Annotated in this window: 50 protein-coding genes and 1 tRNA gene (2 of these 51 running past the window's edge); 20 read left to right on the top strand and 31 right to left on the bottom strand. The window is 62.3% G+C overall.

The window, feature by feature from the left end; translation table 11 throughout:
• The 3 genes from DEVEQU_RS07345 to DEVEQU_RS07335 form a co-directional block, all read left to right on the top strand.
• Positions 1-507: the 3' portion of a copper chaperone PCu(A)C gene (locus DEVEQU_RS07345; protein WP_126149932.1), read on the top strand. The gene continues 15 nt to the left of window position 1, outside the view; 507 of the gene's 522 nt are visible here — the last part of the coding sequence; the start codon falls outside the window, past its left edge; its stop codon occupies positions 505-507.
• An 11-nt stretch (positions 508-518) separates the two neighbouring features.
• A complete protein-coding gene (locus tag DEVEQU_RS07340; protein WP_126149931.1) occupies positions 519-1106 on the top strand; it encodes an SCO family protein in 588 nt (195 codons plus the stop codon).
• 197 nt (positions 1107-1303) lie between these two features.
• On the top strand, positions 1304-2653 hold the full coding sequence (locus DEVEQU_RS07335) for a putative bifunctional diguanylate cyclase/phosphodiesterase (protein ID WP_164550301.1): 1350 nt from the start codon (positions 1304-1306) through the stop codon (positions 2651-2653).
• 7 nt (positions 2654-2660) lie between these two features.
• On the opposite strand, the gene denD is transcribed toward DEVEQU_RS07335, so the two are convergent.
• The 7 genes from denD to DEVEQU_RS07300 all read right to left on the bottom strand — a co-directional run bounded on the left by denD (position 2661) and on the right by DEVEQU_RS07300 (position 9951).
• Complete coding sequence (gene denD, locus DEVEQU_RS07330; RefSeq protein ID WP_126149929.1) at positions 2661-3647, bottom strand: D-erythronate dehydrogenase; 987 nt, start codon at positions 3645-3647, stop codon at positions 2661-2663.
• Positions 3648-3813: 166 nt separating this feature from the next.
• Positions 3814-4575 carry a hypothetical protein gene (locus DEVEQU_RS07325; RefSeq protein WP_126149928.1) on the bottom strand — a complete coding sequence of 254 codons (762 nt, stop codon included), beginning with the start codon at positions 4573-4575 and terminating at the stop codon, positions 3814-3816.
• Positions 4576-4726: 151 nt separating this feature from the next.
• The gene (glmM, locus tag DEVEQU_RS07320; protein WP_126149927.1) at positions 4727-6070 is read right to left on the bottom strand and encodes a phosphoglucosamine mutase; all 1344 of its coding nucleotides are present in this window, start codon (positions 6068-6070) and stop codon (positions 4727-4729) included.
• Between the two features lie 111 nt (positions 6071-6181).
• Positions 6182-8113, bottom strand: a complete 1932-nt coding sequence (gene ftsH / locus DEVEQU_RS07315) for an ATP-dependent zinc metalloprotease FtsH (protein ID WP_126149926.1) — start codon at positions 8111-8113, stop codon at positions 6182-6184.
• Between the two features lie 159 nt (positions 8114-8272).
• Positions 8273-8638: a response regulator gene (locus DEVEQU_RS07310; RefSeq protein WP_126149925.1), complete on the bottom strand. Its 366-nt coding sequence runs from the start codon at positions 8636-8638 to the stop codon at positions 8273-8275.
• An 81-nt stretch (positions 8639-8719) separates the two neighbouring features.
• The gene (chpT, locus tag DEVEQU_RS07305) at positions 8720-9409 is read right to left on the bottom strand and encodes a histidine phosphotransferase ChpT (protein WP_126149924.1); all 690 of its coding nucleotides are present in this window, start codon (positions 9407-9409) and stop codon (positions 8720-8722) included.
• Positions 9410-9483: 74 nt separating this feature from the next.
• Positions 9484-9951: a YHS domain-containing (seleno)protein gene (locus DEVEQU_RS07300; protein WP_126149923.1), complete on the bottom strand. Its 468-nt coding sequence runs from the start codon at positions 9949-9951 to the stop codon at positions 9484-9486.
• Between the two features lie 126 nt (positions 9952-10077).
• On the opposite strand from DEVEQU_RS07300, the gene DEVEQU_RS07295 reads away from it, so the two are divergent.
• Together DEVEQU_RS07295 and DEVEQU_RS07290 are read left to right on the top strand one after the other, a co-directional pair.
• Positions 10078-10647, top strand: a complete 570-nt coding sequence (locus tag DEVEQU_RS07295) for a DUF1134 domain-containing protein (RefSeq protein WP_126149922.1) — start codon at positions 10078-10080, stop codon at positions 10645-10647.
• A 175-nt stretch (positions 10648-10822) separates the two neighbouring features.
• Positions 10823-11842, top strand: a complete 1020-nt coding sequence (locus DEVEQU_RS07290) for a hypothetical protein (RefSeq protein ID WP_126149921.1) — start codon at positions 10823-10825, stop codon at positions 11840-11842.
• Between the two features lie 15 nt (positions 11843-11857).
• On the opposite strand, the gene DEVEQU_RS07285 is transcribed toward DEVEQU_RS07290, so the two are convergent.
• Complete coding sequence (locus tag DEVEQU_RS07285) at positions 11858-12208, bottom strand: DUF6476 family protein (protein ID WP_126149920.1); 351 nt, start codon at positions 12206-12208, stop codon at positions 11858-11860.
• On the opposite strand from DEVEQU_RS07285, the gene DEVEQU_RS07280 reads away from it, so the two are divergent.
• Together DEVEQU_RS07280 and rpoH are read left to right on the top strand one after the other, a co-directional pair.
• Positions 12207-13232: an RluA family pseudouridine synthase gene (locus tag DEVEQU_RS07280; RefSeq protein WP_126149919.1), complete on the top strand. Its 1026-nt coding sequence runs from the start codon at positions 12207-12209 to the stop codon at positions 13230-13232. The genes DEVEQU_RS07285 and DEVEQU_RS07280 overlap by 2 nt on opposite strands.
• A 261-nt stretch (positions 13233-13493) precedes the next feature.
• Positions 13494-14366, top strand: coding sequence for an RNA polymerase sigma factor RpoH (gene rpoH, locus DEVEQU_RS07275; protein WP_126149918.1), 873 nt, complete (start codon positions 13494-13496; stop codon positions 14364-14366).
• Between the two features lie 56 nt (positions 14367-14422).
• Here rpoH and DEVEQU_RS07270 read toward each other — a convergent pair whose 3' ends face one another.
• Positions 14423-15697: an RNA polymerase sigma factor gene (locus tag DEVEQU_RS07270; protein ID WP_206437808.1), complete on the bottom strand. Its 1275-nt coding sequence runs from the start codon at positions 15695-15697 to the stop codon at positions 14423-14425.
• A gap of 130 nt (positions 15698-15827) precedes the next feature.
• On the bottom strand, positions 15828-16535 hold the full coding sequence (gene ctrA, locus DEVEQU_RS07265) for a response regulator transcription factor CtrA (RefSeq protein ID WP_086470550.1): 708 nt from the start codon (positions 16533-16535) through the stop codon (positions 15828-15830).
• 452 nt (positions 16536-16987) lie between these two features.
• Here ctrA and fliI point away from each other — a divergent pair, with 452 nt between their 5' ends.
• Together fliI and fliJ are read left to right on the top strand one after the other, a co-directional pair.
• A complete protein-coding gene (fliI, locus tag DEVEQU_RS07260) occupies positions 16988-18316 on the top strand; it encodes a flagellar protein export ATPase FliI (protein ID WP_126149916.1) in 1329 nt (442 codons plus the stop codon).
• A 64-nt stretch (positions 18317-18380) separates the two neighbouring features.
• The gene (gene fliJ / locus DEVEQU_RS07255; protein ID WP_126149915.1) at positions 18381-18794 is read left to right on the top strand and encodes a flagellar export protein FliJ; all 414 of its coding nucleotides are present in this window, start codon (positions 18381-18383) and stop codon (positions 18792-18794) included.
• Positions 18795-18865: 71 nt separating this feature from the next.
• Here the strand turns inward: fliJ and DEVEQU_RS07250 are convergent, their stop codons facing one another.
• The 3 genes from DEVEQU_RS07250 to DEVEQU_RS07240 form a co-directional block, all read right to left on the bottom strand.
• Positions 18866-19846: a PRC-barrel domain-containing protein gene (locus tag DEVEQU_RS07250; protein WP_126149914.1), complete on the bottom strand. Its 981-nt coding sequence runs from the start codon at positions 19844-19846 to the stop codon at positions 18866-18868.
• Positions 19847-20196: 350 nt separating this feature from the next.
• Positions 20197-20655, bottom strand: coding sequence for a GNAT family N-acetyltransferase (locus DEVEQU_RS07245; RefSeq protein ID WP_126149913.1), 459 nt, complete (start codon positions 20653-20655; stop codon positions 20197-20199).
• A 31-nt stretch (positions 20656-20686) separates the two neighbouring features.
• Positions 20687-21790 carry a zinc-binding metallopeptidase family protein gene (locus tag DEVEQU_RS07240; protein ID WP_126149912.1) on the bottom strand — a complete coding sequence of 368 codons (1104 nt, stop codon included), beginning with the start codon at positions 21788-21790 and terminating at the stop codon, positions 20687-20689.
• Positions 21791-21833: 43 nt separating this feature from the next.
• Between DEVEQU_RS07240 and DEVEQU_RS07235 the strand changes: the two genes are divergently transcribed.
• A complete protein-coding gene (locus DEVEQU_RS07235; RefSeq protein ID WP_206437807.1) occupies positions 21834-22664 on the top strand; it encodes an alpha/beta hydrolase in 831 nt (276 codons plus the stop codon).
• A gap of 10 nt (positions 22665-22674) precedes the next feature.
• Here DEVEQU_RS07235 and DEVEQU_RS07230 read toward each other — a convergent pair whose 3' ends face one another.
• From DEVEQU_RS07230 to DEVEQU_RS07165, 14 genes are all read right to left on the bottom strand, one after another.
• Positions 22675-23973, bottom strand: coding sequence for an NtaA/DmoA family FMN-dependent monooxygenase (locus tag DEVEQU_RS07230; protein WP_126149910.1), 1299 nt, complete (start codon positions 23971-23973; stop codon positions 22675-22677).
• 8 nt (positions 23974-23981) lie between these two features.
• On the bottom strand, positions 23982-25043 hold the full coding sequence (locus DEVEQU_RS07225; RefSeq protein ID WP_126149909.1) for a FecCD family ABC transporter permease: 1062 nt from the start codon (positions 25041-25043) through the stop codon (positions 23982-23984).
• Entirely contained in the window at positions 25040-26008 is a 969-nt protein-coding gene (locus DEVEQU_RS07220; protein WP_223214136.1) for a FecCD family ABC transporter permease, read from the bottom strand. Before DEVEQU_RS07220 ends, DEVEQU_RS07225 begins: the two co-directional genes overlap by 4 nt.
• A 120-nt stretch (positions 26009-26128) precedes the next feature.
• On the bottom strand, positions 26129-27073 hold the full coding sequence (fepB, locus tag DEVEQU_RS07215; RefSeq protein ID WP_206437806.1) for a Fe2+-enterobactin ABC transporter substrate-binding protein: 945 nt from the start codon (positions 27071-27073) through the stop codon (positions 26129-26131).
• Positions 27074-27210: 137 nt separating this feature from the next.
• Positions 27211-27957, bottom strand: a complete 747-nt coding sequence (locus DEVEQU_RS07210) for an SDR family oxidoreductase (RefSeq protein WP_126149906.1) — start codon at positions 27955-27957, stop codon at positions 27211-27213.
• Positions 27958-27994: 37 nt separating this feature from the next.
• Entirely contained in the window at positions 27995-30148 is a 2154-nt protein-coding gene (flhA, locus tag DEVEQU_RS07205) for a flagellar biosynthesis protein FlhA (RefSeq protein ID WP_126149905.1), read from the bottom strand.
• 58 nt (positions 30149-30206) lie between these two features.
• Positions 30207-31574, bottom strand: a complete 1368-nt coding sequence (flbD, locus tag DEVEQU_RS07200) for a sigma-54-dependent transcriptional regulator FlbD (protein WP_126149904.1) — start codon at positions 31572-31574, stop codon at positions 30207-30209.
• Positions 31575-31586: 12 nt separating this feature from the next.
• Entirely contained in the window at positions 31587-31931 is a 345-nt protein-coding gene (fliN, locus tag DEVEQU_RS07195) for a flagellar motor switch protein FliN (protein ID WP_126149903.1), read from the bottom strand.
• Positions 31928-32623: a FliH/SctL family protein gene (locus DEVEQU_RS07190; protein ID WP_126149902.1), complete on the bottom strand. Its 696-nt coding sequence runs from the start codon at positions 32621-32623 to the stop codon at positions 31928-31930. The genes fliN and DEVEQU_RS07190 overlap by 4 nt, the downstream gene beginning before the upstream one ends.
• 2 nt (positions 32624-32625) lie before the next feature.
• The gene (fliG, locus tag DEVEQU_RS07185; protein ID WP_386849559.1) at positions 32626-33681 is read right to left on the bottom strand and encodes a flagellar motor switch protein FliG; all 1056 of its coding nucleotides are present in this window, start codon (positions 33679-33681) and stop codon (positions 32626-32628) included.
• Positions 33682-33692: 11 nt separating this feature from the next.
• A complete protein-coding gene (gene fliF, locus DEVEQU_RS07180; protein ID WP_223214135.1) occupies positions 33693-35297 on the bottom strand; it encodes a flagellar basal-body MS-ring/collar protein FliF in 1605 nt (534 codons plus the stop codon).
• A 686-nt stretch (positions 35298-35983) separates the two neighbouring features.
• The gene (gene sciP / locus DEVEQU_RS07175; protein ID WP_035085775.1) at positions 35984-36262 is read right to left on the bottom strand and encodes a CtrA inhibitor SciP; all 279 of its coding nucleotides are present in this window, start codon (positions 36260-36262) and stop codon (positions 35984-35986) included.
• A gap of 202 nt (positions 36263-36464) precedes the next feature.
• Positions 36465-37160, bottom strand: coding sequence for a flagellar hook assembly protein FlgD (locus tag DEVEQU_RS07170; RefSeq protein WP_126149899.1), 696 nt, complete (start codon positions 37158-37160; stop codon positions 36465-36467).
• A gap of 10 nt (positions 37161-37170) precedes the next feature.
• The gene (locus tag DEVEQU_RS07165; RefSeq protein WP_126149898.1) at positions 37171-38664 is read right to left on the bottom strand and encodes a flagellar hook-length control protein FliK; all 1494 of its coding nucleotides are present in this window, start codon (positions 38662-38664) and stop codon (positions 37171-37173) included.
• 253 nt (positions 38665-38917) lie between these two features.
• Here DEVEQU_RS07165 and mnmA point away from each other — a divergent pair, with 253 nt between their 5' ends.
• Positions 38918-40069: a tRNA 2-thiouridine(34) synthase MnmA gene (mnmA, locus tag DEVEQU_RS07160; protein ID WP_126149897.1), complete on the top strand. Its 1152-nt coding sequence runs from the start codon at positions 38918-38920 to the stop codon at positions 40067-40069.
• A gap of 73 nt (positions 40070-40142) precedes the next feature.
• On the opposite strand, the gene DEVEQU_RS07155 is transcribed toward mnmA, so the two are convergent.
• Positions 40143-40328 (bottom strand): hypothetical protein, encoded by a 186-nt coding sequence (locus DEVEQU_RS07155; RefSeq protein WP_126149896.1) that lies wholly within the window; start codon positions 40326-40328, stop codon positions 40143-40145.
• Positions 40329-40426: 98 nt separating this feature from the next.
• Here DEVEQU_RS07155 and DEVEQU_RS07150 point away from each other — a divergent pair, with 98 nt between their 5' ends.
• Together DEVEQU_RS07150 and DEVEQU_RS07145 are read left to right on the top strand one after the other, a co-directional pair.
• Complete coding sequence (locus tag DEVEQU_RS07150; protein WP_223214134.1) at positions 40427-40993, top strand: RNA polymerase sigma factor; 567 nt, start codon at positions 40427-40429, stop codon at positions 40991-40993.
• 197 nt (positions 40994-41190) lie between these two features.
• Positions 41191-43032 (top strand): vWA domain-containing protein, encoded by a 1842-nt coding sequence (locus tag DEVEQU_RS07145; RefSeq protein WP_223214133.1) that lies wholly within the window; start codon positions 41191-41193, stop codon positions 43030-43032.
• A gap of 124 nt (positions 43033-43156) precedes the next feature.
• Here the strand turns inward: DEVEQU_RS07145 and DEVEQU_RS07140 are convergent, their stop codons facing one another.
• Together DEVEQU_RS07140 and DEVEQU_RS07135 are read right to left on the bottom strand one after the other, a co-directional pair.
• On the bottom strand, positions 43157-44107 hold the full coding sequence (locus DEVEQU_RS07140; protein WP_126149894.1) for a ring-cleaving dioxygenase: 951 nt from the start codon (positions 44105-44107) through the stop codon (positions 43157-43159).
• Positions 44108-44248: 141 nt separating this feature from the next.
• Complete coding sequence (locus tag DEVEQU_RS07135) at positions 44249-47416, bottom strand: AsmA family protein (RefSeq protein ID WP_126149893.1); 3168 nt, start codon at positions 47414-47416, stop codon at positions 44249-44251.
• A 243-nt stretch (positions 47417-47659) separates the two neighbouring features.
• Here DEVEQU_RS07135 and DEVEQU_RS07130 point away from each other — a divergent pair, with 243 nt between their 5' ends.
• The 5 genes from DEVEQU_RS07130 (at position 47660) to DEVEQU_RS07110 (ending at position 53734) form a co-directional block, all read left to right on the top strand.
• On the top strand, positions 47660-48907 hold the full coding sequence (locus tag DEVEQU_RS07130) for a putative DNA modification/repair radical SAM protein (protein WP_223214132.1): 1248 nt from the start codon (positions 47660-47662) through the stop codon (positions 48905-48907).
• Positions 48907-50370, top strand: a complete 1464-nt coding sequence (locus DEVEQU_RS07125) for a UdgX family uracil-DNA binding protein (protein WP_126149892.1) — start codon at positions 48907-48909, stop codon at positions 50368-50370. The genes DEVEQU_RS07130 and DEVEQU_RS07125 overlap by 1 nt, the downstream gene beginning before the upstream one ends.
• 61 nt (positions 50371-50431) lie before the next feature.
• Positions 50432-50508, top strand: a tRNA-Met gene (locus DEVEQU_RS07120).
• 95 nt (positions 50509-50603) lie between these two features.
• Positions 50604-51653, top strand: a complete 1050-nt coding sequence (locus tag DEVEQU_RS07115; protein ID WP_223214143.1) for a LacI family DNA-binding transcriptional regulator — start codon at positions 50604-50606, stop codon at positions 51651-51653.
• Between the two features lie 176 nt (positions 51654-51829).
• Entirely contained in the window at positions 51830-53734 is a 1905-nt protein-coding gene (locus tag DEVEQU_RS07110) for a glycoside hydrolase family 127 protein (RefSeq protein WP_126149890.1), read from the top strand.
• Between the two features lie 65 nt (positions 53735-53799).
• Here DEVEQU_RS07110 and DEVEQU_RS07105 read toward each other — a convergent pair whose 3' ends face one another.
• A complete protein-coding gene (locus DEVEQU_RS07105; protein ID WP_126149889.1) occupies positions 53800-54993 on the bottom strand; it encodes an ROK family transcriptional regulator in 1194 nt (397 codons plus the stop codon).
• Between the two features lie 185 nt (positions 54994-55178).
• On the opposite strand from DEVEQU_RS07105, the gene DEVEQU_RS07100 reads away from it, so the two are divergent.
• The gene (locus tag DEVEQU_RS07100; protein ID WP_386849556.1) at positions 55179-56192 is read left to right on the top strand and encodes a sugar ABC transporter substrate-binding protein; all 1014 of its coding nucleotides are present in this window, start codon (positions 55179-55181) and stop codon (positions 56190-56192) included.
• 81 nt (positions 56193-56273) lie between these two features.
• Positions 56274-56672: the 5' portion of an ABC transporter permease gene (locus DEVEQU_RS07095; protein ID WP_126149888.1), read on the top strand. It continues 660 nt past the right edge of the window; 399 of the gene's 1059 nt are visible here — the first part of the coding sequence; the start codon lies at positions 56274-56276; its stop codon lies beyond the right edge, outside the window.

Genomic DNA, 56672 nt, shown 5'->3' with positions numbered 1-56672 from the left:
CCCGCTTTTGCTGCCGCTCTGCTTCTGACGCTTGTTCCGATCGCCCCGAGCTTGGCCGAAGACGCCCGGCCGCCTGCAGCGCATCATCATGCGGCCGCCATCACTGTCGGCACGCTCGAGATCGAAAATCCCTTCACCCGCGCGACCCTGCCCAATGCTCCGGTCGGCGGCGGTTTTCTGACCATCACCAATAAGGGAAGCGAGGATGATCGGCTGGTCAGCGTCAGCACCGATATTGCCAAGGAAAGCCAGATCCACGAAATGGCCATGTCGGGCGATGTCATGAAGATGCGCCAGCTTGCCGATGGACTGGTGGTTCCGGCCGGCGAGACCGTCGTCCTCGAGCCGGGTGGTTTCCACCTGATGTTCATGGGCCTTTCTGCGGCCATCGCCGAGGGCGAAGCGGTGCCGGTCACGCTGGTGTTCGAGAAGGCCGGCAGCGTCACCGTCGACTTTGTGGCCGCCGGTAGCGCCGCCACTGCGCCGGCCATGTCGCACACCCACTGAAAGGCCTGATCATGACGCATCTGGCGCATTTGCGCACCGTCCTGTGGACATTGGTGGTGGTCGCGGCCCTCTCCGCCACGGGCCTCTATGTCTACGCCAATACCCGCCCGCAGCCGACCGGTGGGCTCGGCTCAGGCGACTACCAACTAGTCACCGCTTCCGGCACGCCGTTTACGCGCGAAAGCCTCAATGGCAGCCCGTCACTGGTCTTTTTCGGCTTCACCCATTGCCCGGATGTGTGTCCGACGACGCTGGCCGAAATCACAGCCTGGTATGAAGCGCTCGGTGACGAAGCCAAGGATCTGAAGGCCTATTTCGTCACCGTCGACCCGGAGCGCGACACCGCCGAAATCGTCGGCGACTATGTCGCCTGGACCGGCCATGTGACCGGTGTCACGGGCTCGCTTTCCGAGGTGGAGAAGGCGGCCCGCGCCTGGGCGGTCTATTATGAGAAGGTGCCGATCGAGGGGGGTGACTACACCATGGATCACACTGCCTCTGTGTTCCTGCTCGATGCCAAGGGCGACTTCCAGGGCACCATCGCCTATCGCGAAGACGCCAAAGTGGCGCTCGAAAAGCTGCGCAAGCTGCTCGGCTGAGGGAGACGGTCCCGCGCGCTCAGCTTGTCCGCGGGCGCTCATTGACGAAACAGACATGGCCTCCGGCGATCGGCGCCGGGGGCTATCGTCGCTGCTGCGTCGCGATACGTTGTTTTAAGCCTTGTTTGCTTACATAATCCTCCTGATGAGCAGAGCGGATCGTCTATCCGCCGATCGATGCCTGGGATGGATTGCGTGTGACTTTGGGCGGCAGCAGCAAGACGCGAAAAGACGATCCGCAATATTCGGCGCGGTTGAATTTTCTCTACAAGCTGCCGATCCTTGCCGTCGTCTGTCTGGCTTTCATCTGGTCACTGATATTTGCCTGGATGGGCACCTGGCCTCTGGCCCTGGGCCAGTTCTTCCTTGCTCTCGTATGCCTTTATGGCTGGCGCCTTGCCGACAGGGGGCATCTGTCCCCGGCGCTTCTGATGTCGCAGGCCGTGTTCTTTATCATGCTGGTGGTGCTTTGCCTCGTCTATGACGTGCCAAGCGCTGAGGTGCCGCGTGTGTCCCACATTTTCCTGCTCGGCGTCGCTCTGGTCGGCTATATCAACTACAAGCGCCAGCGCTCCAGGCTGCAGTTGGCAATGATCGCGACCAGTCTGGCGACCTTTGTCGTCTTCTCGTCCAGCGCGCATGCTTTGCCCTTCGCGGAGCCTATTCCCGATAGTATTCGGGTCTATGGTGCCTGGATCAACAGCATGATCGCCACCGGTATCCTGGCGACGGGCACCTATGTCTTTCAGGCAGAGGTGCGGCGTGACGATCAGGTGGTGCGGGACCTGGAGGCGGCACTGTGGAGTGGTGATCTCAGGCTCTATTTTCAGCCACAGGTGAGCATTGACGGCACGATCATCGGTGCAGAGGCGCTGTTGCGCTGGCAGCATGCCGAGCGTGGTCTTGTTCCGCCAAACGAGTTCATCCCCATTGCCGAACATGCCGGGCTGATGAGGAAAATCGGCTATTGGGTGCTGCAGCAGGCCTGCCGGACCCTGGCCGATTGGCAGCGACATCCGGAAACCGCCGAACTCACCTTGTCGGTCAATGTCAGCGCCAGCCAGTTCCTGGAGGACGAGTTCGAGCAGTCTGTGCTCAATCTAGTGTCGACCTTCGACATCGATGCGACCAAGCTCAAGATCGAACTGACCGAAAGCGTCATGGTGGCCAATACCGAGCAGGTGGTGGCCAAGATGCATGTGTTGCGCGCCGCCGGCATCGGCATGGCGCTGGACGATTTCGGCACCGGCTACTCATCCCTGGGCTATCTGCGACGCTTGCCGCTCACCCAGCTCAAGATCGACCGCAGCTTCGTTCAGGACGTCACCGAGGGCGAGCGCAACGCGGCGCTGGTGCGCAGCATCATCCAGATCGGTCGCGACCTCGACCTGACTGTCCTGGCCGAGGGGGTTGAAACGCGCGAGCAATTGCAATGGCTCGACGATGGCGGCTGCGACGAATATCAGGGCTACCTCTTCGGCAAACCGATGCCGATAGAAGGATTCGAGGCCGCCCTCAGTGAACAGGTACGCCAGGCGGCCGGCTGAATCCTCCTCAGAATGGTAAGACGCCGTTCAACTCATCCTCGACATGCGCCCTGACGATGTCGTCGAAGCCGATATCGGCGGTAAAGCCGAGTTCGCTGGCACGTCGTGCGTCAAAATTCTGCGGCCAGCCCGCTACCATGCGCGCGATAGTCTCGTCGGGCTGGCGACGAATTAAGGCAGTGGCACGTGGGCCGGCAATGCGCTCAAGCGCGGCGATTTCGTCTGCCACAGTGGCGCTGAGGCCCGGCATGGTCAAGTTGCGGCGCTGGCCCAGAGGGCCCGTGTCGATCTCGGCGGCGTGCAGGAGGAAGCCGATAGCGGCGCGCGGGCTGGCAAACCAGTGCCGCACATTGTCATCGACCGGGAGGATCGCCTCCTGGCCATTGAGCGGTTCGCGCAAAATGCCCGAGAAAAAGCCGGAGGCGGCCTTGTTGGGCTTGCCGGGTCGCACGGTGATGGTGGGCAAGCGAATGCCGACGCCGTCAAGAAAACCGCGGCGCGAATAGTCAGCCAGCAGCAATTCGCAGATCGCTTTTTGGGTGCCGTAGCTCGTCAGAGGGGTGTGGATCTGATCATCCGGAATGGCCGGCGGCAGCGGTTCGCCGAAGACAGCGATGGACGAGGTGAAGACGAGGCGAGGGCAATATGGCTGTTGGCGTCCAGCCCTTCGAATGGCTTCAAGCAAGTGGCGCGTGCCATCGAGATTGATGCGATAGCCCTTGTCGAAATCGGCCTCAGCTTCGCCCGAAACGACGGCGGCCAGGTGAAAGATCAGGTCGGGGTGGTCGGCGAGAAGCGTGTCTGCGGTTCCGGGCTGGGAAAGATCGACTGCCAGCGATTGTTGGGAGACCGGGCCGGCAATTGTGGGCGGTGGCACGATATCGGCAAGCGTCAGGCGGTCGATGGGATGGCCGCCGACATTTTCATTAGCCACCAATGCCGTGGCGAGCTTCTGCCCAATCATGCCCGCAGCGCCGATAATCAGAATATGCATTCGAACCCCCAAATTGCCGTCGGCCATGCGGGAATAAGATGATCATGCTGCGATGGGCAATGTCCAGTGATGGCCAAGGCTTGCAAGCATGCAGAAACAAGATCGGCGCCCCAAGGGAGCGCCGATCCAAAGACTGAGAGGGTGGTGGCGCCTTGCGCCGCCGTCCTTAGTTGAAGCGGTAGCGGAGCGTGCCGCGTACTTCGTGGACCCAGTTGTTGTCGGCCCAGACGTGGTTGGGCACGGCAGCGCTGTTGCTGAGCTGGGCGATGTAGACGCCGCGATAGCCGACATCGGCAACGACGGAGCCGAAATCATAGCCGACGCCGACCATGCCCGCCGCTGCGAAGCTGGTATTGCTGCCCGAGGGAACGACGACGCCAGCTGGAGCGGAAACGTCAACCTGGTTGTAGGCGAGGCCGGCGCCGGCGCCGACATAGCCGAAGGCACCGCCGGCGGCACCATAACCGTACTGACCGCCTTCCAGCGAGAAGTCGTAGTAGACGTTGGCCAGGGCCAGGGTGGAACGCAGGTTGACCGTGTAGTCACCGGCACGGGCACCATAGGCCGGGCCCTTGGTGACCTTGAGGCCATTATTGGCCAGGTAATCGACGGTGGCGTCGAAGCGCAGGCCCGTGCCGGTTTCATAACCGAAGCCGGCGCCGACGCTATAGCCGTAGCCCATGTTGACGAAGGGGAACTGCGTCACCACGAGGCCGCCACAGGGGGCAAGGCACTCATAGGCGTTGGCTTCCTTGCTCCACAGCATGGTGCCGGCGGCGCTGCCGCGCAGATAGAAGGCGCCGGACACGCCATAGTCCACATCGGGAACTTCGATCACCGGCGGATAGAAGGGAAGATCGGCGGCCACCACAGGGCCGGCGAAAGCGGCGGCGCCTGCCGCCATGATCGCAGCGAAAAGCTTGCGCATGATTGGGTCCTTTGATTGCCTCGACACCCTTGGTCTCCGGCAATATGGCCCAGATTTCTTAAATCTAGCTTAACCCTAAGACTTAACCCTAACGGACCAAGATAATCTGTGCGAGATGCACCGATCATTGCCCTGGGGCAAGCAAGTCGGGTCAGGCGACGTCGATGATTGCCGCTTCAACCTGGCGCACGACGGTCTCGACCATCGTGGCGTCGTCGGCTTCGCCCATGATGCGGATCACCGGCTCGGTGCCGGAGGGACGCACCACCATGCGACCGGTGGTCCCCAGCGTTGCCTCGGCGTCGGCGATGGCCTGCCGCACCAGCTTGTGCTCCAACGGCTTGCCGGACTTGAAGCGGACATTGCGCAGCAGTTGCGGCACCTTGTCGAAGCGGGCGCAGATTTCGGAGACCGGCCGGTCCTGCTGCTTGAGCACAGCCAGCAATTGCAGGGCCGCGACCAGGCCGTCGCCGGTGGTGGTGAAATCTGAGAGTATGATGTGGCCGGACTGCTCGCCGCCGACATTGAAGCCCTTGGCACGCATGGCCTCGAGCACATAGCGGTCGCCCACCTGGGTGCGCTCCAGCGTCAATCCCAGGCCTCCCAGATAGCGTTCGAGGCCGAGATTGCTCATGATGGTGGCGACAATACCGCCGCCCTGAAGCATTTCCCGTTCCAGCCAGCTCTGGGCGATTACGGCCATGAACTGGTCGCCGTCGACGACATTGCCCTTTTCGTCGATGATGATCACCCGATCGGCATCGCCATCGAGCGCAATGCCGATATCGGCGCGGACTTCCTTCACCTTGGCGGCAACGGCTTCTGGGGCGGTGGAGCCGACCTTGTGGTTGATGTTGTAGCCGTCGGGCGTGACGCCGATGGTCACGACATCGGCGCCCAGTTCCCACAGCGCCAGCGGGGCGACCTTATAGGCCGCGCCATTGGCACAATCGAGCACGATGCGCAGGCCCGAGAGGTCGACATTCCGCGGCAGTGTGCGCTTGGCATATTCGACATAGCGCGTGCGGGCTTCCTCATCGCGATGGGCGCGGCCGATGCTCATGCCATGGGCGAGAAGCTTGGCGCTGTCGGAATCGATCAGCTGTTCGATCTCGGCTTCAACCTCGTCTGAGAGCTTGTAGCCGTCCGGACGGAAGAACTTGATGCCGTTATCATCATAGGGATTGTGCGAGGCGGAGATCATCACGCCGAGATCGGCGCGCAGCGAGCGGGTGAGCATGGCGACAGCTGGCGTCGGCATCGGCCCGAGAAAGTAGACATCCATGCCCACGGCGGTGAAGCCCGCGCCAAGTGCACTTTCCAGCATATAGCCGGAACGGCGCGTGTCCTTGCCGATAACCACGCGGTTGCGATGTTCGCCGCGAACGAACTTGGTGCCGGCGGCCATGCCGACCTTCATCGCCAGTTCGGGGGTGAGCTTGTCGCCATTGGCGAGCCCGCGAATGCCGTCGGTGCCGAAATATTTCCTGGCCATGATTCGTCCCCGCAAAAGGTCTGCTTGCGCTAATACCACTTTGGGGCGGAATAGCGGAGATGGCGGCAAAGAGAAAGGGCCACCGTGAGGTGACCCTTAATGTGTGATGCGTCAGCTTTCCGGCTGGGGTTCCATGCCGGGCTCGGGCGGGGCATCGGGACGCTTCTTGCCCGCCTTGCCCGCAGAGGGGACGCCGGTCGCCTTGGGCGATGCCGGGCCGTTGTCGTCAGGACGCACGGGCTGCTTGCCATCCATCAGGGCGCGCAATTCGTCGCCGGTCAGCGTCTCGTATTCGAGCAGGGCCTGGGCGATCGCCTCCCACTGGTCGTGGTAGGTGGTCAGGATATCGCGGGCCGAGGCTTCGCCATCCTCGATCAGCTTGCGCACTTCCTGGTCGATGATGCGCGCGGTGTCGTCGCTCATATTGGTCGACTGCGTCACCGAGTGACCAAGGAACACTTCCTGGTCGTTGCTCTTGTAGCGGACGCGGCCGAGCTTTTCGCTCATACCCCATTCCATCACCATGGAGCGGGCGAGACTCGTGGCCATCTGGATATCGCCAGAGGCACCCGAAGTGACCTTTTCCGGACCGAACTTGATGATCTCGGCTTCGCGGCCACCGAACAGCATGGTGAGACGGGCCAGGGCCTTCTCGCGGCTGAACGAATAGCTGTCCGTCTCGGGCAGGGTCATCACCATGCCCAAGGCGCGGCCGCGCGGGATGATGGTGGCCTTGTGGATCGGATCGATGCCGGCAACCTTGAGCGCGATGATGGCGTGACCGGCTTCGTGATAGGCGGTCAGCTTCTTCTCGTCGTCGGTCATGGCCATGGTGCGGCGCTCTGCGCCCATCATGATCTTGTCCTTGGCGTCTTCGAACTCCTGGTGGGTGACGAAGCGCTTATTGCGCCGCGCCGCCATCAGGGCCGCTTCGTTGACGAGGTTCATCAGGTCGGCGCCGGAGAAACCGGGGGTACCACGGGCCAGAACCTTGAGATCGACGTCGGGCGCAAGCGGAACCTTGCGGACGTGAACCTTGAGCACCTTTTCGCGGCCGGCCACGTCCGGGTTCGGAACGACGACCTGGCGGTCGAAACGGCCGGGACGCAGCAGAGCGGGATCAAGCACGTCGGGACGGTTGGTCGCGGCGATCAGAATGATGCCTTCATTGGCTTCAAAGCCATCCATCTCAACCAGAAGCTGGTTGAGCGTCTGCTCGCGTTCGTCGTTACCGCCGCCGAGACCGGCACCACGCTGGCGACCGACGGCGTCGATTTCGTCGATGAAGATGATACAGGGCGCGTTCTTTTTGGCCTGCTCGAACATGTCGCGGACGCGGGACGCGCCGACACCGACGAACATTTCCACAAAGTCAGAACCGGAAATGGTGAAGAAGGGCACATTGGCTTCGCCGGCGACCGAACGGGCGAGCAGCGTCTTACCGGTACCCGGAGGGCCGACCAGCAGCACGCCACGCGGAATACGACCGCCTAAGCGCTGGAACTTGCCGGGATCGCGCAAGAACTCGACGATTTCCTCAAGGTCCTGCTTGGCCTCATCGACGCCGGCGACGTCCTCGAAGGTTACCTTGCCCTGAGTTTCCGTCAGCAGCTTGGCGCGCGACTTGCCGAAGCCCATGGCGCCGCCACGACCGCCGCCCTGCATCTGGCGGATGAAGAAGAACCACACGCCGATGATGACGAGGAAGGGTAGCCAGCTGGAGAGCAGGATGGACCAGAACGGGCTCGATTCGGGGGCGCGCGCCGTGATGTTCACATTGCGGTCTTCGAGCTTGGTTATGACGTCGGCGCCATCGGGAATAATGGTCTCGAAACGGCTGCCGTCATTGAGCACGCCGGAGACGACATTATTAGTAATAGTCACGTTGGAGACGCGGCCCGATTCAATATCGGTCACGAACTGGCTGTAACTCTTGTCTGCGACCGAAACGGAGCGCGTGGACGACTGGAAGACCTGGAACAGGCCCATCAGCATAAAGAGAATAACCAGCCAGATGGCAAAGTTGCGGAAATTTCCGTTCATCAATCCTGTCCCGGAGGGGCCGACACGCCATGCGGCGGCATTTGGGGCGAATGTAAGTCCCCTAATGGGGCGTTACAAGGGCAAGACCTCTAGCGTTCCGGCCTTGCCGTCCAGTCATATTGTCGCGACGGGTTAATGAGCGGTCATGCCGCTGCAGCGTCACGCAGCCTGGGCGACGTCGAACTTGGACTCAAGAATAGTGCGGTCGAAAGGCTTGAGCATATAGTCGTCGGCCCCGGCCCGGAGCGCCATGGCAATGGCGCCGACATCGTTCTCTGTGGTGCAGTAAATGACGCGCGGTTTCTCGCCGCCAATATAGGTGCGCAGCAGCTTGATAAATTCGAGGCCGCTCATGATCGGCATGTTCCAGTCGAGCAGAATGGCATCGGGCATGGCCTGACGACATTTGTCGATCGCTTCCTGACCGTCTTCGGCCTCGTCGACGACATAGTCCAGATCTTCCAGAAGGCGGCGCGCCACTTTGCGCACCACGCTGGAATCATCGACGATCAGGCAGCTCCGCATGAGCATTGGTCCGGGAACAGTGTGCACAATGCCCGCAATTATGGAGGCGAAGTGGTTGGTGAATAGTTAGCGTTGCCGCAACTACTCTGCCGCTTCCTCAGTCTTTTCTGCCGGTTTCGGGGTGGCGGTGAAGAAGAACTGGTCATTCTCGATGCCGATGGCGATCTCCATGTCGGTCATGCGGGCGAGAACGCCGGTATAGAAGGGCTGGATACCGCGCGCGTCGACGAAGCCTTCATCGGGGATGCCGGAGAGAAGCCCGGCCGAGCCGGACGGGATCAGCGTCTTCTGGCGTTTTTCGGGATCGCTCTTGGAGGTGAACTCGAACTTTTCCTCGCCGGCAGGTCCGGTGATCGAGGCCGTAACCTGGCCGCCGCGCGGCACCGAACCAGCCGCGATCAGCAGCATGTTCATGAACAGCTTGGCCTTGTGCTTGGGCAAAAGGATGAGCGGCACATTCCATTCGAGGTCGGCCTTTTCGATCTCGAACAGGATGCGCGCGACGCGCTCGCATTCGCGCGTGTCGATATCGGTGCCTGACGTCGAGGAGGCGCCATAAGCGAGGCGGGCGAATTCCAGCTTCGCGCGGCTCTGCTTGGCGGCGCTGGCGATCAGGTCGCGTGCGCCTTCGGCCATTTCAGTCTGGCCCGGGTCGGTCAGAACTTCAAGACCATTGCCGATGGCGCCGATGGGATTGATGAGGTCATGGCAAACCCGTGAGCAGAGCATCGCAGCCAGATCGGTTGCCTTGAGCTCGATGATTTCGGCCATGGTGGTTCTCTCCGTGCGGCCGCCGGTCGGCGGGGAATCAATTAGGGGACAATAGAGTGCGAACCCGGTGCCTACTACCGGGTCGTCAGCGTTTTGGACAGCGCCTGCCAGTTCTCTTCACCGCGCAGCGCCGCGGCGTCGGGCGAAAGCAGGAAGGCCTCGCGGTTGGAGGCGGAGTAGAACAGGAACAGCCGCTGTTTATAGACAGTGTAGATGGACGGGTTGGCTTCCGAGAGAAAGCCGCGCGCCATGCTCATGGCGCCATAGCCACCATATTGGGGCGAGTAAAGCTCAGGATTGCGCTTGAAAATTTCCATATTGGCGGCACTGGCGAAGAGCCAGGGCACGCCCTTCCATTTCAATTCGAGCTCAGGCCTGCCGGCCAGGGGGCCCGGCTCGGTAAAATAGGATACCGGGTCCATGCCGCCGATGGCGTAGCCGGTCAGCGGATCGGTGACGATGATTGAAACCACTGACTGGGCCTGTGCCGCAGTAATCATGGCCGGAACTGGCCCGAACAGCGGCAGAAGCAAGGCGATCATGGTTAAGATTTGTTTAGAGGTTTGCGTCATGATCCGCCCAATGATCGGCTCGCCGGCCCGTCGACTCTGACGCATAGTCGTTAAGAGCCTCGTAACCGCTGGCCGCTTCGCCACGGGAGACCTGCCATGCTCAAGCGCCTTGTCCAGACCGCGACCCTGCTGCTCGCCCTGTTGCTGCCTGCAGCGCCCGTTTTTGCCCAAGGGTCGCTCAGCGACAGCTATTCGGGTGACGAACTTGTCGAAAGTGGCCGTGAGTTCTTCGGCTCCGCGGCGCAAGGCCTGGCCTCGCTGGTCGAGCGGGCGGTGGGTCAGTTCGGCCAGCCCAATGGCTATATTCTGGGCGAAGAAGCCGGCGGGGCGCTGATCGTGGGCGCCAAGTATGGCGAGGGCACGCTCTATACCCGCAATGCCGGGCAGTACTCGATCTATTGGCAGGGACCGAGCATCGGTTTCGACATCGGTGGCGATGGCTCCAAGGTCATGATGCTGGTCTATAACCTTTCGGCCATCCAGGACGTGCTCGGGCGATTCCCCGGCGTCGATGGGTCTGCCTATATCGTGGGTGGGCTCGGCATGACCGTGACCAAGCGCGGTCCGGTGGTCGTGGTTCCCATCCGTTCCGGTGTGGGAGCGCGGTTGGGGATCAATGTGGGCTACCTCAATTTTACCAACCAGCCGACCTGGAATCCCTTCTGACGCAATTGTGTCCAGGTCGCAGAGGCGACAAACCGCAGTCCAAGGCGTGACGGCGCCGGCCAAAGCCATTAGGGTTAATCCTTGCCCCAGATGGCAGATGGCCGGCTTTGCTGTCACATAGGCCCATAATGGCCTTGCCCGTCCCGTAGTGCCGCCCGCGTCGGAGACTTGCTCGATGCTGATCGAGAACATGATGTATTTCGCGCTGGGCCTGCTGGTGGCGGGGCTGGTGGCGCTCGTCATCCTGCCGGCAGTGTGGAAGCGCGCAGTGCGTCTGACCAAGCGCCGCATCGAGGCCGCCACGCCCATTACCATGGCCGAATTCCGTGCGGACAAGGATCAGTTGCGTGCCGAATTTGCGCTCTCGACCCGTCGGCTGGAGATGAATGTCGAGACGCTGCGCAAGCGCCTGGCCGAGCAATTAGGCGATGTGAACCAGAAGCGCACCGATCTTGGTGCGCTCAAGGCCGAACGCGAACAGCATCTTTCGGTGGTAAACGAGCTCGAAGAGCGCGAGGCCGAATTGCGGGCCCGCGTGGCACAGCTCGAAAAGGAAAGCACCGATCTGGCGCAGCGCCTGCGGATGCGCGATCGCGATCTCGAAACCCGCGACGGCGAAATCGCAGCGCTTCGGCAGTCGCTTGGCGCCGAAGGTCGCCCAGTGGGCGGCGCGGCGCCAACTGGGCGCGATGATGCACAATCCGTCCCGGCCACAAAGAGTCAGCGCCCGGAGGATGACGCCGAGGATCTGGTCGATGCCGAGGCGCGCTTTGCCAGCGCCGAAAGCCGGCTCAATGCACTCTTGGCCGAAACCAGCCAGGCAATGGACCCCAGCGATGGGCGCCCCGAGCAATTGCTGGCCGACAAATTGTCTATGGAAGACGAGCTCGACAGTCTGCGTCGCCAGGTGGGGGATGTCGAACGCTCGATCATGGCCGACTGGCAAAGCGAGCGAGTGGACGAAGGGCATTTGCGGAACAGGCTCAATGACATCGCCGCCAGCGTCAGTCGCCTGGTCTATGCGGTGGACAATGAGCAGCGCTCCAACGCGCTGCCGGAAGAAAGCCTCTTTGATCGAGTGCAGCGCTTTGCCGAGGATGGGGAAAGCGAGGACATGTTGCCGACCCCGAGCGGGGCACAGCGGGGATCGGTTTCGGACCGGCTGGCCGCGCTCCGGGAAATCCAGGGACGCTGAAACGTCCCTGTCTCCTTATTCGCTGCCGATCTGTACGGTGCGCTGCAGCGCGCCGGTGGCCGCATCGAAAATGCTCAAAATGGTCGCGCCGCCCACCTGATAAGTTACCTGGATGGTGCCGTCGGTGTTGAGCGCGGAAACCACCTGGGCGCCGGCGGGAATGCTGATCGTGTCGGCAATGGCCGGCGGCGGGCTGTCGCGCATGACGCGATAGACAAGCGCAAAGCCAATCGCCATAAAGCCCAGCAACAGGATGCCGATCGAAATCCCGAAGGATCGGCGCGCTTTTCCCAACAGGGCCAGCGCTTCAGGCGAGAGCTTCTCGTCCGTTTCGGCGTTGGCTTGCGGTTGTTCAGGATTGCTCATGGCAGAAGATACCGATTTCGAGTTCGAGGGCGAGCCCATTGAGGTTGTCGTCGATGCCGACATGGCCGGCGGCAGGCTGGATGCCGTGCTGGCCAAAGCCCACGACGTTTTGAGCCGCAGCCGCATCAAGGACCTAATCCTTGGTGGCGCCGTCAGCGTCGACGGGGCCGGCGTCAGCGAACCCAAATATAGACTGAAGGCCGGGGAGACAATCACCCTTCTTGCCCCGCCCCCGGAAGATCCCGAGCCGCAGGCCGAGGATATTCCGCTCGATATCCTTTATGAGGACGACCATCTGATCGTCATCAACAAGCCGGTCGGCATGGTGGTGCATCCCGCACCGGGCTCGCCCAATGGCACGCTGGTCAATGCACTGATCTTTCATTGCGGCGACAGCCTCAAGGGCATTGGCGGGGTCAAGCGACCGGGGATCGTGCATCGCCTCGACAAGGACACATCCGGGGTGATGGTCGCCGCCAAGACCGAAAGGGCGCATAAGCATCTCTCGGCCCAATTTGCCGATCACGGACGCACCGGTCCATTGCATCGCGCATATATTGCCTTTGCCTGGGGCACGACGCAGTCGGGTGTCGGCACGGTCGACGCGCCTCTGGGGCGCGACCCCGGCAATCGGTTGAAGCAGGCGGTGCTGCGCCATGGTCGCGAAGCGATTACGCACTATGCTGTAGAAGGCCGCTATGGTGGCGATGGCTGGGACGTCACTCGCATTAAATGCCAACTCGAAACCGGCCGCACGCATCAAATCCGCGTCCATATGGCTCATATCGGCCACCCGCTTGTCGCCGATGCGCTTTATGCGTCGGGGTTTGTGACCAAGGTGAACAAGCTCCCTGAAGACCTGGCCGATATCGTGCGCAATCTGGGCCGACAGGCGCTGCATGCCGCAGAACTTGGTTTCGAGCATCCTGCCACTGGCGAGGAAATGTTGTTCGAGGCGGATTTGCCCGAGGATCTGCAGGCCCTGCAGGATGCGCTGGACGCCTATGATCACTCGGTTGCTTAGGCGCGCCTGACCGCGATTGCGTCGGCGTCACGTCAACGTGTTTGAACTTTGCGCCGCTTTATCGTATTATGCCGATGAATAGAGCGGCGGCCGCGCAGGTCGGAAACGAACCTCTCCAATTTGTAACGTTTCTTGCAATTGCCCGCCCTTAAAATCGCCAAAGTGCGACCTATATAGAAAACGTGCTGTCTCTTGTGCCTGCCGGACAGGAGATGGCGTTCCGCCCGCGCAATGCGGGGGATGTCGAAAGGGGGTGCGTCAATGGCCCAAACCAATCTTCCTGTCCTCTCCGCCGAGGGAGGGCTTAGCCGCTATCTTCAGGAAATCCGCAAGTTCCCCATGCTGGAACCGGATGAAGAATATATGCTGGCCAAGCGCTATAAGGAACATGGTGATCCCGGCGCGGCGCAAAAGCTCATTACCAGCCATCTGCGCCTCGTGGCGAAGATTGCCATGGGGTATCGCGGCTATGGCCTGCCGATCTCCGAAGTGATCTCGGAAGGCAATGTCGGCCTCATGCATGCGGTCAAGCGCTTCGAGCCTGAAAAGGGCTTCCGACTGGCGACTTACGCCATGTGGTGGATTCGTGCCGCCATTCAGGAATATGTGCTGCGCAGCTGGAGCCTCGTAAAGATCGGCACCACGGCGGCGCAGAAGCGTCTGTTCTTCAACCTGCGCAAGGTGAAGGGCCAGATCGCGGCACTCGAGGACGGTGCGCTGCATCCAGACCAGATCAAGCAGATCGCCACCACGCTCAAGGTCACCGAAAACGACGTGGTGGAGATGAATGCACGCCTGTCCGGCGATGCTTCGCTCAATTCGCCTATGCGGGCGGATGAAGGCTCGTCCGAATGGCAGGACTGGCTGGTTGACGATACACCTGATGCCGAAACCAGTCTGGGCGACAGCCAGCAGCATGATGAGCGCATGTCGTTGCTCACCAATGCCATGGACGTGCTCAACGAGCGTGAGCGGGCAATTTTCCAGGCGCGTCGGCTGAAGGAAAATCCGGCAACGCTGGAAGAACTGGCCCAGCAATATGACGTCAGCCGCGAGCGCATTCGCCAGATCGAGGTGCGTGCCTTCGAAAAGGTGCAGGAAGCCGTCCGCGGCGCTGCCCGCGCCGACGCCTGATCGTCTCGGTCGTCAGACGAATTTGATGCCCCGGCCTCGGCCGGGGCGTTTTTGTTTCAACTGTCGCTCGTCTCGTCCGCCCGAGCCAGAAGAAAAGCTCGCTCTCTGGAGTTGCGAGTCAAATCCGCGGCCATACGAAATTCGGCACTGGCTTCGGCGTGGCGGCCGAGCTTGCGCAGGAGATCGCCGCGCACGCCATAAAGCAGGTGATAGTTCTTGAGGGCGGGCTCCTCGCGGATGGCGTCGACGAGCGGCAGGGCGAAGGCGGGGCCCTGCGCCATCGAGACGGCGACGGCGCGATTGAGTTCGATCACCGGGGAGGGGGTGGCGCGACTGAGCAGTCCGTAAAGCGCGGCGATCTCGGCCCAGTCGGTATCCTCGGCTTGGCGCGCGCGGGCGTGGCAGGCGGCAATGGAAGCCTGGATGGTGTAGGGACCCAGGCCACGATCGAGCCGTTGGGCGCGCAGCAGGCCCTCGAGTCCGCGCCGGATCATCAGTTGGTCCCACATCGCCCGGTTCTGGTCGGGCAGCAGGATGGGCTCGCCCTTGGCATTGGTGCGGGCGCCGGCGCGGGAATGCTGCAATTCCATCAGTGCCAAGAGACCATGGACCTCTGGCTCTTCGGGCATCAAACCCGCCAGAATGCGGCCCATGCGCATCGCCTCTTCACAGAGCTGCGGGCGCATCCAGTCTTCCCCGGCAGTGGCCGAATACCCTTCGTTGAAGATGAGGTAGAGCACGCCCAGCACCGAGGCGAGCCGGTCCTGCCGTTCCTCGCCGCGCGGCACTTCGAAGGGCACGCCGGCCTCGGCAATGGTGCGCTTGGCGCGCACGATGCGCTGGCCGATGGTGGTGTCGTTGGCAAGAAAGGCGCGGGCGATTTCCTCGGTAGTCAGGCCGCCGATCAGGCGCAGGGTGAGCGCTACACGGCTTTCGGCGGGAAGCACGGGATGACAGGATGTGAAGATCAGCCGCAACAAGTCATCGCCGACATCGTCGTCCAGCTGCTCATGAAGGGCGGTTTCGGTGTCAGGCACCTCGTCCTCCAGGAGGCGACCGACTTGCTCCAGCTTGGTGCTGGCCATCTTGCGATGGCGAAATAGGTCGATGGCCTTGCGCTTGCCGGCTTGCATCAGCCAGGCGCCGGGATTGTTGGGAACCCCGGTTTCCGGCCAGGTGCGAAGAGCGGCCATCAGCGCGTCCTGCGCCAGTTCCTCGGCAAGAGAGATATCCCGCACCATGCGGGTGAGCCCGGCAATGACCCGCGCCTGCTCGAGGCGCCACACGGCATTGATGGCGCGGTCGGTTTCCCGCCGGTCGCTCATGTCCATAATTCGTTGCGCATCGTCTCATACCTCCCCGACGCGCGAGATTAGCAGATTTCGACGCCACCCCGAAAACAGAAAACCCCGCGCCTGGGGCACGGGGTTTGATCTTAAAGCGAACAGCAGCCGATGCGGATCAGGCCACGTTCTCGCTATAGACCTCGTTCTCGTCGGGCTCGCGCAATACATAGCCACGACCCCAGACGGTCTCGATGTAATTCTTGCCGCCGGTGGCAACGCTGAGCTTTTTGCGCAGCTTGCAGATGAAGACGTCGATGATCTTCAGTTCCGGCTCGTCCATGCCACCATAGAGGTGGTTGAGGAACATTTCCTTGGTGAGCGTTGTGCCCTTGCGCAGCGAGAGCAGCTCGAGCATCTGGTATTCCTTGCCGGTCAGGTGCACGCGTGCGCCCTGGACCTCGACGGTCTTGGTGTCGAGGTTGACCATGAGGTCGCCCGTCGAAATGACCGACTGGGCATGGCCCTTGGAACGGCGGACGATAGCGTGGATGCGGGCCACGAGTTCGTCCTTATGGAAGGGCTTGGTCATGTAGTCGTCGGCGCCGAAGCCGAGACCACGAACCTTGTCCTCGATGCCGGCGAGGCCCGACAGGATGAGGATAGGTGTCTGAACCTTGGCGACGCGAAGGGTGCGCAGCACCTCATAGCCGCTCATATCTGGCAGATTGAGGTCCAGAAGAATGATGTCGTAATCGTATAGCTTACCGAGGTCGACGCCTTCCTCACCGAGATCGGTGGTGTAGACGTTAAAACTTTCGGACTTCAGCATCAGTTCGATGCTCTGCGCGGTCGCGCTGTCGTCCTCAATAAGGAGTACCCGCATTATATTCCCCTTGTCATTCGTTCCTGCTGGAACATGCGGGATGAAGGCCTTGCGCCCTTCCCGCTCCAACCCTACTGGATATGACTGAAGCCTAAGCTCAATTAGTTAACAAAGTTTAATTCGCTTCGGCAATACGCAAAGCTTGGTAAGACAAAATTAGTTTAAGCCATTGAAATTACAACATAAATTTGGTGAATTTTTCTTAAGGTAAAACATTAAGTTTGCAAGCCAAGAGACTCTGCAGACTCAAGCAATCGTTGCCACTGACGGGGGTTTGCGCACGGTCCAGCCATGGGACGCAATTAGCGCTTGTACTCTCTGGTTAGCGCTTTTCGGTTAACGATCGGTTACGCTCCGATTCGCAATGTCGGCGCGATTCGACCCTTGGCGGAAACCATAGGCTCCGCCGCATTCGGGATAGCCGGCCTAGTCTAGACTGGATGTGCACCGCCATGAAGGCCCTGATCTCGGCGATTGACGCCATCGACGATGTTGAGGTGTTCGGCCGGGTCAAATCCGTGCAGGGTCTGCTTATCGAGATTGTCGGGCCGGTGCGCGAATTGCGCGTGGGCGGGCGGGTGATGATCGCAGGCAGTGACGGGCAGGACCTGGCGGCCGAGATCATCGGTTTTCGCAATGGCCGGGCGCTCTGCCTGCCTTTTGGCGAGTTGAGCGGGGTGCGGCTCGGCTGCAAGGCGGTGTTCCGCCGCCATGATGGGTCGGTTACGCCATCGACCGGCTGGCTGGGCCGGGTGATCAACGCCATGGGCGAGCCTATTGATGGGCTGGGGCCGCTGCCGCAAGGCGCGCGCGCCTATCCACTGCGCCAGTCTCCTCTGGCCGCACATGACCGCACGCGCGTGGGCGATCCGGTTGATCTGGGTGTGCGGTGCCTGAATACCTTCACCACCATGTGCGAAGGCCAGCGCATGGGCATCTTTGCCGGCTCGGGCGTGGGTAAGTCTGTGCTGATGTCGATGCTGGCGCGCAATACTGATGTGGATGTCTCGGTCATCGGGTTGATCGGCGAGCGCGGGCGCGAGGTGCACGAGTTCATCCAAGAATATCTGGGTGAAGAGGGTCTCAAGCGGGCCGTGGTGGTGGTGGCCACCTCCGACGAGGCGGCGCTGATGCGGCGACAGGCCTGCTATATCTCGATGGCGGTCAGCGAGTTTTTCCGCGATCAGGGACGGCGCGTGCTCTGCATGATGGACAGCCTGACGCGCTTTGCCATGGCCCAGCGCGAGATCGGCCTGGCCATCGGCGAGCCGCCCACGGCCAAGGGTTATCCACCGACGGTTTTCACAGAATTGCCACGATTGCTCGAACGTGCCGGCCCAGGGACGCCCAATTCGGGTTCCGTTACCGGTCTCTTTACCGTTTTGGTGGAAGGTGATGATCACAATGAGCCCATTGCGGATGCCGTGCGTGGCATTCTTGATGGGCACATCGTGATGGAGCGCGGCATTGCCGAGCGGGGTCGCTACCCGGCGGTGAACGTGCTCCGGTCCATCTCGCGGACCATGCCAGGCTGCGTTCCGGACGATGTCCGGCCGGTTCTGGCGCGGGCGCGGGAGCTCATGTCGCTGTATGCCGACATGGAGGAACTGATCCGGCTGGGGGCTTACCGGAAAGGGTCAGATCCAAAAGTGGACCTTGCGATCGCGATCAACCCGGCGCTGGAGGGGTTCCTCAGCCAGAAACGGGAAGATGTCACCTCGATCGCCGAAGGCTATCGCCTTCTGGCGCAGATCGTGGCGGAAGCGGACGCGCTGGGTTGATGGGACGGTGCCAGTGTTAGGAAGGGCCGCCCAGGACTGACTTGATGTGTAAGGAGTACAGGTCTTGAAATCGCGCAGCGAGAGCCTCATTCGGCTCAAGAAGTTCCAAGTGGACGAAAAGCGCCGTCAGGTCGCGCAGATCGAGATGATGATTGCCGATTTCGAGCGCATGGCGTCCGAACTCGACCAGCAGATCGAGATCGAGCATACCAAGACCGGCATTTCCGATGTCGCCCATTTCGCTTACTCCACCTTTGCCAAGGCTGCCTTGCAGCGCCGGGACAATCTCTTGGCTTCCGCCAATGACATGAAGAGCAAGCTGGAAGCCGCCCAGGATGCGCTGGCTGAAGCGCTCGAAGACCTCAAGAAGGTGGAATTGCTCGACCAGCGCGAACACCAGCGCGAACGCGACGAGCAGAACAAGCTCGAACAGCAGGATTATGACGAAGTGGCGCGCCTGCGCTTCCGCGGGCAGTAAGTCACCATTGCGCAAATGCAAGAAAGCCGACCCGAAGGTCGGCTTTCGTCGTTTCTAGCCAGCCGCCAGACTTACATGGCGGTGGTGTTAAGGCGCTGCGACGGGTCGGTCGCGTAGGTTTCCTCGTTATACTCAGGAATAGCCTCGAGCTGTTCGCGGGTGAAGTTGGTGTAGACCACGACATCACCATTTTCGTTGGAGCCGAACTCGATATTGTCCAGACCAACGGCGACGCGCTTCTGGCCGATGCCCAGGAAACCGCCAAAGTCGATCAACATGGCATCGATCCTGCCCGACTGGTCGAGCAGCAAGTCGCCAACCTGGGCGATATCCTCATTGTTCGGGCCGATAACGGTGGCACCTGTAAGGTTGTCAGCGGTCAGGGCGTCGCGCTGGATAGGCGCATAGCCTTCACGCGGTGCCATCGCGCCAGGATTGGCAGCCATATTGTCGGTGGCAATCGGAGCGGCCGGAGCCATACTATCGGTGGCAGCAGGTGCCATCGTGTCGACGGGGGCAGGGGCCATGGCGCCGCCCGGTGCTGCTGCATCAACCGGCTCATCTTCAGCCCATACGAATTCGGGCGCGTTGGTCAGAGCCTCCGCAGTGGTGGGGAGCACCCAGCGCTCGGTATTGTCGGCAGCAAGGGTGAATTCGAGCGAGCCGAAATCAACGGCAACCGATTTTTCGCCAATGCCCAGGAAGCCGCCGACGCCGATCACGACAGCGGTAATTTCACCGTCGGCAGAGAAAACGATATCGCTGATATTGCCGATCTCTTCGGCGTCATCGCCGGTGCCGGAATAGACCGGCTGGCCAATCAGGCGCGAGCCGAGATTGTCGGTGTCAGCGGCGACATAGCCGGCAGACATGTCCCATGGCTGATGCACATCGGTGGTCTGCACAGCGCCGCTATCCACATTGGTGCCGGTCACGGGAGCTTCCATGGCCGGGGCTTCGGTGGCCGGAGCGGGGGTCGTGGTGGTCTGGGCGAAGGCGCCGGTGCTCATCAGAACGGCAACAGCAGTAGTGGTCAGCAGAGTGCGGATCATAGTAAGGTCCTCGGGTTCATCGTTGCGGTGAACAGGGTCGCACGGTGCAAAACTTTCCGGTGACGTACCGTGCGACCCTTCATGCCTGCTCAACGCATCGACTCCGCGAGCCGTTCCGCAGTTAATTGCCGCAATCTTCCGGAACCAATTGAAAGGCCGGCGACTGCGGTGCAGCGCCGGCCTTTTCGCCTCCCCATAAGGGGTTATGTTCTTGGGCCCGCCCTGGCTCTCGCCCGCGTTACCGATTGGCGGCGCGCTGCGGCATGAGACGCAGCACGACCGATGGGCCACAGATTAGTGGATTGGGTGAGGCAGACCAGTGCAGCTCGGGTTAATGCGTCAACAAAACCTTAATCGATCAGAACCGCACTGTCCTTGTCATAGTCGCGCATGGCCCGGTGTGGCATGCCGCCGTCCATGAATTCGGGTCCGAACGCCACGAAACCAAGCTTTTCGTAAAAGCCAAGCTTGTCCGACTGGGCGGTGAGGTAGAAGCGCTGTTCACCAGCAGCGCGGGCCTGGAGCATCGCCGCCTCGATCATAGAGCGCGCAATGCCCTGTCCGCGAAAACTGCCGCGCACTGCGACGCGCCCGATCTTGGTATGCTCGGGGCGTTTGATCAGGCGCAGCGTGCCCACAACTTCGCCTTGGGCAATGGCGACGAAATGGGTGGCGGTGAGATCGTCCCCATCGTGTTCCTCTTCCTCGGGAACCTTCTGCTCCCAGACGAAGACCTCGCGCCGCAGCGTGAAGGCCGCGTTGCAGAGGGTAGAAAAAGCAGGGACTGGCAGGATGGTGAGCGCGTTCATGGCTTCGTTCTAGCGCCCCCGCGGCGTCGCCTCAAGCCGCCGGAATGGTGTCCTGGTCCAGGGCGGCCAATTGGCTGAGGACCGGTGCCTGATGCACGAGGTCATTGATGAAGCTGAGCTTGTCGATGACGACAGGCGTCAGGATGAAGGGATAGGCATCGGGCTGACCGACGGCACGGTTGAGATTGTTGAGCAGCAGGGCCAGCGGAATCCAGTTGTCGATAATAGCCGCCATGTCGGGAGCCATATAGGGGTCGAAGCTGACGGGCGGGACGACGAGATTGGGGTCCTGGGTGCGCGGCCTGGCGCGAACGCCGAAGGCCGTCGCCATCTCCACGGTATCCACGATATGCAGATAGTGCGCGAAGGTTTCGGCGAAATCTTCCCATGGATGGGCAGTGGCATAGGCGCTGATGTGAGTCTGGTACCAGCCTTGCGGCGCGCCATTGGCGTAGTAGGTGGTCAGAGCCTGGCCATAATCCTGGGTTTCGTCGCCGAAAAGCGCGCGGAAACCCGCTTCCGCCGGCTGCCCGGCGACCAGAAAATCCCAATAGTGATGCGCTATTTCGTGACGGAAATGGCCCAGCAGGGTGCGGTAGGGTTCACCCATGGCGGTTCGGCGACTTTCGCGCTCGGCATCGTCGGCTTCCGCCAGTGAAATGGTAATGATGCCGTTCTCATGGCCGGTCATTACCGGCTCGGGGGCCAGTCCATCGGCGAGGAAACGGAAAGCCAGGCCATGCTCGGGATCTTCCGCCCGTGTTGCCAGGGGGAGCGCGAGGCGAAGCAGGGAATAGAACAGGCGCTTTTTGGCCCGCTCGATGGTTTGCCAGCGGGCAAGATTGATCGGGTCGTCGATCGGGGGGATGGTCTCGTTATGCCGGCAGGCGGCGCAGAAGACATCGCCGCCCGGTTGTTCCTCGACCAGCCAGTTGCAGGCCGCATGCGCGGCATTGGCGCAATAGATGAAGCGCTTGCCCGGCAGCGCCGGAGTGGTGAAGGCGCCATTATCCGCCTCCAGCGACACCAGCGCATTTTCTTGCGGCAGATAGCCGAGGGCATGGCCGCAGCGCTCGCACACCGCGTTTTCGAAGTAGACAGTGTTGCCGCAATGGTCGCAGGAGAAGAGCTTCATGATGGGGGCCCCGAGAATGCAGCGACAATGCCGGCCGGGCCCGATGCGTTCCATCGCCTGGCGCATGAGCTTATGTCAGGACGCCAAGGCAATCGAGACGGCAAGAGAGGACGAACTGATGCAGGACGGGCAGGAGAATTTTTCTGCCGAACTTTCGCAGGAGCGCATCGGCCTGGGAGAGCGGGAGATGGTGCTTGTGCACCCGGTGACCAGCGCGCCGGAGCGCGTGCTTTACGCGCTCGATGGCAATGCGGCACTCTCCATGTTGAAGCCAGACTGGCTGGCCGCGCGTCCGGGGCTGGCTCTGGTGCTGATCGGCTATGCCGGAGCAAGCCGATTTCATCTTGAGCATCGGTCGCGCGATTATACGCCGCCACCGCCGCTGGACTGGGATGGCGGGGTGCGGCGGGCACTGGAACGGCCCTATGGTGGCGCCGCGGATTTCCTGGCTTTTCTCACGCAGGACCTGATGCCGCAGGCCGAAGCGCGGTTCGGCCTTGTGACGCCGTCTCGTGCCCTATGGGGCCATTCCTATGGGGGGCTCTTTGCCCTTTGGATGCTCACCCGGAGTGGACATGGTGTGTCGTTGCTGCACGCCGCGAGCCCTTCGCTCTGGTGGGGCGATTATGCGTTGGAGCACCATTTGGTGGATAATGAACCTCTGGCGGGAGGCGTGCGAGCGCTTGATCTCAGCATGGGCGATAGTGAAGTCAGCCGCAATGGCGAGGTGCAGACAACGCCAGAACGCCTTGAGCGCCTGGCGACGCGCCTCGAGGGGCGGCAGGGTTTGCGCGTGCACACACAGATTTTTCCCGGTGCCAATCACGGCGACACATTCGCGCTGTCGCTCGCAGAGGCCATTGCAAGGAGCTGAGCAGACTGTCTCATCTGAGGCCCAGATGCTGGGCGAGCGTGGTGCCGGTATAGTCCTTGCGGAAGATGTCGCGCTCGACCAGCACGGGAACCGTCTCGTCGAGAAACAGCCGCAGCGAGGGTAGGGAGGCAGGCAGGGCGATGATGCCATCCAGTGCGCCGGCGGCAAACCAGTCGCAAATGGCGTCGGCAGCATCGAGCGGGGTGCCGACCACCTGCCAGTGGCCGGAGCCGCTGGCCTCTGGACGCGCCAGTAGTTGTGCAATGGTTGGGTTTTCCGTCTGCACCAGCCTCAGCAATAGCGCGGCATGGGTGCGGCTTCGGGCATTGGGGTTGATGCCGGTCACGAGGCGCTCGGGGATTGGGGCATTCAGCGGCAGGGTTCTGATATCGACGCCGAGGCTGTTTTCGATGAAGCGATAGCGCGGTTCCAGATCGAGGCCGCGTTGGCGCTCGCGGAACCGATCTTGGGCCTCACTGCGGTTTTTGGACAGCAGCAGGCCAAGGCCGGGCATGAGCTTGATATGCGATGGCAGGCGGCCGAAACGCTGGGCACGTTCGCGCAAGTCCTGGCGCAGGGCAATGGCGGCGGCCTTGTCGGGCGTCGAGGCGAAAATGCCGGTGGCGAGGGAGGCAGCAAAGTCGCGGCCTGTCGGTGAAGCGCCGGCCTGGAACAGTGGCGGTGGACCTGCGGAATGCATTGGAAGGGTGAGGGGGCCCTCGACGGCAAAGTGTTTGCCGTGATGGTCGATCGCGCTGACACTCTGGCTGTCGGCAAATTGGCCTGCCTCACGCTCCCTTTTGATCGCGTCGGCTGGATAGCTCCGCCAGAGCTTTTGCACGACCTCGACAAATTCGGCCGCGCGTTCATAGCGCCACTCGGTGCTGGGCATGGCGGGGATGCCGAAATTGCGCTCGCCATCCAGCGCAGTGACGATATTCCAGCCGGCCCGTCCATCGCTCAGCCAATGCAGGGACTGCAACTGGCGCGCGACGATAAAGGGCGGAACGAAGGTGGTGGAGGCGGTTGCGACGAGCCCGATATGACTGGTGGACTGGGCAAGTCCGGCCAGTTGCACGATGGGATCGAGACTGGTCATTCCCGGGGCATGCTCAAGCCCCTTCGGTTCGATGAACAACGAGTCCGGCTTGAACAGGAAGTCCAGTTTGGCCCGCTCGGCGTGCTGGGCCAGTTCGATGGCAAAGCGTGGCGACAGCAGGTGCTCGACGCCGCTATCCGTGTCGCGCCAGGCGGAGCCGCGCAGCCAGGTGGGGGACAGGGAGAGGCCGATATGAAGCTTGCGGGACATCGCGCCCTCTAAAGACTTTTGGTACGGGTCAGCAGCCAGACGAGATAGAGCCCGCCCACCAGGCCGGTCATGCGCCCGATGGGCACGACGATGCCAAGGGGCGCGAGTTGAGAGACGAGATCGGCCAGGACCAGCAGCAGTGCGCCCATTGCCGCGGAGCCGATGATGGCAAGCTGCCCGTGGCCTACAAGGCGGCGCACCAGTTGCGGGGCAGCGAGCGCCACAAATGCCACGGGGCCGGCCGAACCGGTGGCGAGACTGGCGAGCAATACGGCCAGGATCATCGCTGAAACGCGCACCAACTCGACATTGACGCCCAGTTGCCGCGCCACGTCGTCGCCCATCTCCATCAGCGCCAAGGGCCGCGCGAGCAACGCCAGTATCGGTAGGATGGTCAGCGTGCCGATCGTGACCGGCCAGGCGTGAATCCAGGTGCGGGCGTTGAGGGAGCCCGCCATCCACAGGTTGGCGGCGATGGCGTCATCGAGGTTGCCCTTTACCAGCATCAGTCCGTTGAGTGCGGTCAGCACCGCGCCGACGCCAATGCCGATTAGCACCAGGCGATAGCTGCTGGTGCTGCCGCCCTTGACAGAAAGGGTATAGACGACAAGCGCCGTGATCACGCCACCACCCATGGCCGATGCCGCCACCAGCAGCCCGCTGCCACCGAAAACCACGATCTGCGCCAGGGCGCCGGTGGCACTGCCGGTGGTGAAGCCGATGATATCGGGCGACCCGAGCGCATTGCGTGAGATGGACTGGAATACCGCGCCCGACGCGCCAAGGGCAGCGCCAACGAAAAGCCCGGTCAGCATGCGCGGCAGGCGCACATTGAGCACCACCTGCTCGGCACTGCCACCAGGGCCCTGGCCAAAGATGATGGCGAGCACATCGCCTGTCGCCAGCGGAATGCGGCCGATGGTCATGGCAACAACGGCCAGCGCCGCGGCCAGCAACAGCAGCGCGAGTGTTATCAGGGTCGGGCGAGTTTCTATGGAGAGGGACAGCGACCCGGCCGCTATCGCGATGGCTGGGCGACCGTCGACGTTGGTGCGGCGGGACAATCTCATAGCTGGGCAATCCGCTTGCGGCGCACCATGACGACGAAGAATGGTCCACCCAGCAGGGCCACCATGATGCCAACGCCGATTTCACCGGGGGGCGCGATGATACGCCCTACAATGTCGGCGCTCAGCATGAGCACTGCTGAAACCAGCATCACATAGGGCAACAGCCAACGATGGCTGGGGCCGGTGATGAAGCGCGCCAGGTGCGGCGCTGTGAGGCCGATAAAGGCGATTGGCCCGGCGGCGGCAGTAGCCGCGCCTGAAAGGATGATGACGACAAGGGCGGCGAGGCTCCAGATGCGCTTGGGATCGACACCCATTGAGCGGGACAGGTCCTGGCCGAGCGCGGCGGCATTGAGCGGGCGGGCAAGGGCCAACGCCAGAGCAAGCCCAATCGCGGTCAGCATCGATACCGGCCCGAGCACGGCCGCGCCACGGCCCTGCAGCGAGCCCACGGTCCAATGGCGGAACTGGTCGAAAACCTGTTCCTCGCTGTTGATGAGAATGATCTGGGTCAGCGACAGCAGCACGATCGAAATGGCGGCGCCGGCCAGCACCACCCGCACCGGGCTGGCATTGCGCCCCAGATCGCCCAGCACATAGATGGCCACGCCGGCCAGAGAGGCCCCCACGAGCCCGAAAGCCATATAGGCGGTGACATTGATGGCGCCGAACAGGGCAATGGCTCCCGCGACGGCCGCGGCCGCCCCGGCATTGACACCGAAAATTCCCGGATCGGCGAGGGGGTTGCGGGTCATGGCCTGCATCACCGCGCCGGCCACCCCCAGCCCCGATCCGATTATGATGGCCAGAAGCGTTCGGGGAATGCGCAGATGGGTGACCAGGAGATGAGCGCTATCGGTCGCGTCGAAGGCCGTTATGGCGCTCCAGACGGTTTCGGGCGCGATGGATTGCGACCCGACTACGAGGCTGAGCGGCACCAGCACTATCAAGATCAAAGCGAGCACGGCCAGTCCGGTGAGACGCCGGAGGAGCAAGGCTTTTGGGGCGTGCGGGAGCACGGCGGAACGCGGTTCAGGCATGGGGGAATGAGCCGTCGGCATGCTGCCGACGGCCCGTCTTTCGGCTTACTTTGAAAAATTCTCGACAATGCCGTCGACGATTTCGGTGGCACTGTAGAAGTCGATGCGGAAGGAATTGGCACCCAGGCCATAGACCTGACCGGCCTTGACCGAGGGAAGATTGGCCAGCACCGGATCTTCGAGGAAGGCCTTGGCGCCTTCATTGTCGCGCGACAGGATGAAGGTGGTGGCCGAGGTCAGGTCCACGAGCTTTTCATATGGCGCCCAGACGAAGTCGGCGCGCTGGTTGGGCTGGCTGTGCCATTCGGGATTGGGATCTTCAACCGTAAAGCCGAGCGACTGCAGGAGGGCGGCATGCACCCCGCCGGCGCGGGCGATTGGATTATCCTGACCGGCGCCGTTGAAGCTGATGATATCGGCGGTGCCTTCGGGAACCGTGATCTTGGCAGCAGCATCGGCCACATAGGCGTCAAATCCCGCCACCTTGGCTGCAGCGGCTTCTTCCAGTCCTGTCGCATCGCCCAGATGACCGGCCAGTTCCTGCCAGGTCTGGCTGCCATAGTTCAGCACGATGGTGGGGGCGATGGCCTGAAATTCTGCCAGCTGGTCAAGCGCGGAGTCGGCGCCGGTCACCGAGACCACGATGAGGTCAGGCTGAGCGGCATAGACCGCCTCGATATCGACGCTGCCGGCCGGCCATGCATTGGTGACGCCGCGCTCTTCGGCAACCGGCGCCCACTGGGCGAAGAACTTGCCATTGCCGGCCGAACCACTGGCGACGACGGGAGCATCGATGGCAAGGAGCGTTCCGGTAATGGTCACCGAGGTGGAGAGAATGCGCTGCGGTTGGGCGGCGATCTCGGTGGTGGTGCCGTCGGCATTGGTGAAGCTGCGCGGCCAGCCATCAGCAGCCATGGCGCTGGAGCCCAGCAGCACGAAAGCCAGGCCGGCGAGCATTACGCTGCGGCGATTATGCGCAAGAGGTGTCATCTTCTCTCTCATCCCAAACGTGGAGATCAGCCAGCCCGAGGCCGGCCTTTATCTCGCTTAGCATCGTCTGCAGTGAGGGACTAGATAATTATGATAGTAACTATCATCTTTTTGTCGCAGGTGAGACAGTTCACCCGTTAGCCACGACCGATATAGGGCATGTCGGTGGCCATGATGGTCATGAACTGGATGTTGGTATCGAGCGGCAGATCGGCCATGGTGACCACTGCCTTGACCGCATGTCGCAGCGCGAAAGTGGGCTCAGGGGCAAGGCGGCCATCGGCCTGCAACACACCCTGAGTCATGGCGGCGGTCATGTCTGTGGCTACATTGCCGATATCGAGTTGGCCGCAAGCGATCGAATAGGGGCGGCCATCGAGCGAGATAGCGCGGGTCAGGCCGGTAATGGCGTGCTTGGTGGCTGCATAGGCCGCAGAATGGGGCCTGGGCACATGTGCCGAGATCGACCCATTGTTGATGATGCGTCCGCCTTGCGGGGCCTGGTCGCGCATGGCGCGGAAGGCGGCATGGGCAACGTAGAAGGCGCCGTTGAGGTTGACATTGACCACCGCGTTCCAGTCCTCGACATCAACATCGCCGAAATTGGCACCCGGGGCGGAGCGACCGGCATTGTTGAAAAGGACATCGATCCGGCCCAGGGCGGCGAGCATGGCTTCGAAATAGTTCTTCACCGCGTTGGCGTCGGTGACGTCGCACGGAGCCTGGAACACGATCCGCTCGTGCTGGGCCGCTACCGCTTCGAGCTCCTTCTGCCGGCGGCCGAGAATGGCGACCCGATAACCCGCATCTGCAAGGCCGAGGGCAGTCGCCCGACCGATGCCCGAGGTGGCGCCCGTCACCAGGGCGATCTTGTCATGGCTCATCGGTGGTTCCCTCAGGGCAGGTGTTGCTGGGCGGACTTTAGACGCTGCCTACGGTCTTGAGGCGCACGCGTGGATGCACCTCGTTCTGGCTCATCACCACCGTGTGGGGGCGGAAACGCTCGATGATGGCGCGGACATGTGGGCGAATGGAGGGCGAGGTGATCAGCACGGGCAGCTCGCCCTGCTGGGCAGCGCGTTCATAAGCGCCCTGAATGGCGCCGATGAATTGCTGCAGACGGCTGGGGGCCATGGCCAGGTGCTGGTTGTCGCCTTCGCCTACCATGGCCTCGGCAAAATCGCGTTCCCATTGCGGCGACAGCGTCAGCAGCGGCAGGTTGCCGTCCGGACCCAGATGCGCGGCGCAGAGCTGGCGCGCCAGGCGCGCGCGAACATGTTCAGTCACGGCCTGGAGCGAACGACCGGGTGCGGCGATTTCGGCGATGGCCTCGAGAATGGTCGAGAGATCGCGGATCGAGATGCGTTCACCAAGCAGCGCCTGGAGCACGCGCTGGATGCCGGAGACGGAAATCTGGCTGGGGATCAGGTCCTCGACCAGCTTCTGCTGGTCCTTGGGCAGGCCCGACAACAGGGACTGCACATTGGCATAACTCAACAGCTCGGAGACATTGGCCTTGAGCACTTCGGTCAGATGGGTCGAGATCACTGTCGAAGGGTCGATGATGGAGAGGCCTCGCAATTCGGCCTCGTCGCGCAGGGCCGGCTCGATCCAGGTCGCGGGCAGGCCGAAGGTTGGCTCGGTAGTGTGGGTGCCCGGCAGATCGATCTGGTTGCCATAGGGGTCCATGACCATGAGCTGATTGGCAAAGATCTGGCCGGCGCCGGCTTCCACTTCCTTGATGCGGATCTTGTAGTCGTTGGGCTCGAGCTGCATGTTGTCGAGAATGCGCACCGGCGGCATAACGAAGCCGAGTTCCAGCGCCAGCTGGCGGCGCAGCGCCTTGATCTGTTCGGTCAGGCGATCGGTGCCAGTCTCGTCTTCCTTGACCAGGCTGAGCAGGCCATAGCCCAGTTCGAGCTTGAGATCATCGATCTTGAGCGTATCCGAGATCGGTGCCTCGGGTGGCGGCCCCCCGGGCAGGCCGGCCGGCTGGCCTCCGGGGCCGGGTGCAGCGGCCTTCAAGGCAGCCTTGGCCTTTTCCTCGACCTCGCGGGCGGCCTTGGATCGGGTGGCGCGCAGGGCGGCATAACCGACGCCGCTGGCAAGGGCGAGGAAGGGCACGATCGGCATGCCGGGCAGAAGGGCCAGCAGCGCCATGACTGCTGACGACATGCCCAGGGCGCGCGGATAGCCGGAGAACTGGTTGGAAAGCGCCTTGTCGGCCGCGCCTGTCACACCAGATTTCGACACCAGGATACCAGCAGCGGTCGACACGATCAGTGCCGGGATCTGACTGGTGAGGCCGTCGCCGATGGTCAGCAGGGTGTAGATATTGCCCGCTTCCTGGAAGGACAGACCCTCCTGCATCACCCCGATCAGCATGCCGGCAGCGATGTTGATGAAGGTGATGATCAGGCCGGCAATGGCGTCGCCGCGCACAAATTTGGAGGCACCGTCCATATTACCGAAGAAGGCGCTTTCGCCCTCGAGTTCGGCGCGGCGCTTCTTGGCAGTGTCTTCGTCGATCAGGCCTGCCGAAAGGTCGGCGTCAATGGCCATCTGCTTGCCCGGCATGGCGTCGAGGCTGAAGCGGGCAGCCACTTCGGCGATACGGCCGGAACCCTTGGTGATGACGATGAAGTTCACGATCACGAGGATGATGAAAATCACCGTACCGATGATGAAATTGCCGCGGGTCACGAAATTGCCGAAGGCCTCGACAACGTGGCCGGCGGCGGCGGTGCCGGTGTGACCGTCGGAAAGAATGAGGCGTGTCGTGGCGATGGAAAGGCCCAGCCGCAGCATGGTGGCGATCAGCAGCACCGTGGGGAAGGACGAGAACTCAAGCGGCTTCTGAATGAAGAGCGAGGTCATGAGGATCATGACCGAGAAGACGATGGAAATGGCCAGCAGCATGTCCACCAAAAGCGGCGGCATGGGCACGATGAGGATGACGATGAGCCCCATCACGCCGGCGGCCAGCGCGATATCGCCCGACCGCAGGGTGGTCAGGACCTGCTGGATCGACGGAAGGCTAAAGCGCGACCCGGGTGTGGATGGGATATCGGTCATTGATTAGTCCACCGAGCCGCTCGCCCAAAGGGAGAGGCAGAAGCGTGCTGCTGTTCCATCACGCGGCCCCGCGCTTCTCGCCCGGTTCGGGCACGAAGACGCCCTCGTCGGCATATTGGTTGAGCTTGTTGCGCAGGGTGCGGATCGAGATACCCAGAATATTGGCTGCGTGGGTGCGGTTGCCGAATGTGTGGTCGAGCGTATCGAGGATCAAGCCGCGTTCCACATCGGCGACGGTGCGGCCAACCAGGGCGCGGCTCATGGCCTCGGCGGTCTGGGCGGCCATCTGGGCGGGCGAGCTGGCGCGGGCAGCTTCGGCGAGGCCCATGCCATCGGGCAGCACGATGGCGTCGGGTCCGACGACTTCGCCGGAGGAGAGCAGAACGGCGCGATGCAGGGTATTTTCCAGCTCGCGCACATTGCCCGGCCAGGGCGCCTTGACCAGCGCCTCGCGCGCCTCCACGGAAAGCTGGCGTGGCGGCAGGCCGTTGGCCTTGGCATATTTGGCGACGAAATGTTCGGACAGGGCCAGAATGTCGCCCGGGCGGTCGCGCAGCGGCGGCAGCTTGAGGTTGACGACGTTGAGGCGGAACATCAGGTCCTCGCGGAAGCTGCCTTCGCGGACGGCTTCGTTGAGATTGCGGTTGGAGGTGGCGAGGATGCGGATATCGACAGGCACCGGCTTGGTACCGCCAACGCGGTCGATGACCCGTTCCTGAATGGCGCGCAGGAGCTTGGCCTGCAGGCGCACGTCCATTTCCGAGATTTCGTCGAGCAGCAGCGTACCACCCGAGGCTTCCTCGAACTTGCCGATGCGGCGGGCAACGGCCCCGGTGAAGGAGCCTTTTTCGTGCCCGAACAATTCGGACTCGAGCAGGGCCTCGGGAATGGCGGCACAGTTGACCGAGATGAAGGGCTTGCCAGCGCGACGCGAACGGCCGTGCACATATTTGGCAATGACTTCCTTGCCGGTGCCGCTCTCGCCGGTGATCAGGATCGAGGCATCGGAGCCGGCGACCTGATCGGCCATGCGCACGATGCGATCCATGGCCGGATCGCGATAGAGGAAGTCCGAGGTTTCGCGCGCCACGGCGGCGATGACGGCAGCGATAAGCGCCGCATCGGGGGGCAGGGGGATATATTCCTTGGCCCCGGCGCGAATGGCGTTGACGGCAGCGGCAGCGTTGGTCTCGACCCCGCAGGCAACGACCGGCAGGGCGATGCGCTCGGCTTCGAGCGCCGCGATCAGCCCGGCAATATCCATCATCACGTCGACCAGCAACAGGTCGGCGCCGCGACCGGCGCGCAGCGAAGCCATGGCGATGTCGATGGAGGGCGCATGCGCCACCTTGGCCCCGCCATCCATGGCCATCTTGGTGGCCGTGCTCAACTGGCCTTCGAGAGCTCCGATGATGAGGAGACGCATTTGGCCGTTCCCTTATTGAGGCTTGATGATTTCGGTCATGGTGACGCCGAGCCGGTCTTCGACCAGCACGATTTCACCCCTGGCCACCAGGCGATCATTGATGAAGATTTCGACGGCTTCGCCGACCTGACGGTCGAGTTCGATCACCGTGCCGGTATCGAGCCGGAGCAGGTTGGAGACCGGCATCTTGGTACGGCCCAGCACGACCGAGACGCGCACCGGAACATCGAACACGGCTTCGAGGTCGGCAGCGGTCCGCTCGATATGGAGGTCCATTTCTTTTTCGCGCGCCTCGGGTGCAGCCATCTCATCGAGGCTAAAGGCGTCTGCGCTGATATCGGGTTCGGGTTCGCTCATGCACCATGCTCCATGGCTTTGTCGGTCTGGCCGTGTGCGGCGAGATAGGCGGCTATGTGTCGATCGATCTGGGCAGAGGTGGCGGCAATGTCGCGCACGAGGCCGCCATCGACCCATTCCAGGCGCCCATCGCCCAGGCGGATTTCGGGGTCGCCCATGACCACCAGGCGCCCGGCAAAACCGGAGGTGGTCATCTGCGCGGTGGCGGCTTCGCGCACCATGTCGGCCAGATCAGGATGGCAGCGGATCACCAGGTGCGGCACGCCATCAAGGCTTTCGAGGCACTCGGCGATCAGCGCCTGCAATTCGGTCAGGGGGTGGCGGGCGACCAGATGCAGGGCCAGCTTGCGACCGACACTGGCTGCCAGTTCGATGGCCTCGAGCTTGTTGGCGGCAATGGCGTGGTCGAGCGCTGCGCTCATCTGCGCGGTCTTGGTCGCGATGGTGCCGGCCGCTGCGGCGATGGTCTGGGCAGCCAGAGCTTCGGCCTGCTGGCCGCCTGCTGCCAGGCCTTCCGCGTAGGCTTCTTCGCGCGCAGCCTGCACCAGTTGGGCCACGACATCTTCAGGAATGCCGGCCGGCAATGGGGGCGGCGCCGGCTCGGAGGCCTGATGGGACGGTTCTGCGCGCAGCACGCGGGTGGCACGGGGTTCAAGGTCGAGATCGAAGGTGAAGCGGGCGAGGCTGACCATGGCTAGGCCACCATCTGGTCGTCGGACTTGGTCTTGAGGATGATGATCTCACCCTTGGCGGCCAGGTCCTTGGCAGTTGCGACCATGCGCGTTTGGGCCTCGTCGACGTCTTTGAGACGGACCGGGCCCATATCGCCCATTTCGTCCTGCAGCATCTTGGCGGCGCGGCCCGACATGTTGTTGAAGAAGAATTCCTTGACCCCGTCGCTGGCGCCCTTGAGGCCAAGAGCCAGGTCGCGCTTGTCGAGGCGCGACAGCAGGGTCTGGATGGCGGAGGCATCGAGTCGGCCCAGATCTTCGAAGGTGAACATCAGCGCCTTGATGCGCTCGGCATCCTCTCGGTTCATCTCCTCGAGATTGGTGATGAAGCGCGCTTCGGTCTGGCGATCGAAGGAGTTGAAGATTTCGGCCATCTGTTCGTGGCTGTCGCGCCGCTTGGCGTGGTTGAGCGTCGACATGAACTCGGTGCGCAAGGTCATCTCGATCTTTTCGAGAATTTCCTTCTGTACCGGGTCGAGGCCCAGCATGCGCTGCACCACGTCCATTGCCAGCTCCTCGGGCAGGGCGGCGAGCACCTGGGAGGCGTGGGCGGTATCGATCTTGGAGAGCACCACGGCGATGGTTTGCGGGTATTCGTTCTTGAGATAGGCCGCCAGCACGTCGGCCTGCACATTGGCGAGCTTTTCCCACATGTTACGGCCGGCGGGGCCGCGGATTTCTTCCATGATGGCGTTGACGCGATCCTGCGGCAGGAAGCTCAGCAGCAGCCGTTCGGTGGAGTCGGTATTGCCGGCCAGCGAGCCGTTGGATGAAATGGTGGTCACGAACTCGACCATCAGGTCGTCGAGCATTTTCTGGGTGATGGGACCCAGGCGCGACATGGCGCGGGAAAGCTGGCGGATTTCGATCTCGTCCAGTTCCTGGAAGATGGGCCGGCCATAATCCGGGCCAAGGGCGAGCAGCAGCACGGCGGCCTTCTCGTCGCCACGCAGCACACGCTCCTCGGCGCTGCCGCCGACCTGTAGCTTGCCACCGCCATTGTTGGATTGGGAAATCATGGCCATGGCTGTTACGCAGCGCTCCCCAACCAGTCACGGACGATGAGGGCGGCCTGCTGTGGGTTCTCTTCCACGAGCGAACCAACGGTTTTGAGCGTCTGCAATTGGGTTTCGCCCATCGACTTGGCATTGGCGACCCAATCAGGAGTCTTGTCGCCCGGCTCCGGCGGCTCTTCGATGGCCGCGAGATCCTTGCCGACCACTTGGCCGTCGGCGGTCAGAACGCCGTTATGAGCGAGATCAGCGGCCTGCGGCAAGGCCAGCGGCGGCTGCTCGGGGGTGATGACTTTCTTGAGCAGCGGACGCATGACGAAGAAGACCAGAGCCAGCGCGATCAGCAGGGTCACGGCCATTTCGGCGCCGTTCATGATGTCATCACGGGTGAAGTCGAACAGGCCTGCATCGGCATTGGTGCCATCGCTGCCCAGGCTCGGGCGCTCTGCAAACTGCATATTGACCACTTCGACGCTGTCGCCGCGCTCCACGGAATAGCCGACGGCGGAGCGCACCAGGGTCTGGATCTGGGTGATCTCGTCGGCGCTGCGCGGGGTATAGACAAGATTGCCCTGGCCGTCGTCGGCATAGGCGCCATCGACCACCACGGCAACGGACAGTCGCTTGATGGAGCCGGCTTCGGTGACGGCGGTCTGGGTGGTCTTGGAAATCTCGAAATTGACGATTTCTTCGGTGGAGCTGCCCTGTTCGGTCGCGCCACCATTTGCGGCCGCTGGGCTGGCACCGGGCAGTTCGTTGGCAACGGTGACCTGGCCGTTATTGGCACCGGCCACGTTCTGCTGTTCGCGGGTCTGGGTCGAGCGGACCACCTGGCCTTCGGGATCGAAGGTTTCCTGCGTGGTGGTGGACCGATTGAAATCGAGCTCGGCGGTTACCTCGACGCGCGCCCGACCCATGCCCACCACATTGGCCAGCATGTCCTCGACGCGGGTGCGCAGACGGTTCTCGAAGCCCAGTGTCCGCTCGGCGGCCTGGCCGGAGATCAAACCGGCCTCGTCCTGTTCTGTCCCAGAAGCCAGCAGATTGCCCTGATCGTCGACGATGGACACGCGGCCGGGGGACAGGCCCTCGATGGCGGAGGCAACCATATGCTGGATGGCGCGAATTTCGCCGGCGCTCAATTCGCCACGCACGCCCAGAACGATGGAGGCCGACGGGTCCTTGCGCTCGCGGCGAAACAATTCGCGTTCGGGCAGCACCAGATGCACACGCGCGCTCTTGATGCGGTTCAGCGAGGAGATGGTGCGGGCCAATTCGCCTTCGAGCGCGCGGACATTGTTGATGTTTTGCACGAAGCTGGTGGCGCCCAGTGTCGACTGCTGGTCGAAGATTTCATAACCGACCTGGCCACGCGTCGGCAGGCCCTTGCCGGCCAGCTGCATGCGCAGGGTGGTGATCTGGTCGCGTGGTACAAGGATGGTGTCGCCTTCGCCGCGCAGTTCATAGGCAACGTTGGAGGTCTGGAGCTCGCTGATGATCGAGGACGAATCTTCGAGGCTGAGGCCGGAATAGAGCGGTGCGAGATTGGGGGTCTGGGCCCGCAAAATCAGGAAGGCGAAAAAGCCGAGCATCAGCACCGCCACCATGGCCATTGCGGCCATTCGCGGCAGTCCGATCCGGTTAATAAGGTTGGTTAGACTTTCCACGCCGCCACTCGATGCCTTCCAGCGCGACCATCGGAGCTCCCGTCGACCGCTGGGCAAAAATTACCTACCGGATGGTAAATAAGTTATTAACCAGCTGTTGCAGCTTGCGAAATTGGGCAGAAAATGCCGGGTTAAGGTGCAGATTTGGTGAATGAAATACGGCCTGTAAGGGGCCAGGTGACCGCAGTCGACGTCCGCAATGCCGTTCAAGCACCAGGGGAACTGGGTAGCGCCCATGAGCGCGAGAATTGTTCCTGCCCGTAAAGCACCCCAGGTTGCCGACCGCCTGACGCTTAATCCCAAGGCTGATGGCGGAAGACTTTGTCCTTTGGCGTTAACGGATTTTGGGAAACCGGGCGGTTCGAATGGAGATTTTGACGCGCACATCGCTGTAGACGCCGGCTGGCGTCTGAATCGGCGATTTCGCGTTCTCGCTGATGCCGCTTCTGCCTGGCGGCAAAGCTGATTATGCTGGCAGCCTGGAATTATTGTCGGGGGATGCGCAGCATTCCGCTGGAGCGAGATGGGTGCGACCGGGGACGCCCTGCCCCCATTTCGACGCGTTCAAGCCCGCCGGGCGGACCCGACGGGCTTTAGTTCGTGGCATGAGCCGCCGTGGCGCTTGGTGATCGGAAGTCCGATCAGCCTTCGCGGTAGTGCTGAATCCAGGTGGTTCTCAAACCAGCCAGACCGTGCTTGTCGATCGCTGCCTGCCAATTCAGAAACTCGTCAACGCTCAAAGTGTAGCGTTCGCAGGCTTCTTCAAGGCTGAGCAGGCCGCCGCGCACTGCAGCAACAACTTCGGCTTTACGCCGAATGACCCAACGGCGGGTATTGGCGGGAGGCAGGTCGGCGATCGTCAGCGGACTGCCATCCGGCCCAATAACGTACTTTACGCGTGGACGCATCTGTACGGTCATTTTACTCTCTACTCAACCTGACCATATGTAGGCAAGAGTAGGGCAGCGGCCTTAAAATACCCCTAAGGGGAAACTTACAACAGGTTAAGAAAGCTATTCTGTTTCAAGCAATTGAAACAAAGCCAGCCGGACTTGGTTGGGGTCCGGCTGGGGAGAGATTGGGCGCTTGCTGAGGGTCGACGGACGGGGGCGAAAGTTCGCTTCAATCGTCCGTATCGTTGGTGGCGGGCGTGGTGGTAGCTGCCACCAGGCTGACATCGGTGACATCCTTGAGCGCGACCTTGTAGCGGCCCACCGTAAGCACCGGCTCGCTGCCGGAGAAGTCGACAGCCGTGACCACGCCGACGGAGGCAGTGGATACCTTGACCGGGTTGCCCGAGAGATTGGTGCCGACGATCTCCAGACTGTAAAGGCCTTCGGGATATTGCGTGCCGTCACTGCCGACGCCATCCCAGACGAAAGAGCCGGGTCCGGCATTGAGCGAGCCCTGCTGGGTGTAAACCACATTGCCTGCCGCATTTTTGATGGTGACCGAGGCATTGGCGACCTGGGCCGAGGCATTGTAGTTCCAGCCGGCGCTGCCGCCCTTGAGTTCGGAGGTCTTGCCGGAGGCCGAAACCTGCTTGCCGATATAGGATACGGTATCGGAGCGCGAGGCGTTCTGCGTGTTGAGCAGCAGCGCCTCGAGGAACTGGTTGGTCTTGAGCTGCTGCTCCACGCCGGTGAACTGCACCAGTTGCTGGGTAAACTGGTTGGTATCCAACGGATCCAGAGGGTTCTGGTTCTTCAGTTGGGTGGTGAGAATGCTGAGAAAGGTGTCGAAGTTCTGCGCAATGGTCGAGCGCGACCCTGCTAGGGTCGATGCACCATTGCTGCCGGAAACGCCACTGACGGCCATGAACGCCTCCTCAGGCTATGATGTTGAGACCGCTGGCCTGGAGGGCCCCACGGTAGAGATTGACGGCGGGCAGGGCTTCTTCGGGCTCATCGCTGCGGACTGCGCCGTCAGCGTCGCCATGGTGGGCGCCATCCTGCCGCCCATCGCCTGGCTGTCCACCGGCAAACGGGTTCTGCTTCAGCGAAAATTCAAGATTGGTCTTGCTGCTGTCGAGACCCGCCTGCTGCAGCGCCTGTTGCAAGGCGCGCTGATCACGCTGCATCAGGTCGAGGGTCTCGGATTTCTCGACGGTCAGCCGCGCAAGCACCTGGCCGCCCTTGTCGATTTCCAGCCGCACGTCGATGCGCCCAAGCTCGGGTGGGTCGAGGCGGATCTGGAAGCGCGTATTGCCGTCGCCGACCTGGCGGGCCATTTCGAAGGCGATCTGCGGCAGATTGAGCTGCTGCTGGCTGGTCTGGTAGCCGGTCTGGATGATGCGCGGGTTGGCGGCGGCATCAAGGCGGATGGTTTCCTGCTGGCCCGGCTGGGACGGAGCCGCATTGCCGGATGCGTCGATGGCCGGAGGCGGCGTCGCATGCGTGTCGCGTCGTGCTGCGTGAGAAGGACGATCTTCATTGAGTTTGTCACCGTCTGTCGTATCCGAAGCAGCGGCTGCTGATGCACTTGCTTCAAGCTTTGGCTTGGGCTCGGTCGTCGTCTCGGCCTGAACGGGCGCCTCCGAGGATTTGTCTATAGCTGGCTTGCCAGTGAGTGCAACTTCCGGCAGCTTCAGCTCCGGGGTCGCCAGTTTTGGCTCATCGGGGACTGTCGTGGCGGTTAGGCGCTGAAGGGCGGCTTCGAGGTTCGGATCCATAGCCTTGGTGGCGTCGAAACCGGCCTTGGCCAGAAGGTCGGGTGGGACATCCTCGCTCTGCAGTTGGGTGAGCAGTGCTCCAAGTTTATCTTGCAGGCCCGCCAGGCGCTGGGCGATCTCGGGCGTGGCATCGGGCTGGGCGAGCTGGTTCATCATCTGCACCAGGCCAGCCATCGGTCCGTCTGCTGCGCTCAGGTCTTGCTGCTGCAGCTGCGCTGAGAGGTCGATGCCGAGCATGGCGGCCAGGTCCTGCAGCGCCGTCTCTACCTGGTCGATGAGTGCTGGATCGATGGGCTGGCCGGCGTCGAGACTTGTCTTGATAGCCGACAGTGCATTGACCAGCGCCACCATCTCCTTGGGCGCCTCGGCGGTTTCCGTGTCCTTTTCGGTGTCATTGGTAACAGGGGCAGCGTCGTCCGATTTGGCGCTGTGCAGGTCACGGCGCGGTGTCGACCGATCGATGGTCACCTCGATCTGTGACTGGCTACTGCGCTCGGTGCGGTGGGCGGCGTTGTCCTGCGGCGGGCTCGAGCGTTCCAGTATCGAGCGGAAGGAGCTGCCATTGAGCTCGACCTTGGCAGTTGTCTTGCCCAAGGCTTTGTCGGCAATGGCACCGATTGCTGCCCCCAGAAGATTTGTTGCCGATGCCATGTGCGATCCCCGCGCAAAGTCGTATCCGGAAGAGACAATGCAATTGCCTTGCCAGTCGGTGTTTTGCAGGGAAAATCAACGAAAACAATATGTTAGATGGAGCCTGAATAGCAGCGACGCTTGGGCCTCTAGGTTGGAAAGGCCCATAGACCGGCAAGAGCTGCCGGGTGTGAATGGACAGAGGGCGCCGTCCGGCGTAAAAGGCCGCCCACAGTTTCCGCTGGCCCTTGAACCCAACCGGAACGAAGGAAAGATGCTGAACTCGCTTGATATTGCCAAGCGCCCGGAGGACACGCGCGTCGTCGTCGCCATGTCCGGAGGCGTGGATTCGTCGGTTGTTGCCGGTTTGCTGGCTCGAGAGGGCTATGACGTCGTCGGCGTGACGCTGCAGCTTTACGATCATGGCGAAGCCATTCACCGCAAGGGCGCATGCTGCGCCGGGCAAGATATCCATGACGCCCGTCGCGTGGCCGCCAAGCTGGGGATTCCCCATTACGTGCTCGACTATGAAGAGCGCTTCAAAAACGCCGTCATCGAGCCCTTCGCCAATGCCTATCAGCAGGGTGAAACACCGGTGCCCTGCATTGCCTGCAACCAGTCGGTCAAGTTTGTCGATCTGATGCAGGTGGCGCAGGATCTGGGGGCTGACGTGTTGGCTACCGGCCATTATGTGCAGACCCGGCTCGGCGAGGATGGACGACGCCACCTCTTCCGGCCCGTCGACAGCGATCGCGACCAGTCCTATTTCCTCTTTGCCACAACCCAGGCGCAGCTGGATTTCCTGCGCTTTCCTTTGGGTGGCATGAGCAAGGCGGCGGTGCGTGAATTGGCGCGGGAATTCGGGCTCGAGATTGCCGAAAAGCATGATAGCCAGGACATCTGCTTCGTGCCGCAGGGCAAATATGCCGATATCATCGCCAAGATACATCCCGAAGCCATGGCCAAGGGCGAGATCGTGCATCTGGATGGGCGCGTCCTCGGCGAGCACAATGGCATCGTCAATTACACGATCGGCCAGCGCAAGGGGCTCGGCGTTGCTGCCGGAGAGCCGCTTTACGTGGTCAAGCTCGACCATCGCAGCGGCCGCGTCATCGTTGGCCCGCGCGAAGCGCTGAGGACCCATACGGTGCGGTTGCGCGATGTGAACTGGCTGGGCGGTCTGCCGCTGGCGGAAGCCAGCGCCGGCAATGGCGCGCCGGTCGAGGTCAAGGTGCGCTCGACGCGCGGTCCGCAGCCAGCGGTGATCCAGATGCGCGACGGCGCGGTTTATGTCACTCTGGTCTCAGGCGAATACGGCATTTCGCCGGGCCAGGCCTGTGTGTTCTACGCCGACGACGGCACGACCAGCGAAGTGCTGGGCGGCGGGTTCATTGCCGAGGCGGTGCCCCAGGCCCTGGTGGCTTAGAACAGTCCCGCTGAGGACATTGCTTTGCACGATCCATCTTCTCCCGGCAGCGGGAGAAGGCAAAAGCGCCAGGTCAGTTCCCGCTCAACTGCTCTGCCGTTGGTTCCTTGGCGGCATTGGCTGCTTCCTTGAGCGCGTTGTAGGAGCCGAGGCCACCCATCATCATCGAGATGGTGATCACAAGCACCAAGGCGCCCATGCCGAGCAGGAAAATGCGGGTGCGGTTGAGGCCGAAGGGCCCCGGTTTGTCGTCGCTCATGCTGGCGCCTTCGCAAATCGAAAGAATCTCTGCAACGCCCCAAAGGATTTCTCCGGCTGCGTCGTCTTACGCTCTAGAATAGCGCGGAGAGGCAGCGAGTGCATGCTGAGATAATGGGACTGACCGCCGCACCCCCCACTGATTTTGCCACGCTTGTCCAAGCGCTGGTGGCGCGTGCCCGCAATGGCGACCCAGATGCCTTTGCCGAGCTGGTCGAGGGGCAGTATGACGCGATCTTTCGCACCGCCTGGCGCTGGTGCGGCAATCGGCATGATGCCGAAGACATCGCCCAGGAGGTCTGCGTCAAACTTGGCCAGGCCATTGCCGGGTTCGATGGGCGCAGCGCCTTCTCGTCCTGGGTCTATCGCATCACGCTCAACGCCGTGCGCGACTGGCAAAGGGCAGGCAAGAGGCGCGGCAGGAATGTCGATGCCTATGCTGAGATTTCTCCTGTCGAGCAAGCTGCCGACCAAGAGCAGGCAGCCACCAATAGCCAACTCTGGGAGGCGGTGCGCCGCCTGCCGGAGAAACAGCGCGATGCGGTGCTGCTCGTCTATGCCGAGGAACTCACCCACGCTGAAGCTGCCGATATCATGGGCATCAAGGAGGCGACCGTATCCTTCCATGTGCATGAGGCCCGCAAGACACTGAGGGTTCTGCTATGAGCCATCCCCACGATCCCTTCGACACCCTCAAAGGCGCGGCCCCTGCGCCGAGCAGCGCTGCCCGCAGCAAAGCCGTTCTGGCTGCCCGCGCTGCCTTTGAAGCAGAACAGGCGAAAAAAACCGCGCCGATGCCCAAAGGAAATCCGGCGGGTGGCCGTCTCATGTCCATCTTCACTTCCCTGAGAAGGATTTCGATCATGGATATGCGTTTGCCGATCGGTACTGCTGCCATTGCACTGTTGATGCTGCCCTTGGGGCTGCAACTTTACAATTCGACTGCGCTGACGCCCACTGGTGGCGATGTGGTTCCCCTGGAGGCGCCCAAAGAGAGCCAACCGGTAAAGCCTGACGCCACGCCCGATGCGGACCGCTCTGTGGTTGTGCCGCAGCCGGCCGAGGAAGTTGCAGTGCAGACCGATGCTTTGACAGAAGTGGCGCCTGTCGCGCCCAGCGTCGCGCCTGTGCCAATGGCCGAGATGGCGCCGCCGCCCGCGCCGAGCCCGATGTTGACGCAGCGCATGGCGGCCAATCCGACGCTGATGCAGCAGTCCATGGCGCCGGCAGGTGCTCAGTTGACCGACAGCTATAATGCCATGCCTCCAAGCCAGGCCGGCATGCCCAGCGGTGACAGCTTCGAGGCCTTTGAGGAGCAGCGGCTGAAGGTGGCCGCTGAAGAGCCGGTCTCGACCTTCTCGCTTGATGTGGATACGGCCAGCTATGCCTATGTGCGACGCATGCTCGAGGATGGCTATGTGCCCGAGCGCGATGCCGTGCGGATCGAAGAGCTGATCAACTATTTCCCCTATGATTATCCCGCCGCCGAAAGCGCCGAGGTGCCGTTCCGCCCGACAATCGCGGTGTTCCCGACGCCCTGGAACGCCAAGACGCAATTGTTGGAGATCGGCATCAAGGGGTTTGAGCCGGTGCTGGCCGACACCAAGAGCAATCTGGTGTTCCTCATCGACACGTCCGGCTCCATGGACTCCCCCGACAAGCTGCCGCTGCTGAAACGGGCCTTTGGCCTGCTGCTGGACCAGCTTTCGGACAATGATACGGTTTCGATCGTCACCTATGCCGGTTCGGCCGGTGTGGCGCTGGAGCCGACCTCGGCGGCGGAGAAAGCCAAGATCATGGCTGCCCTCGACCAGCTCGCGGCCGGCGGCAGCACGGCGGGCGCGCAGGGGATCGAGCTGGCCTATCGGTTGGCCGAGCAGGCCAGGATCGACGGCGGCACCAACCGCGTGATCCTGGCCACCGATGGCGATTTCAATGTCGGCATCGATGACCCCGACGTGCTCAAGGACTTCATCGCCGACAAGCGCGGCAGCGGCATAAGCCTCTCGGTGTTGGGCTTTGGACGCGGCAATCTCGATGACGCGACCATGCAGGCCCTGGCACAGAACGGCAATGGCAATGCCAGCTATATCTCAAGCTTTGCCGAGGCCAAGAAAGTGCTGGTCGAGGAGATCGGCGGCACCCTCCACACCATCGCCAAGGATGTGAAGGTGCAGGTCGAGTTCAATCCGGCGGTGGTCTCGGAATACCGGCTGATCGGGTATGAAACCCGCCACCTCAACCGCGAGGATTTCAACAATGATGCCGTCGATGCCGGCGATGTCGGGGCTGGGACAACGGTCACGGCGCTTTACGAAATCACCCCGGTTGGCGCTGGGCAGGTCGATCCCTTGCGCTATGGGAGCACTGAGAGCCCTCAGGGCAGCGATGAGATCGCCTTCCTCAAGATGCGCTACAAGATGCCCGATAGCGCGGTGAGCCAGTTGATCGAAGTGCCTGTCACGGCCGATCTGGTCTATGGGGATATTGCCGATGCGGGCGTCAATGCCCAATTTGCCGCGGCGGTGGCCGCCTTTGGCCAGAAGATCAAGTCGAGCGCCTATGGCTCGGCCATGAGTTGGGCGGAGATCAAGGCTCTCGCCCAGGCCGGGCGTGGCGTGGATGACGGCGGCTATCGAGCAGAGTTCATCCGGCTGGTCGACATGGCGGCCTTGTTGAAGCCGGACAACACGACTTCGCGCTGAGCGAGTTTGAAGCATCCCCGTCACCGACTCGGCTTTGCCGAGCTACCTCTCCCCGAGGTGGAGAGGAATGGGGGCCGAGCGTGAGAAATGCGCCGGATGGGGGGTGCCCCATCCGGCGCCAGTGTTACACCAGTGGCTTCAACCCCGCTTCGATCTGGGCGCGCTGACCTTCGAGAAAGGGCGGCAGGCTCAGCGTTTCGCCCAGGCTTTCCATCGGTTCGTCCGCCGCAAAGCCGGGAACGTCGGTGGCGATTTCGAACAGGATGCCGTTCGGCTCGCGGAAATAGAGCGAGGTGAAATAGAAGCGTTCCACTTCGCCCGAGGAACGAATGCCAAAACTGTTCACGCGCTCGATCCATTCGCGCAGGCTGTCCTGATCCGGGGTGCGGAAGGCGACGTGATGCACACCACCGGCACCCGGCCGGGCGCGGGGCAGGCTAGGGTCGACCGACACATGCAGTTCGGCCGTCGGACCGCCCGGGCCCATTTCATAGACAAAGACTTCGCCGCTGCGCTCGCGTGCCGGATAGTGTCGGACCTGCCGCATATTCATGACGCGGGTCAGCATGGCATCGGTGGGTTCGAGCTTGGGCACCGAGAGGGTGATCGGACCAAGACCGATGATCTGCTTGTCTGATGGAACCGGCGACTTGGCCCAAGGGATCACCGTGTTCTTGCCATCGACCACCAGCCGGAAGCGCTGGCCTTCGAAATCCTCGAAGTCGAGCGAGGTGTGGCCAAACCGTTCCTTGATGCCGGAGGTCGAGACCTGGTTGGCTTCCAGATGCTCCTTCCACCATTTCAGCGTCTCTTCGCTGTCGACGCGCAATCCGGTGCGGCCCACGGTGTGGTTGCCGCGCTGCTCGCGCAGGGTGTTGAAATCAAAAAAGGTCAGGTCCGCGCCTGGCGAGGCAACACCGTCGCCATAGAAGAGGTGGTAGGCCGAGGTGTCATCCTGGTTCACGGTCTTCTTGATCAGGCGCATACCCAGGGTCTGGGTGTAGAATTGCAGGTTCTTAGGCGCGTCGGCGGTCACGGCCGTCAGGTGGTGGATGCCGCCAAGTTCGAGTGTCATTTGCATGTCTCCTCATGCGGCGCCGATGCGCCGTGTTCGAGAGGGAATGTATGAGCCCCGAGCGGCGTTGCAAAGAATGCCAATCGCAACGGATTGGTGTCGATTATTGAACGATTGACACTCTTTCACTGCTGTATGGGGTCAGAAACCGAGCTGGTTAAAGAGGCCCTGCAATGGATCATCGCCGGTTGTCGCAGTCCCATCCGGCGGCTGGGTCTGTTGCGGGGCGATGAGGTCAATAACCTGCTGCGTCGGTGTTGCCGACGGGGCGGCGGGCGTTGGTTGCGGCTGACTGGGGAAGGACGGCAACGGTGATGGGCCCCGGGGATCGGGGCGGGGCAGGGGGACATTCGCCGTCGCCGCTGCAGGCGCGCTGACGTCCGTTGTCGTCGGCTGCTGTTGAGGCGCTGCCGTGGGCGGTGCAAGGCCCGGAAATTGCTGGCCGAGCGCATTGCCGATCACCGAATTGAGCGCATTCTGCCCGTCCGGCGTAGCGCCTTGATTGGTGGACTGTCCCTGATTGCCGAGCATTTGGCCAATGGCATCGTTCAAGACTGTATTGCCCAAGGCACCGGTATCGGTGCCGAGCGTCGTGCCCAGCCCCTCGATCAGTCCAGAGGCATTGCCGGCGAGATCGCCCACGCCACCGCCCAATTGGGTCAGTGCCTGCAGGGCACGGCTTGGATCGGCGAGCAGGCTGGAGAGGTCGGGATAGATGCGCGGCCCCGATAGCGGGCCCGTGATCATGATCGGCATGCCCAGCCCCGAGACGTCGAAATCCCCGCCCTGACCATCGAGGGAGGCGACGACGCGCGGATCGAGCCGCATGTCGATGGTCTGGGCGGCAAGATCGACACTTCCCGACCCGCTCATGCGAATGAAGGGGCCGAGCACGCGAATATCCTCGGCGCGCGCCACGCCATTGGTGATGGTGACCGGGATCGAGAGTTCGGAAAATTCCGTGCGGGCATTGGCGTCCTGCGCATAGCCTACCCCGATAAGCGAACGGACATTGCGCACGAGCCCGGCCACGTCGATGCCGCGGATGGCGCCATCGGACACGACAAGGCTCATCGGGCCATTGAGCGACTTGGCGAAAGCCTGGCTGTCGCTTCCGGTTCCTGACACTTGCATGCTGGCCCTGAGGCGGCCTTCGAGATGTTCGAAGCCTGCGGCGTCGCGCAAGAGAGGCAGGGATTGCACATTGTCCATAGCTGCGACCACGGCCAGTGCCGGCGTTGCGCCGGCACCATTGGCGGTGATCTCGGCGGAGATGACGCCCTCGTAGAACCCGGCTTGCGGCACACTCAGCTTGGCAACGCCGTCGACCACACTCAGTTTGGCAGTGGCTGGTCCCATCCTGACCTTGCCATAGCCCAGCTGGTTGGCCTCAAGGGAAATGTCGGCATTGAACAGGCGCAATACGGTCAGGTCGATCGGGGCGGGGCCGCTCGATGCCGCCGCCTGGGCGCTGCCACCGCCAGCCAGCAACGCGCCGAAATCCAGCGTATCGACCGAAAGGTTGGCGATTATGCTGGGCTTGCCGGCCATGGCCAGAGACAGCGAGCCCTTGGCCGCGATGTCGTCGAGCTGGATGGTGGAGTTGGCGACTGCAAACTGGCTGCCATCAACCGAGACACCGCCCGAGAAGGCAAAGCGCCCAAGTGGTGTCGCAATGGACTGCCCAACCCAGCCCAGAGCGCGCGTCAGCGACGGAGCGGATATATCGGCTTTGCCCGAAAGCTGGCCGGCCGGGCTGACCGTGCCGGAGAAACCGGCATTGAGCGGCCCGGATTTGAGATCGAGCGTGATGATGCCGGTTTTGCCCCAAAGCACATCAGTCGCGGTGAAGGCGGTGGAAAAATCCACCTTCTCGCCATTCCAGATTGCCGAGCCGGTGACGGACATCGGCTTCAACATGTCTTCAATGGCAATGCTGGCCGCCAGGGCGTCGACGGTGCCGGCGTTCTGGCCGGCAATGCTTGCAAGCTGGGGGATGGCAACCCGGCCCTGGGCGACGGACGCCTTGCCGCGCAAATTGAGCGAGTTGCGGATGGAGACGGCGTCCATACCCTTGAAGGCATATTGCAACTCGGACGACAGCGCGCCGGTCAGCGGCGCATCCTGGCCGGCAAGCGCCAGGAGTTGCTGGATATCGATGGATGTAAGGTTGAGCGAGCCGCTGGAAACGGTGGGCATATTGTTGGCGTCGAGCGCCATGCTGGCGACGAGGCTGCCGCCCGCGATGCTGGTGGAATCGACGGTTGCGATCAGACGGCCATCGTCCAGCTTGGCGGACAGAACGATATCGCGGGCAGTGGCGTCGCCCACCGAGACCGCTTCGGCATAAAGCTCGATATCGGCATTCAGCGCCTTGAGCGGCGAGAGATCGAGCGCGGCTGGCGCCGTGGCGGTTATTGCGGCGGCGTCGGCGGGGGGCGGGGCGAAGTCGGCATAGGCGAGGCTACCGGCCTTGATCCGGGCGACGACGAAGGGTCGCTCTCCCGGCACATAGTTGGCGTCGAGCAGCATTTTCTGCCCGATGCTGGCGATTTCACCGCCAGCGATGCGATAGCTGCCGTCCTCGGCCAATTGGATGCTGCCCGAGGCACTTATGTCGGCCAGCGCCGGGTGCGGCGGATGGTCGGTCTTGGCGGAGAGAGAGAAGTGCGCCGGTTGGCGCGACAGCAGATCACGCAGCGAGCCGATCTCGGCACCGAATTCGATATGGTCGGTGCCGACCAGGGCCGACACCGAGAGCGAAGCCGGCGCGGCAATGCCGGGGATGGAAAGGCGCATATCGATGTCGCTGGCCATCGGCGTCAGCACACCGTTGCGGCTGGTGGTCACCTCGCCATCGGAGATGGTGATGTGGTCGATAGAGACATTTTCGAGGTAACCCGCGACAAGGCGGAATATATCGTCCGATTGGGTGGTAGCGGGGCTGGCCTCGGTGGCGGCCGTACTTTCAGCGATCTGGATGCGTGGGTTTCTGAGCTCGATGCCCGTGATCTGAATCTGGCCGGTGAACAGCGCCCAAAGGCCCACCGAAGCCACGGAACGTTGGGACGTTACTTCAAAAGCGCCGTCGCCGCTGGAATAGCCGAAATCTTCGACCACCACGCCGAAATCAGGCAAAATCGAAAAATGGATGGGGCCATTCAGCGCGATACGGGCGCCGGAAACCCGGGACAGCTGATCGGAGAGCGCCGTCCTGAGCCCGGCAGAATTGACCGCGATGGGCGCCAGAAACACCAGGCCTGCCAGTGCCGCGAGACAGATTGCCCCGATCAAAATGGCTTTTCTCATGCTCTGCCTCCGGCGTTGAGCGGGCGGGACGAGCCCCGCTCACTCATTCATGCGAATCATGACCAAGCCTTTGCTTAGGGCCAGTTGAGCATCCAACTCGTTAACCATGTTTTGCTGGCCGAGTTTCGCCAGCAAAGCATGGGCGGCTTCGACGCTTAGGGGCATCGGACATCACAAATCGGCGCAGCGTGTCTTTTTGAAATGCCAAGGCAAGGTTTTCCCTCTATTCATCCGGAACAAAGGATGAACACCATGGTTGCCCTGACGCTTACCCGTAAACTTGCCATTCTGGCCGATGCTGCCAAATATGACGCATCCTGTGCCTCCTCTGGCAGTGAGAAGCGCAACTCTGCCGGAACCAAGGGGATTGGCTCCACCGAGGGTAGTGGCATCTGTCATTCCTATGCGCCGGATGGGCGCTGCATCAGCCTGCTCAAGCTGCTGCTGACCAATTTCTGCATCTATGATTGCGCTTATTGCATCAATCGCTCCTCATCCAATGTGCAGCGTGCCCGGTTTAGCGTCGAGGAGGTGGTGCGGCTGACGCTGGATTTTTACCGACGCAATTATATCGAGGGGCTGTTCCTGTCCTCAGGGATCATCAAATCGCCCGACCATACGATGGAAGAGATGATCCGCGTGGCGCGGACGTTGCGAGAGACGCATCTGTTTGCGGGCTATATCCACCTCAAGGTCATTCCCAATGCCGCGCCGGAGCTGTTGACCGAGGCCGGGCGATGGGCTGATCGACTCTCCACCAATATCGAATTGCCAACCGACTCGGCGTTGGAGAGCTTTGCGCCGGAAAAGCGCCCTTCCGAAATCCGCACCGCCATGGCTCGGTTGCGTGGCAAGCTCGACGAGGCGGCGCCCGAGAAGAAACAGGCACGGGCCAAGAAGGCGAAATTTGCGCCCGCGGGGCAATCGACGCAGATGATCGTCGGTGCCGATGGCGCCAATGATGCCGCGATCCTGACACGTGCGGCGGGGCTCTATTCCGGCTATCAGCTCAAGCGCGTCTACTACTCCGCCTTTTCGCCCATTCCCGATGCATCCTCGCGTCTGCCCTTGAAGCCGCCGCCACTGATGCGAGAACATCGGCTCTATCAGGCCGATTGGTTGATCCGCTTTTACGGTTTCGATGTGCCCGAAATCGTGGCGGGAGGCGAGGGTGGCGATCTCGATCTGGTCATCGATCCGAAATTGGCCTGGGCTTTGAAGCACCGCCAGAGTTTTCCGGTGGACGTCAATCGCGCCGACCGAGAACTGCTGCTGCGAGTACCCGGCCTTGGTATCAATGCGGTCAATCGCATCGTTGCTTCTCGCCGCCACCATCGCCTGCGGCTCGATGATGTGGCGCGGCTGACTGCGTCGATCGAAAAGGTGCGCCCCTTCATCGCCGCTGCCGATTGGTCACCCGGCGGGCTCACCGACGACGCCAAGCTGCGCCAGAAACTGGCGCCGCCGCCCGAGCAATTGGTGTTGTTCTGATGTATCGCGTCCGGCTTGAGCGCCCCAATGATCTCGGGGAATGGCGTAGCCACGCCCGGCGCCTCCTCGCGGCAGGTGTCGCGCCGGAAGATGTGGTCTGGCAACAGGGCGACGCGGTGGGGGAACTGTTCGGTGACGACGCGTTGCCGGCGGTGGCCGAAGGTGCGGTGGGGACGGTGCCACGGGGCTTTATCGAGCTGGCTTCCTCGGTGTTACAGCATGCTGAGCCCGAGCGGTTTGCGCTGCTCTACCGCCTGCTCTGGCGACTGCAGTCAGCACCGCAATTGCTGGCCGATGCCGCTGATCGGGATATCAGCGCCCTGTCCCGCATGGCGTCGGCAGTGCGTCGCGATGCCCACAAGATGAAGGCTTTCGTGCGCTTCCGCGAACTGCGCAACGATGCCGGCGCCGAGCGTTTCGTCGCCTGGTTCGAGCCCGATCACTATGTGCTGGAGGCAACCGCACCATTTTTCGCCCGGCGTTTTGCCGGCATGCATTGGGGCATTGTCACACCCTATGCCAGCGCCTGGTGGGATACCGACAGGCTCGCTTTCGGGCCGGGTGGCACGAAGACTGACGTGCCGGCCGAAGATGCGGTCGAAGAGGATTGGAAGACCTATTATGCCTCGATTTTCAACCCGGCCCGGCTCAAGGTCGCGATGATGAAGAGCGAAATGCCGGTGAAATATTGGCGCAACCTTCCCGAAGCGGCGCTCATTGAACCTCTCGTCCGCAACGCCAAGGCGATGGAGGAGGAGATGATCGCCCGCGCCGCCACCCAGCCGCCTGCCCGACACCTGCGCCGCAAGCTCGAAACTGTCGAGCCGGTGGATAGTGTGCATTCGCTGGGCGATGCTGGGGCAGCCGTCCAGGCATGCAAGCGTTGCCCACTTTATGAACATGCCACCCAGGCGGTGTTCGGCCAAGGTCCGGAGCGTGCCGAGGTGATGTTTGTCGGCGAACAGCCCGGCGACCAGGAGGATTTGCAGGGCAGGCCGTTTGTGGGCCCGGCGGGTCAGGTGCTCGACGAGGTCATCGAAAAAGTCGGGATCGATCGCAACAAGGTTTATGTCACCAATGCCGTAAAGCACTTCAAGTTCGAGCCGCGCGGCAAGCGGCGCATTCACCAGCGCCCGGACGGTGGGGAAGTGCAGGCCTGCAAATTCTGGCTCAATCTCGAGCGAGACTTTGTGCGGCCCAAGGTGATCGTGGCATTGGGCGCCACTGCGGCGCAGAGCCTGCTGGGCAAGGCCAGCGTCACCATCAGCAAGATGCGCGGCCAGCCCATGACTTTGCCGGATGGCTCCGTTCTCTTTATCACCAATCACCCTTCCTATCTCCTGCGCATCCCAGACGTGGAAAGTCGCCAGCGCGAACGTGCCAAGTTCGAAGCCGATCTCGCCGTGGTGCGCGAGATGATCGAAGCGCTGGAAAATTCGGCTCGCGCCGTGCATGGCGCTTGACACGGCAAGGCGCATAAACTTAGTAAGGCCCGCATCGGTCGTCAGATCGACAAGCCCTTGGGGCGGAGTAGCTCAGTTGGTTAGAGCAGCGGAATCATAATCCGTGTGTCGGGGGTTCAAATCCCTCCTCCGCTACCAGTCTTTTCCAGAACATTGCTGTCACGGGTCGGCCGTCTTGGCACGGTTGCTTGTTGCCCCATTCGATCGGGCACATCTGCCAACCATTGACGGAAGTGGAGAAAAGCTTTACCCAAAATGAGAAAAGGTTTTCTCAAGTGGCTTTGTCTCCTGCTCGGGTGCGGATTTATGAAGTGGCGCAGGCCGCAGGGGTCAGTATTGCGACCGCTTCGAAGGCATTGAACGATACCGGCCGCATGGCGGAGGAAACGCGGCAGCGCGTTCGCCAAGTGGCGGCGGAGCTGGGTTTTCGGCCCAATGCCATGGCGCGGGCGCTTTTGAGCAAGCGCAGTTTTACGATCGGGCTTTTGACCAATGACACCTATGGGCGTTTTACGCTGCCGCTGATGGCGGGCGTGTCGGAAGCACTGGTGGATGAGGGAGTCTCGGTGTTTTTGTGCACGATCGAGGACGATCCCCAATTGGCGCGCGTTCATGTCGATGCGCTGCTCGACAAACAGGTCGATGGCATTATCGCCTCGGGCAAAAGAATCGATCGGCGCCTGCAGGTGGATCTGACCAATCTCAGTATCCCGGTGGTTTATGCCTTCACCGAAGGACCTGATGATGCGGTGCGTTTGGTCTCGGACGATGCGCAGGGTGCGCGCGAGGCGGTGCAGTGGCTGCGTGGTCTGGGCCGTCGGCGCATTGTGCATGTGACGGGGCCGGGCAGCTTCGCTTCCGTGCAGGAGCGGACAGGGGCTTTTCGCGAGGTCGTTGGGCCCGATGGCCAGGTGCTGTTTGGAAACTGGTCCGAGGCTTGGGGGCATGAGGCGGTCCGGCGCCTGTGGCAAGCCAGCGCCAGCCAGCCGGACGCGATATTTTGCGGCAATGACCAGATTGCCCGAGGCGTCTGCGATGCGCTGCGCGAGCGGGGCGTCAGCGTGCCCGCGGAGGTTTCCGTGGTCGGATTCGACAATTGGGAGATCGTGGCAGCGGCGACACGCCCGCCTTTGACCACGGTCGACATGAATCTCAAGCAGCTGGGGCGGGAGGCTGGGCGGCTGGTCCTGGCGCTGGCGCGCGGGGAGGCGGTGACGCCCGGCCTGCGCAAGCTGGCCTGCCAGTTGGTGGTGCGCCAATCCTGCGGCGGCGGCGTCACGTAGATGAAATTGGCCTTATTGAGGCTTGGCCCGAGGGAGGACTGGACGATGATCGTGTCCAATGCGGCGCCGCCTTGAGGCCGCCTTTTTGAACGCTGCCGCCAATCCCGATCGCACTGCGCCCCGCATTTTTGCTTGCGCTCGTATGCGTTGAATTTTCGCCTTTATGAGTGACCGTCATGACCAAGCGCCAATTTAGACCGCTTCCCGTGCCTTCCGTCAGTGTTTCCGGCTATTGGGGCGACTGGCAGGACGCGGTGTGCGACCATACCGCCGCCATTCTTCTCGATCGTTGCGTCGAGGCCGGGATGATCGAGCAGATCAATCCGGAGGCGCCGAGCCCGGGAATCGTCATTCCCATCATCCATTGGCTGGGCACGCCGCAGATGTTCTGGGACAGCGATCTGGGCAAGAGCATCGAGACCATTGCCTATTCGCTCTATCGCAAGCCCAATCCCGCGCTCGAGGCGAGGGCCGATGCCATCATCGACATGTATGCGCGTCTGCAAGACGCGGATGGCTATCTCAATTCCTTCTTCCAGCGCATCCGTCCCGAATGGAGATGGACCAATCTGCGCGATTTTCACGAGCTATATTGCGCCGGCCACATGATCGAGGGGGCGGTGGCCTATTATCAGGCGACCGGAAAGCGCAAATTTCTCGACGTCATGTGCCGTATGGCCGATTACTGCGTGCGTAAATTCGGGCGCGGCCCGGGGCAGATGCGCGGCTATTGCGGCCATGAGGAGATCGAATTGGCGCTGGTGCGGCTGGCTCGTGTCACCGGCAACCAGGACTATATGGAGCTTGCCAAGTTCTTCATTGATGAGCGGGGTCAGGCGCCCAACTTCTTCGTTGAAGAGGCTATTGCGCACAATCGCAGCCCCGGCGGCGTGCAGAAAAAGACCTTCGAATACAATCAGTCCCATCTTCCGGTCCGCGAGCAAACCAAGGTGGTCGGCCATGCGGTGCGGGCGATGTATCTCTATTCGGCGATGGCCGACCTGGCCACCGAATACAATGACGACACGTTGACCGGAGCGCTGGAAACGCTCTGGGCGGATCTCACGCGCAAGCAGATGTATGTGACTGGCGGCATCGGCCCGGCGGAAGCCAATGAAGGCTTTACCGACTATTACGACCTGCCCAATGACAGCGCCTATGCCGAAACCTGCGCTTCGGTGGGCCTGGTGTTCTGGGCCTCGCGCATGCTGGGGCGGCGTCCGGATCGCGAATATGCCGATATCATGGAGCAGGCGCTCTATAATGGGGCCATCACTGGCCTGTCGACCGACGGCAAGACCTTCTTTTACGACAATCCGCTTGAAAGCACCGGCAAGCACCACCGCTGGACCTGGCATGCCTGTCCCTGTTGCCCACCCAATATTGCGCGGCTCGTGACTTCCCTCGGCTCCTATATCTATGGGGTCGCCGATGACGAGATTGCCGTCCATCTCTATGCGCAAAGCGAGGCGCGGGTGGAGCTGGCCAATGGCGCCAGGTTCACGCTGCGGCAGGAAACCGATTATCCCTGGAGCGGCGATGTCGCCATCAGCGTTTCCCCGGAGCAATCTGCGCGTTTCGCCGTGTCGCTGCGTATTCCAGCCTGGGCGCGTGGAGCGACACTCAGCCTTAACGGAATGCAGGTGCCGCTTGAGGCTCTGGAGGGCGGTTACATAAGGCTGGAGCGGGATTGGGCTCCGGGCGACCGCCTGGCCCTGTCATTGCCGCTCGAACCCCGGGCGGTGCGGGCGCATCCCAAGGTTCGGCAGGATGCCGGGCGAACGGCGATCATGCGCGGTCCGCTGGTCTATTGCCTCGAAGGCGTCGACAATGGGGCCGGGCTCAATTCCATTCTGCTCAAGACGGGGCTGGGTGCAGCGCAGACGGCGCCGGTGCCGGATCTGCGCGGGGCGATCGCCATCGAGCTGCCTGTACTGCGCGAACTGGCCGAGGAATGGGGCGATGCGCTCTATGCCGACCGGGCGCCCGCCGTTCGGGAAGATACGGCGCGGCTGGTGCCCTACCACCTTTGGGACAACCGGGCGCCGGGGGAAATGCTGGTCTGGATGCGTCAGGCCTGATGCGGACCTGTTAGTGGCGCGCGCTATCGAGGTCGCCCGCTGGGCGGCCTCCTTGTGTTGAGGGGCTATTGCCAGCGCGTGGCGCCGTTCATGAAATAGCGCTCGAAGAGCGGGCTGGTGGCGGCGCCGATGGCGCGGGCATTGAAGCCCACCGTGCCGGCCTCGATCCGCGGCGCGATCAGACCGCGGATGTCCTGGTTGACGAGATAGCGCCGCGTGCGTTCCACCAGTTCGTGCTTGATCGTATCGGGGAAGGCGCCGTCGATCAGAATGGCTTCGAAATCGATAACCGCGCAGACCGAGAGACTGGCGCGCGCCAGCTCCTGGGCGGTGCGGCCGATCCAGGGTTCGACGAAGCGCGAGAAGCGGCTCCAGTCCTGTGGCAGGTCCCATAATTCCTGCGGATCGTGGCCATGTTCGAGGAGGCGCGCTTCGAGCAGGTGGATCGAGGCGGTGTCGATCAATTGCTGGCTTTCGCCCTGCGGGCCAAAACTGCGCAGCGATCCCAGCGCCCCGGCATTGCCCTTGTGGCCCTGGTAGACGGCGTGATTGAGCACGATGCCGCCACCAATAAAGGCACCGATGAAGAAGTAGGCGTAGTCCTGGAACTCCTTGCCCCGGCCATAGACGTGCTCGGCCTGGCAACCGGCGGTTGCGTCGTTGACGACGCTGACCGGTAGATCGGTGATCCCAGCCAGTTCTCGGGCGAAGTCCATATCCTTCCAGGCGGCGAACGCTTGAGAGGGAGCGCCGACCAGTTCGTTCCAGCGCCAGAGCTCGAAGGGTACGCCGATACCGATGCCGCAGACACGCTGCCGGTCACGGGCCGAGCATTGGGCGAGGATGGTTTCAATGCCCTGCTTGAGGAAGGCGAAGATCGGTTCGGGCAGAGGATATTTGTACGTGATCTGCAGTTGTTGGCGGACGACGCCGCGGAAGTCGGCGAGCAGCAATACGGCGCTGCGGCGGCCGATCTTGCAGCCGAGGGACAAAACCCCGCCATCAGCCAGGCTCATCGGGATCGATGGCTTGCCAACCTTGCCCTTGACGGGCTTGCCGCGCGACAACAGGCCCTCCGCTTCCATCTCGCGCAGAATGATCGAGACGGTCTGCGGCGAGAGGTTGGCCAGGCGTGCGAGATCGCTGCCGGCCATGGCGCCATGGCGTTGCAGAAGCGTCAAAAGCAGGCGTTCGTTGTGATCACGAACTCCACTTTGGTTCACACCGGTACTGACGGTTCTGATGATTGCCGAACTCATGGCCGGCACCATAGTGGGTGGCATGAGGAAGCGGAAGATGGGTACAATCGAATAAATAAATAAAAGTGATTTACATATTGACGGGCGGTTTGGAACTCGCCACGATAACAGGGTGAAAGCACACACAACCGGTCCAAGTCGCGTGGAGGAGCCGCTGCGGCGGGATCGGAAAAGGGAGAACCATCGTGAAGAAGCTGCTGATTGGCACGGCCGTGTGCCTTGCCGCAATGTCGTCCGCCGCGCTCGCTCAGGACGTCACCGCCTGCCTCATCACTAAGACCGATACCAACCCATTCTTCGTCAAGATGAAGGAAGGCGCCGAAGCCAAGGCTGCAGAACTGGGCGTGACCCTCAAGGCCTATGCCGGCAAGGTCGACGGCGACCATGAAACGCAGGTCGCGGCCATCGAAACCTGTATCGCCGATGGCGCCAAGGGTATTTTGATCACTGCCTCTGACACCTCGGCCATCGTACAGTCGGTGCAGCAGGCCCGTGATGCCGGTCTTGTCGTTATCGCGCTTGATACCCCGCTCACCCCGACCGACGCGGCCGACGCCACCTTTGCCACCGACAACTTCGTGGCCGGCGAGCTGATCGGCAAATGGGCGGCCGGCAAGCTGGGCGCCGATGCCGCCAACGCCAAGATCGCCATGCTCAATCTGGGTATCAGCCAGCCTACAGTCGACGTGCTGCGCAATCAGGGCTTCCTCCAGGGCTTCGGTATCGAACTGGGCGATCCCAACAAGTGGGGTGACGAGACCGATCCGCGCATTGTCGGGCAGGACGTGACCGCTGGTAACGAGGAAGGCGGCCGCAAGGCCATGGAGAACCTCCTGACCAAGGATCCGGCTATCAACGTCGTCTACACGATCAACGAGCCCTCCGCCGCCGGTGCCTATGAGGCGCTGAAATCCTTCGGCCGTGAAAAGGACGTGCTGATCGTTTCCGTCGACGGCGGCTGCCCGGGCGTGGCCAATGTGAAGGATGGCGTCATCGGTGCCACCTCTCAGCAATATCCGCTGCAGATGGCCGCTCTCGGCGTCGAGGCAATCAAGGCCTGGGCTGATGGCGGCACCAAGCCGACCCCGACCGAAGGCAAGGACTTCTTCGATACCGGCGTGACGCTGGTGACCGACGAGCCGGTGGCTGGTCTCGACTCCATCGACACCACCAAGGGTGCCGAACTCTGCTGGGGCTGATCGGCCTTTTCGTCTATACTGATGGCAGGGTCGGGCACGTACCCGACCCTGCCATCGATTGGGAACCGGGGAGGTAGGCCCATGTCGAACCCGTCCGAGGCCGAACAGGGCCTTGTCAAACGCACCGAAAGCGTTGCCAGCTTCGAGCATCAAGTGACGCTGCTCTCGCGCATCCAGCATGCGCTGCATTCCAATCCGGCGCTTGTTCCGTTGATCGTGCTGGTGCTGTCAGTGATCGTCTTCGGCGCCCTTTTGGGCGGCAAGTTCTTCTCGTCCTTCGCCATGACGCTGATCCTGCAACAGGTGGCGATCGTTGGCATCGTGGGGGCGGCGCAGTCGCTGGTCATCCTCACCGCCGGCATCGACCTGTCGGTCGGCGCCATCATGGTGCTGAGCTCGGTGATCATGGGGCAGTTCACCTTCAAGCTGGGCATGCCCCCTGCCGTTGCCATCGCCTGCGGGCTGGTGGTCGGCACCTTT

The sequence above is a fragment of the Devosia equisanguinis genome, from assembly GCF_900631955.1.
Lineage (GTDB): Bacteria > Pseudomonadota > Alphaproteobacteria > Rhizobiales > Devosiaceae > Devosia > Devosia equisanguinis.
This window is presented reverse-complemented; position numbering and strand designations above follow the sequence as displayed.

Coding starts and splice junctions, on each gene's coding strand:
- DEVEQU_RS07105 (WP_126149889.1), bottom strand. CDS start 54,993: ATGAGTTCGGCAATCATCAGAACCGTCAGTACCGGTGTGAACCAAAGT.
- DEVEQU_RS07235 (WP_206437807.1), top strand. CDS start 21,834: ATGCGTTCCATCGCCTGGCGCATGAGCTTATGTCAGGACGCCAAGGCA.
- DEVEQU_RS07300 (WP_126149923.1), bottom strand. CDS start 9,951: ATGATCGCCTTGCTTCTGCCGCTGTTCGGGCCAGTTCCGGCCATGATT.
- sciP (WP_035085775.1), bottom strand. CDS start 36,262: ATGACCGTACAGATGCGTCCACGCGTAAAGTACGTTATTGGGCCGGAT.
- DEVEQU_RS07240 (WP_126149912.1), bottom strand. CDS start 21,790: ATGAAGCTCTTCTCCTGCGACCATTGCGGCAACACTGTCTACTTCGAA.
- DEVEQU_RS07210 (WP_126149906.1), bottom strand. CDS start 27,957: ATGAGCCATGACAAGATCGCCCTGGTGACGGGCGCCACCTCGGGCATC.
- DEVEQU_RS07125 (WP_126149892.1), top strand. CDS start 48,907: ATGTATCGCGTCCGGCTTGAGCGCCCCAATGATCTCGGGGAATGGCGT.
- denD (WP_126149929.1), bottom strand. CDS start 3,647: ATGCATATTCTGATTATCGGCGCTGCGGGCATGATTGGGCAGAAGCTC.
- flhA (WP_126149905.1), bottom strand. CDS start 30,148: ATGACCGATATCCCATCCACACCCGGGTCGCGCTTTAGCCTTCCGTCG.
- DEVEQU_RS07285 (WP_126149920.1), bottom strand. CDS start 12,208: ATGAGCAATCCTGAACAACCGCAAGCCAACGCCGAAACGGACGAGAAG.
- ctrA (WP_086470550.1), bottom strand. CDS start 16,535: ATGCGGGTACTCCTTATTGAGGACGACAGCGCGACCGCGCAGAGCATC.
- DEVEQU_RS07310 (WP_126149925.1), bottom strand. CDS start 8,638: ATGCGGAGCTGCCTGATCGTCGATGATTCCAGCGTGGTGCGCAAAGTG.
- DEVEQU_RS07290 (WP_126149921.1), top strand. CDS start 10,823: ATGCTGATCGAGAACATGATGTATTTCGCGCTGGGCCTGCTGGTGGCG.
- DEVEQU_RS07280 (WP_126149919.1), top strand. CDS start 12,207: ATGGCAGAAGATACCGATTTCGAGTTCGAGGGCGAGCCCATTGAGGTT.
- DEVEQU_RS07135 (WP_126149893.1), bottom strand. CDS start 47,416: ATGAGAAAAGCCATTTTGATCGGGGCAATCTGTCTCGCGGCACTGGCA.
- fliG (WP_386849559.1), bottom strand. CDS start 33,681: ATGATTTCCCAATCCAACAATGGCGGTGGCAAGCTACAGGTCGGCGGC.
- DEVEQU_RS07130 (WP_223214132.1), top strand. CDS start 47,660: ATGAACACCATGGTTGCCCTGACGCTTACCCGTAAACTTGCCATTCTG.
- DEVEQU_RS07190 (WP_126149902.1), bottom strand. CDS start 32,623: ATGGTCAGCCTCGCCCGCTTCACCTTCGATCTCGACCTTGAACCCCGT.
- fepB (WP_206437806.1), bottom strand. CDS start 27,073: ATGACACCTCTTGCGCATAATCGCCGCAGCGTAATGCTCGCCGGCCTG.
- DEVEQU_RS07165 (WP_126149898.1), bottom strand. CDS start 38,664: ATGGCATCGGCAACAAATCTTCTGGGGGCAGCAATCGGTGCCATTGCC.
- DEVEQU_RS07340 (WP_126149931.1), top strand. CDS start 519: ATGACGCATCTGGCGCATTTGCGCACCGTCCTGTGGACATTGGTGGTG.
- DEVEQU_RS07145 (WP_223214133.1), top strand. CDS start 41,191: ATGGATATGCGTTTGCCGATCGGTACTGCTGCCATTGCACTGTTGATG.
- glmM (WP_126149927.1), bottom strand. CDS start 6,070: ATGGCCAGGAAATATTTCGGCACCGACGGCATTCGCGGGCTCGCCAAT.
- DEVEQU_RS07245 (WP_126149913.1), bottom strand. CDS start 20,655: ATGAACGCGCTCACCATCCTGCCAGTCCCTGCTTTTTCTACCCTCTGC.
- DEVEQU_RS07225 (WP_126149909.1), bottom strand. CDS start 25,043: ATGAGATTGTCCCGCCGCACCAACGTCGACGGTCGCCCAGCCATCGCG.
- DEVEQU_RS07155 (WP_126149896.1), bottom strand. CDS start 40,328: ATGAGCGACGACAAACCGGGGCCCTTCGGCCTCAACCGCACCCGCATT.
- DEVEQU_RS07250 (WP_126149914.1), bottom strand. CDS start 19,846: ATGATCCGCACTCTGCTGACCACTACTGCTGTTGCCGTTCTGATGAGC.
- DEVEQU_RS07325 (WP_126149928.1), bottom strand. CDS start 4,575: ATGCGCAAGCTTTTCGCTGCGATCATGGCGGCAGGCGCCGCCGCTTTC.
- DEVEQU_RS07110 (WP_126149890.1), top strand. CDS start 51,830: ATGACCAAGCGCCAATTTAGACCGCTTCCCGTGCCTTCCGTCAGTGTT.
- DEVEQU_RS07295 (WP_126149922.1), top strand. CDS start 10,078: ATGCTCAAGCGCCTTGTCCAGACCGCGACCCTGCTGCTCGCCCTGTTG.
- fliI (WP_126149916.1), top strand. CDS start 16,988: ATGAAGGCCCTGATCTCGGCGATTGACGCCATCGACGATGTTGAGGTG.
- DEVEQU_RS07270 (WP_206437808.1), bottom strand. CDS start 15,697: ATGGACATGAGCGACCGGCGGGAAACCGACCGCGCCATCAATGCCGTG.
- fliN (WP_126149903.1), bottom strand. CDS start 31,931: ATGAGCGAACCCGAACCCGATATCAGCGCAGACGCCTTTAGCCTCGAT.
- ftsH (WP_126149926.1), bottom strand. CDS start 8,113: ATGAACGGAAATTTCCGCAACTTTGCCATCTGGCTGGTTATTCTCTTT.
- DEVEQU_RS07140 (WP_126149894.1), bottom strand. CDS start 44,107: ATGACACTCGAACTTGGCGGCATCCACCACCTGACGGCCGTGACCGCC.
- flbD (WP_126149904.1), bottom strand. CDS start 31,574: ATGCGTCTCCTCATCATCGGAGCTCTCGAAGGCCAGTTGAGCACGGCC.
- DEVEQU_RS07170 (WP_126149899.1), bottom strand. CDS start 37,160: ATGGCCGTCAGTGGCGTTTCCGGCAGCAATGGTGCATCGACCCTAGCA.
- mnmA (WP_126149897.1), top strand. CDS start 38,918: ATGCTGAACTCGCTTGATATTGCCAAGCGCCCGGAGGACACGCGCGTC.
- chpT (WP_126149924.1), bottom strand. CDS start 9,409: ATGGCCGAAATCATCGAGCTCAAGGCAACCGATCTGGCTGCGATGCTC.
- DEVEQU_RS07230 (WP_126149910.1), bottom strand. CDS start 23,973: ATGTCCCGCAAGCTTCATATCGGCCTCTCCCTGTCCCCCACCTGGCTG.
- fliF (WP_223214135.1), bottom strand. CDS start 35,297: ATGGCCGCAATGGCCATGGTGGCGGTGCTGATGCTCGGCTTTTTCGCC.
- rpoH (WP_126149918.1), top strand. CDS start 13,494: ATGGCCCAAACCAATCTTCCTGTCCTCTCCGCCGAGGGAGGGCTTAGC.